Source organism: Corynebacterium sp. HMSC055G02 (assembly GCF_001809065.1).
Taxonomy (GTDB): Bacteria; Actinomycetota; Actinomycetes; order Mycobacteriales; family Mycobacteriaceae; genus Corynebacterium; species Corynebacterium jeikeium_D.
In genome coordinates, this window is record NZ_KV795643.1 from 1 (window position 1) to 43,323 (window position 43,323).

The 43,323-nt window shown below is 58.2% G+C and carries 35 protein-coding genes and 1 tRNA gene; 27 read left to right on the forward strand and 9 right to left on the reverse strand.

The window, feature by feature from the left end; translation table 11 throughout:
* The first annotated feature begins 105 nt into the window (after positions 1-105).
* Both HMPREF2547_RS03900 and HMPREF2547_RS03905 read left to right on the forward strand, forming a co-directional pair.
* Positions 106-540 carry a pyridoxamine 5'-phosphate oxidase family protein gene (locus HMPREF2547_RS03900; RefSeq protein ID WP_016422245.1) on the forward strand — a complete coding sequence of 145 codons (435 nt, stop codon included), beginning with the start codon at positions 106-108 and terminating at the stop codon, positions 538-540.
* A 179-nt stretch (positions 541-719) separates the two neighbouring features.
* The gene (locus tag HMPREF2547_RS03905) at positions 720-1,316 is read left to right on the forward strand and encodes a TetR/AcrR family transcriptional regulator (protein WP_070604787.1); all 597 of its coding nucleotides are present in this window, start codon (positions 720-722) and stop codon (positions 1,314-1,316) included.
* A 130-nt stretch (positions 1,317-1,446) separates the two neighbouring features.
* On the opposite strand, the gene nadE is transcribed toward HMPREF2547_RS03905, so the two are convergent.
* Positions 1,447-2,298, reverse strand: a complete 852-nt coding sequence (gene nadE, locus HMPREF2547_RS03910) for an ammonia-dependent NAD(+) synthetase (protein ID WP_070604788.1) — start codon at positions 2,296-2,298, stop codon at positions 1,447-1,449.
* A 38-nt stretch (positions 2,299-2,336) separates the two neighbouring features.
* Here nadE and HMPREF2547_RS03915 point away from each other — a divergent pair, with 38 nt between their 5' ends.
* The 11 genes from HMPREF2547_RS03915 to HMPREF2547_RS03965 all read left to right on the forward strand — a co-directional run bounded on the left by HMPREF2547_RS03915 (position 2,337) and on the right by HMPREF2547_RS03965 (position 16,213).
* A complete protein-coding gene (locus HMPREF2547_RS03915) occupies positions 2,337-3,818 on the forward strand; it encodes a sugar porter family MFS transporter (RefSeq protein WP_141744329.1) in 1,482 nt (493 codons plus the stop codon).
* A gap of 251 nt (positions 3,819-4,069) precedes the next feature.
* A complete protein-coding gene (gene ykgO / locus HMPREF2547_RS03920) occupies positions 4,070-4,192 on the forward strand; it encodes a type B 50S ribosomal protein L36 (RefSeq protein ID WP_005511141.1) in 123 nt (40 codons plus the stop codon).
* Positions 4,193-4,944: 752 nt separating this feature from the next.
* Positions 4,945-5,169: a glutaredoxin-like protein NrdH gene (gene nrdH / locus HMPREF2547_RS03925; RefSeq protein WP_005511161.1), complete on the forward strand. Its 225-nt coding sequence runs from the start codon at positions 4,945-4,947 to the stop codon at positions 5,167-5,169.
* 85 nt (positions 5,170-5,254) lie between these two features.
* Entirely contained in the window at positions 5,255-5,677 is a 423-nt protein-coding gene (nrdI, locus tag HMPREF2547_RS03930; protein ID WP_049181994.1) for a class Ib ribonucleoside-diphosphate reductase assembly flavoprotein NrdI, read from the forward strand.
* Between the two features lie 174 nt (positions 5,678-5,851).
* Positions 5,852-7,996, forward strand: coding sequence for a class 1b ribonucleoside-diphosphate reductase subunit alpha (gene nrdE / locus HMPREF2547_RS03935; RefSeq protein WP_172620253.1), 2,145 nt, complete (start codon positions 5,852-5,854; stop codon positions 7,994-7,996).
* A gap of 235 nt (positions 7,997-8,231) precedes the next feature.
* A complete protein-coding gene (deoD, locus tag HMPREF2547_RS03940) occupies positions 8,232-8,957 on the forward strand; it encodes a purine-nucleoside phosphorylase (RefSeq protein WP_070604790.1) in 726 nt (241 codons plus the stop codon).
* Positions 8,958-9,007: 50 nt separating this feature from the next.
* The gene (locus HMPREF2547_RS03945; protein WP_016422252.1) at positions 9,008-10,453 is read left to right on the forward strand and encodes an MFS transporter; all 1,446 of its coding nucleotides are present in this window, start codon (positions 9,008-9,010) and stop codon (positions 10,451-10,453) included.
* Positions 10,454-10,790: 337 nt separating this feature from the next.
* Positions 10,791-11,807 carry a class 1b ribonucleoside-diphosphate reductase subunit beta gene (gene nrdF / locus HMPREF2547_RS03950; RefSeq protein ID WP_016422253.1) on the forward strand — a complete coding sequence of 339 codons (1,017 nt, stop codon included), beginning with the start codon at positions 10,791-10,793 and terminating at the stop codon, positions 11,805-11,807.
* Positions 11,808-12,137: 330 nt separating this feature from the next.
* Positions 12,138-13,838, forward strand: a complete 1,701-nt coding sequence (gene ctaD / locus HMPREF2547_RS03955; RefSeq protein WP_005511131.1) for an aa3-type cytochrome oxidase subunit I — start codon at positions 12,138-12,140, stop codon at positions 13,836-13,838.
* A gap of 279 nt (positions 13,839-14,117) precedes the next feature.
* Positions 14,118-15,410, forward strand: a complete 1,293-nt coding sequence (gene serB, locus HMPREF2547_RS03960; RefSeq protein WP_049193346.1) for a phosphoserine phosphatase SerB — start codon at positions 14,118-14,120, stop codon at positions 15,408-15,410.
* On the forward strand, positions 15,410-16,213 hold the full coding sequence (locus tag HMPREF2547_RS03965; RefSeq protein ID WP_049193344.1) for a peptidyl-tRNA hydrolase: 804 nt from the start codon (positions 15,410-15,412) through the stop codon (positions 16,211-16,213). The genes serB and HMPREF2547_RS03965 overlap by 1 nt, the downstream gene beginning before the upstream one ends.
* Here the strand turns inward: HMPREF2547_RS03965 and HMPREF2547_RS03970 are convergent.
* The 3 genes from HMPREF2547_RS03970 to HMPREF2547_RS03980 form a co-directional block, all read right to left on the reverse strand.
* Positions 16,204-17,787: an AMP-binding protein gene (locus tag HMPREF2547_RS03970; protein ID WP_070604792.1), complete on the reverse strand. Its 1,584-nt coding sequence runs from the start codon at positions 17,785-17,787 to the stop codon at positions 16,204-16,206. The genes HMPREF2547_RS03965 and HMPREF2547_RS03970 overlap by 10 nt on opposite strands.
* Before the next feature lie 182 nt (positions 17,788-17,969).
* On the reverse strand, positions 17,970-19,958 hold the full coding sequence (locus tag HMPREF2547_RS03975; RefSeq protein ID WP_172954634.1) for an ATP-dependent DNA helicase: 1,989 nt from the start codon (positions 19,956-19,958) through the stop codon (positions 17,970-17,972).
* 128 nt (positions 19,959-20,086) lie between these two features.
* Positions 20,087-21,397, reverse strand: coding sequence for a nicotinate phosphoribosyltransferase (locus HMPREF2547_RS03980; RefSeq protein WP_016422259.1), 1,311 nt, complete (start codon positions 21,395-21,397; stop codon positions 20,087-20,089).
* A gap of 81 nt (positions 21,398-21,478) precedes the next feature.
* On the opposite strand from HMPREF2547_RS03980, the gene clpS reads away from it, so the two are divergent.
* The 8 genes from clpS (at position 21,479) to HMPREF2547_RS04020 (ending at position 27,593) form a co-directional block, all read left to right on the forward strand.
* On the forward strand, positions 21,479-21,772 hold the full coding sequence (gene clpS / locus HMPREF2547_RS03985) for an ATP-dependent Clp protease adapter ClpS (RefSeq protein ID WP_005511165.1): 294 nt from the start codon (positions 21,479-21,481) through the stop codon (positions 21,770-21,772).
* A gap of 30 nt (positions 21,773-21,802) precedes the next feature.
* On the forward strand, positions 21,803-22,354 hold the full coding sequence (locus HMPREF2547_RS03990; RefSeq protein ID WP_049189745.1) for a DUF2017 domain-containing protein: 552 nt from the start codon (positions 21,803-21,805) through the stop codon (positions 22,352-22,354).
* A gap of 85 nt (positions 22,355-22,439) precedes the next feature.
* On the forward strand, positions 22,440-23,543 hold the full coding sequence (locus HMPREF2547_RS03995; protein WP_070604794.1) for a P1 family peptidase: 1,104 nt from the start codon (positions 22,440-22,442) through the stop codon (positions 23,541-23,543).
* A 16-nt stretch (positions 23,544-23,559) separates the two neighbouring features.
* The gene (locus tag HMPREF2547_RS04000; protein ID WP_016422263.1) at positions 23,560-24,234 is read left to right on the forward strand and encodes a rhomboid family intramembrane serine protease; all 675 of its coding nucleotides are present in this window, start codon (positions 23,560-23,562) and stop codon (positions 24,232-24,234) included.
* Positions 24,235-24,342: 108 nt separating this feature from the next.
* Entirely contained in the window at positions 24,343-25,209 is an 867-nt protein-coding gene (gene murI, locus HMPREF2547_RS04005) for a glutamate racemase (protein ID WP_016422264.1), read from the forward strand.
* A gap of 73 nt (positions 25,210-25,282) precedes the next feature.
* Positions 25,283-26,065: an MBL fold metallo-hydrolase gene (locus HMPREF2547_RS04010; protein WP_048733014.1), complete on the forward strand. Its 783-nt coding sequence runs from the start codon at positions 25,283-25,285 to the stop codon at positions 26,063-26,065.
* A 68-nt stretch (positions 26,066-26,133) separates the two neighbouring features.
* Positions 26,134-26,895: a ribonuclease PH gene (gene rph / locus HMPREF2547_RS04015; RefSeq protein WP_049193334.1), complete on the forward strand. Its 762-nt coding sequence runs from the start codon at positions 26,134-26,136 to the stop codon at positions 26,893-26,895.
* The gene (locus HMPREF2547_RS04020) at positions 26,892-27,593 is read left to right on the forward strand and encodes a non-canonical purine NTP pyrophosphatase (RefSeq protein ID WP_070604797.1); all 702 of its coding nucleotides are present in this window, start codon (positions 26,892-26,894) and stop codon (positions 27,591-27,593) included. The genes rph and HMPREF2547_RS04020 overlap by 4 nt, the downstream gene beginning before the upstream one ends.
* A 22-nt stretch (positions 27,594-27,615) precedes the next feature.
* Here the strand turns inward: HMPREF2547_RS04020 and HMPREF2547_RS04025 are convergent, their stop codons facing one another.
* Both HMPREF2547_RS04025 and HMPREF2547_RS04030 read right to left on the reverse strand, forming a co-directional pair.
* Positions 27,616-27,969, reverse strand: a complete 354-nt coding sequence (locus HMPREF2547_RS04025; RefSeq protein WP_005511118.1) for a DUF3817 domain-containing protein — start codon at positions 27,967-27,969, stop codon at positions 27,616-27,618.
* Between the two features lie 33 nt (positions 27,970-28,002).
* Complete coding sequence (locus tag HMPREF2547_RS04030) at positions 28,003-28,398, reverse strand: hypothetical protein (RefSeq protein WP_070604800.1); 396 nt, start codon at positions 28,396-28,398, stop codon at positions 28,003-28,005.
* A gap of 223 nt (positions 28,399-28,621) precedes the next feature.
* On the opposite strand from HMPREF2547_RS04030, the gene HMPREF2547_RS04035 reads away from it, so the two are divergent.
* From HMPREF2547_RS04035 to HMPREF2547_RS04055, 5 genes are all read left to right on the forward strand, one after another.
* Positions 28,622-28,703: transfer RNA gene (locus tag HMPREF2547_RS04035), tRNA-Leu, on the forward strand.
* Between the two features lie 161 nt (positions 28,704-28,864).
* A complete protein-coding gene (locus tag HMPREF2547_RS04040) occupies positions 28,865-29,278 on the forward strand; it encodes a hypothetical protein (RefSeq protein ID WP_224783804.1) in 414 nt (137 codons plus the stop codon).
* A 182-nt stretch (positions 29,279-29,460) separates the two neighbouring features.
* Positions 29,461-29,658, forward strand: coding sequence for a hypothetical protein (locus tag HMPREF2547_RS04045; RefSeq protein WP_016422270.1), 198 nt, complete (start codon positions 29,461-29,463; stop codon positions 29,656-29,658).
* 352 nt (positions 29,659-30,010) lie between these two features.
* A complete protein-coding gene (locus tag HMPREF2547_RS04050) occupies positions 30,011-39,148 on the forward strand; it encodes a type I polyketide synthase (protein ID WP_246819618.1) in 9,138 nt (3,045 codons plus the stop codon).
* Entirely contained in the window at positions 39,145-39,549 is a 405-nt protein-coding gene (locus tag HMPREF2547_RS04055; RefSeq protein ID WP_016422272.1) for a holo-ACP synthase AcpS, read from the forward strand. Before HMPREF2547_RS04050 ends, HMPREF2547_RS04055 begins: the two co-directional genes overlap by 4 nt.
* A 12-nt stretch (positions 39,550-39,561) precedes the next feature.
* Here the strand turns inward: HMPREF2547_RS04055 and HMPREF2547_RS04060 are convergent, their stop codons facing one another.
* The 3 genes from HMPREF2547_RS04060 to bcp form a co-directional block, all read right to left on the reverse strand.
* A complete protein-coding gene (locus HMPREF2547_RS04060) occupies positions 39,562-41,322 on the reverse strand; it encodes a neocarzinostatin apoprotein domain-containing protein (RefSeq protein ID WP_080971516.1) in 1,761 nt (586 codons plus the stop codon).
* 160 nt (positions 41,323-41,482) lie between these two features.
* On the reverse strand, positions 41,483-42,142 hold the full coding sequence (locus tag HMPREF2547_RS04065; protein WP_049172878.1) for a TetR/AcrR family transcriptional regulator: 660 nt from the start codon (positions 42,140-42,142) through the stop codon (positions 41,483-41,485).
* A 75-nt stretch (positions 42,143-42,217) separates the two neighbouring features.
* Entirely contained in the window at positions 42,218-42,745 is a 528-nt protein-coding gene (gene bcp / locus HMPREF2547_RS04070; RefSeq protein WP_049172881.1) for a thioredoxin-dependent thiol peroxidase, read from the reverse strand.
* Positions 42,746-42,895: 150 nt separating this feature from the next.
* Here bcp and HMPREF2547_RS04075 point away from each other — a divergent pair, with 150 nt between their 5' ends.
* On the forward strand, positions 42,896-43,177 hold the full coding sequence (locus tag HMPREF2547_RS04075) for a DUF3618 domain-containing protein (protein WP_038628049.1): 282 nt from the start codon (positions 42,896-42,898) through the stop codon (positions 43,175-43,177).
* Positions 43,178-43,323 lie beyond the last annotated feature (146 nt).

A 43,323-nucleotide genomic window follows, 5' to 3' on the forward strand; every position in this document is an offset into this window, starting at 1 on the left:
ACCGAATCCAGACACACTTTCTGTCGTTTAACCCGCCGTTTACCTCAATGATTGGTAATCCGTATGGCTGTAGCAACTTTGTCTAAACGGTGGAATACTGGGGGTATGGCACACAACGACTCCGTTATTCAGAAACTGTCCACCGAAGAATCCCTCGAGCTGCTGGCTACGCAGACTTTTGGGCGCCTGGTTGTTCGTCGTAAAGATGACATGGATCTTTTCCCGCTGAACTACGTCGTTCATGAGGGGAGCATTTACTTCCGCACTGCCGAGGGGTCGAAGCTTTTTACTGTTTCTCTGAACCACGATGTTCTTTTTGAGGCCGACTTTGTTGACAAGGATGCCCAGAAGGCATGGTCGGTCATCGTAAAGGGTGACGCAGAGGTTCTCACCTCCCGCGCGGATATTAACGCTGCAGATGAGCTGCCGCTGAAGCCCTGGCTGCCGACGTTGAAGTACAACTACGTGCGCATTACTCCGAACGATGTTTCCGGTCGCCATTTCCACCTCGGTGAGGAGCCGAATCGCTACGAAGTGTAGCGGCGGCATACGGCGCTTTTGCTTGACGACGGTGGGGGCTCCGTCGTGAAGCAGAGATAGCAGCGTGCAAAGGCAGCTTTTAGTGACTGAGCACCGCCGTTAGCTGTTTTTTTAAAAATTGTTGGGTTAAATTACCCAAAAGCGCCCTAAGTGAGATTCAACGCGTTACAGTCGCAAATGTGACGTGCACCATAGAATCGACCGATGGGGTGCCAGCGCAGCCCGATGTGCGCAGGCAGTCCCCGCGTATGCAGAAGATCGTAGATGAAGCGCGCGCGATGCTGCGCGAATCGGGTTGGAGCGCAATCAGTATGCGCCGTCTAGCGGCGCGACTCGATGTGAAGGCGCCATCGCTGTATAAGCACATCAGCGGCAAAGAAGAGCTCCTCCAGCTGCTGCTGACCGAGAGTCTCGAGAATCTGGGCAAGCGTATTCATGCTGCCATTGATGAGGAATGTACTTCGGCGTCTCTGCTGCAGGCGTACCGCCAGGCAGTTCTCGACGATCCGCATGGTTACCGGCTGATGAGTCGCACTAATTTCGTGAATGTCGTCTCGCCTTCGTCATTGGATGCCTGGATTCGCGATGCATTCATTAAGGTTGCCGGCGATGAGTCTAAGGGTTTGGCCATGTGGGCGTTCGCCCATGGTTTGGTGACCGCCGAGCTCGTCCAGGATGGTTCACCTGCGCTGGAACCAAGTGCCGAAGCCGGTGCGGTAGACAGCTTGGCCGCAGTTGGAGCTATTTGGGACGCTGGCGCGGAGGCCTTCTCTTAAGGGGTTTCTCTTAAGAGGTTCGCTGCTCAGTACGGGACGTTAATCCAGCACCCCTCAGGTGGGCGATAGTAGCCGGGGGGAAGTTTTTGGGCGGGATGACAGTGCTAGATTGGTGGCCCGGGACAGTAGCTTAGCGCCACCAGGAATCGGCCGGTCCGGGAGGGACGGCTCGCTTGTGCCGGGAGATGGAGTAGAGATGCTCGATTCGCGCGGCATCCTCATCTGAGACGGCCTTGCCTTCGAGGTAGTCGTCGATGGCGGTATAGGTCACCCCGAGTGCAACTTCGTCGGGAAGCGCAGGGCGATCTTCTTCCAGGTCGGCCGTCGGCACCTTCTCCCACGTACTGGCTGGTGCGCCGAGGTGACGGAGTAGGGCCGCGCCCTGGCGCTTGCTCAGCCCCTGCAGCGGGACGAGGTCGCAGGCGCCGTCGCCGTGCTTGGTGTAGAAGCCGGTGACAGCCTCCGCGGCGTGATCTGTTCCGATGACCAAAGCGCCGTCAACACCCGCCACTGCGTACTGGGCAATCATGCGCATGCGGGCCTTAATATTTCCCTTGTTGAAGTCGCTGATAGCGCTGCTGGCCAGGGCATCGGTGACCTGGGCGGTCATCGCGGCGGTGGCCGGTTCGATATCGATAGTTAGCCTTTGGTCAGGCTGAATGAATTGCAGTGCCACCTGTGCGTCGTCCTCATCGGCCTGGACGCCGTGGGGGAGGCGAATGGCAATGAAAGTGGCATCCTCACCGCCGTCGCGAAGCTTTTCGACGGCCAACTGCGCTAGACGCCCGGCCAGCGTGGAGTCTTGGCCGCCAGAAATTCCGAGCACGAATCCCTTGGCGTGCGCGGCGCGGAAATAATCGCAGAGAAAATCGACTCGGCGGCTGATTTCCTCGGCGGCATTGATGGTGGGCTGGACGTGGAGGTCGTTAATAATCTCCGACTGGAGGGGGTGTGGGAAATCCTGTGTGCCTACTGGTGTCATGAGCCTCACTCTACCGCTAGTTCCGGACGGGAAAAGGGATGATTTTCCTGCCAGAAGAGTGCCAAAACTCTCATCTTTATCGAGTAAGTGCTGTTCGGATAGGGGGTCTTTGGCCGGACGGTGGCAAGATTTCCAGCGTGAGTACAACCGAACAGAATAAGACTGGACCGAACCGGGAAACCACCACAACTCGGTCGATAGCCGTGGCTATCATCGCCGCTCTGGGCGGCCTCCTCTTTGGTTACGACACCGGTGTCATCTCGGGCGCGCTGCTGTATATCCAGCGCTCTTTTGAGCTGACTCCAGGACAGGAGTCCACTGTCACCGCCATGCTCTTGGTCGGTGCGGCTATCGGTGCGTTCCTGGGCGGTCGCGTAGCGGACTCCCTGGGGCGCCGTGGCACCATCCTGCTCGGAGCGGTCGGCTTCATCATCGGCAGTATCTGGTGTGCTTTCGCTACTAGTGCGTTTTCGCTGGGTGCTGCGCGTACTTTGCTCGGCGTCTGTATCGGTGGTGTTTCCATCGTCGTACCGATGTACATCTCCGAAATGGCACCACCGCATGTGCGTGGACGCCTGGTCAGCCTGAACTCGCTGATGATCGTGATTGGTCAGCTGGTGGCGTTCCTCACCAACTCCGCCCTAGCCTCCTCCGGTAACTGGCGACTCATGCTTGGACTCGGCGCTGTCCCCGGCATCGTGCTGCTCATCGGCATGCTGGTTCTGCCGGACACTCCGGCCTACCTCGTCCGTCGAGGACAGGAGGGCAAGGCGCTGGCCGTGCTGCGTCAGATGCAGGGAGATGAGGCGACCCTGGCTGAGGTTGCCGTTGATGAGGCGTCGTCAAGCGCCGATCAGCGTGCAGCCGAGCGCCTTGCCGTGAAAACCCCGTGGGTGCGACGCACCGTCATTATTGCGATGCTCATTGGTGTGACGCAACAGGTCACGGGCGCGAACGCGATTATGTATTTCGCGCCGACGATGATGAACAAGGTTGGCTTGTCGACGGAAAGCTCTGTCTATACCTCCATCATCATCGGTATCGCCTCGGTGATTTCGTGTGCAATTGGTATGAGCATCATTGACCGCGTTGGTCGTCGGCGAATGCTGATTATCGGTTTGGTGGGCTGTGCAAGCTCGCTGCTCGTGCTGGCGCCCGTCTATGGTTTGTCGAGTAACTCTTCGACGGGTGCCATGATGTCGCTTCTGCTGATGACCGTATTTATCGTGTTTCAGCAGGCGGCTGTGTCGGTGGCGACCTGGCTCCTGATTTCCGAGATCATCCCGACAGAGGCTCGTGGCCTGGGTATGGGGCTGGCAGGGCTCGCGCTATGGGTTGCGAATTGGTTTGTGGCGCAGGCTTTTCTTCCGATGGTGGATGCTGTCGGTGGTGCGTGGTCGTTCTTCTTCTTTGCCATTACGGGCGCAATTGCGCTGGTATTCACCATCAAGGCGGTGCCGGAGACCTCAGGTAAGACGCTTGCCGAGGTCCGCGAGTACATGATTGCCGCTGCCAAGTAGAGAAGTGGAAGCAGTTGCAACGTGGGGAGTCGCGATCTTGGGGTTGCCCGTCAAAGAACATGTTTCCCCCGGATTTTTGGAGTTATTCCGCTTATTAGGTAGTATGGCAACTCGTGTCGTAACGCATCCTCTTTGATATTTCTTCGGATTATCAGGAAGGGTGCGTTGCCAGGCAGTCACTGGGGTGATTGTCCGGGGAGAGTGCAGTGTGCACATTCCCGTTTCGGAGCCGAGTAGAAAGGAGCGCCCGAATGAAGGTCCGCAAGTCCCTTCGGTCGCTGAAGAACAAGCCGGGCGCTCAGGTCGTGCGCCGTCGTGGCAAGGTCTACGTGATCAACAAGAAGGAGCCGCGCTTCAAGGCCCGTCAGGGCTAAGCCTTATTTAGGCTAGCGCGAAGCAAATAGCTTCCTCATTTATTGCCAAAACCGCAATCTGAAGTCGCAGTTTTACTGTGGCTAAAGGTTGCGGTTTTTGGTTTTTAGGGAGGGGAGGTTCAGGCGGTTACTGCGTTTATGGCTGGCGGCGGTGGGGCGATGGAAGTTACTGACTACGTTTATGACAGAAATGGCTCGAAAAATGGCTTGAAAGTGTCATAAACTTACACAGTTTCACATGTGCAGCCCGTGTTCATATGTGCAGCCCGCGATTTTTGAGATCGCTGCGGAATCCGAAGTTGGGTAGGGGAGGGACAAAGGCAGGGCGGGGACACTGCGGCGCCTGGAATCGGTGCGGTCGGCTGCGGGGCGTCATGCAGTAATTGGTTTAACCAAAATCCACCGATAGTTGTTTTTCTACGATTTTCTAGAATTTTTAGCGTGAAATTACAAGGTTGTGGTGCGTCTGTGTACAACATCTTGTGCGCCAGAGATCTCCGAACAGGGAATACCATGGTTGTGAGTACTACATCTAGTATGACTAGAGTTTTCTAGGCACCAAGTGTAGTGTTTTCGATGTCGAGCCAAGGAGAGCTAAAAGGACCTGTCTGCCACCCGTACTCGGTTTCTCATGAACCCTGGGAGCTTTCGGTCATTCAACCAATCCGCTGATTCCTCGGCCGCTTCCGTTGTTTGTACGAAGTCGATCCGATTCATTGGTCTTACCCAAAGCCAGAAAGTTTGTGAGAGTCATGGTTACCGTTTACAGCAAGCCTGCATGTGTCCAGTGCCGCGCTACCACTCGTGCCCTCGATAAGGCTGGAATTGCCTACGATATCGTCGACATCACCATGGACGATGAGGCTCGGGACTACGTCATGGCTCTCGGTCACCTCCAGGCGCCGGTCGTTGACACTGGCACTGAGACCTGGTCGGGTTTCCGTCCGGATCGCATCAAGGCTCTCCAGGCAGCGTAAGAATCACACACCTCTCCGCAGATTTCGTTGACCACCCGGGAAGCGAAGATTGCGGGGGTTTTGCGATGTAAAGGGTGAAGCTCTCATGCTGGTGGTGTATTTCTCCTCGGCGACGGGGAATACACACAAGTTTGTTGAAAAGCTAGGTATCAAAAATGCCCGCATTCCCATCCGTCGTAATGAGCCGGAGCTTATCGTCGATGAGCCCTATGTCCTCATTTGTCCGACTTATGGTGGTGGCGTTTCCATCAGCGGTGGTAACTCAAGGCCAGTTCCTCCGCAGGTCATCAAATTTCTTAATAATGAGCACAACCGCTCTTTCATCCGAGGTGTGATTGCTGCCGGCAATCTCAACTTCGGTGAGGACTTCTGTAAAGCAGGGGATGTCATCTCCTACAAGTGCAAGGTTCCATATCTATATCGCTTCGAGCTGATGGGAACCGACCACGATGTGCGGCGAGTCCGAGAAGGGCTAGAGGAATTCTTCCACGGTAGAGCCAGCGCCTAAGTTGGCAAGCCTCAGTGTCGAGGGAAGGGGCACTGAGGACAACCGAATGGATACGCTCGCGGAAGCCGTCGTAAAGCGGTGTGCGAGGAAAATAGCTAGATTGGATTGCTCTGGGCAGTGTTGGAACAGACCCTGTGCAGGCAAATGAATATTAAAGGAGTCAACGTGTCGGAAATGGGCAAGCAGGTCGCGGAGCCGGTGGGTGAGGACAAGCTGGATTACCACGCGCTCAATGCGCTGCTGAATCTGTACGGTGAAGACGGCAAGATTCAGTTCGATAAAGACCGCATGGCTGCGCGGCAGTTCTTCTTGCAGCATGTCAATCAGAACACTGTGTTCTTCCATAACTTGCGGGAGAAGCTCGATTACCTGGTAGAGAACCATTACTACGAGGCTGAGGTTCTGGAGAAGTACGAATTTGAGGACGTCAAGGCGCTGTTCAAGCAGGCCTACGCCCACAAGTTCCGTTTTCAGACTTTCCTGGGTGCTTACAAGTACTACACCTCGTACACGCTGAAGACTTTCGACGGCAAGCGTTACTTGGAGCGCTACGAAGACCGTGTGTGCATGGTTGCTCTTACGCTTGCCGACGGCGACTTGGGGCTCGCGCAGCACCTGGTTGATGAGATCATCGCCGGACGCTTCCAGCCTGCTACTCCTACATTCCTCAACTCCGGTAAGGCCCAGCGCGGCGAGCCGGTGAGCTGCTTCCTGCTGCGTATCGAGGACAACATGGAGTCCATTGGCCGCGCCATCAACTCCTCGCTGCAGCTGTCCAAGCGCGGCGGTGGTGTGGCGCTGCTGCTGAGCAACCTGCGTGAACAGGGCGCTCCGATTAAGCACATCGAGAATCAGTCTTCCGGTGTCATCCCGGTTATGAAGCTGCTGGAGGACTCCTTCTCCTACGCTAACCAGCTGGGTGCTCGCCAGGGAGCAGGCGCTGTCTACCTGCACGCGCACCACCCGGACATCATGCGCTTCCTGGATACCAAGCGTGAGAACGCGGACGAGAAGATTCGCATCAAGTCGCTGTCGCTCGGCGTTGTCATTCCGGACATCACGTTCGAGCTGGCCAAGCGTAACGACGACATGTACCTCTTCAGCCCGTACGATGTCGAGCGTGTCTACGGTAAGCCGTTCGCGGACATTAGCATCACCGAGAATTACGCGGATATGGTCGAGGACCCGCGTATTCGTAAGCAGAAGATCAACGCGCGTCAGTTCTTCCAGACCATCGCTGAGATTCAGTTTGAGTCCGGCTACCCGTACATCATGTTCGAGGACACGGTTAACCGCGCGAACCCGATTGAGGGCCGCATTAACATGTCGAACCTCTGCTCGGAGATTCTGCAGGTCAACACCCCGTCGACCTACAATGCGGACCTGTCCTACGAGCACGTGGGTGAGGACATTTCCTGTAACCTCGGTTCGCTGAATATTGCGATGACCATGGACTCGCCGGACTTTGGTCGCACTGTCGAGACTGCCATCCGTGGCCTGACTGCGGTCAGTGAGCAGACTTCTATTGACTCGGTGCCATCGATTCGCAAGGGCAACGACGGATCTCACGCCATCGGCCTGGGGCAGATGAACCTGCACGGCTACCTTGGCCGCGAGAAGATTATGTACGGCTCGGAAGAGGGCCTGGACTTCACCAACGCCTACTTCGCAGCAGTGCTCTACGCAGTCCTGCGCGCATCCAACAAGATTGCTCGCGAGCGCGGTCAGAAGTTCGTCAACTTTGAGAACTCTGACTACGCCAGCGGCAAGTACTTCGATAACTTCGATCCGGCAGAGTTCCAGCCGAAGACTCAGCACGTCAAGGAGATCTTCGAGAACTCCACCGCGCACATTCCGGACGCTGAGGACTGGGCGCAACTGAAGGCCGACGTCATGGAGTACGGCCTGTTCAACCGTAACCTGCAGGCAGTGCCGCCGACCGGTTCGATTTCCTACATCAACAACTCGACCTCGTCGATTCACCCGATTGCATCTCAGATTGAGATTCGCAAGGAGGGCAAGATCGGTCGCGTATACTATCCGGCTCCGCACTTGGACAATGACAACCGTGAGTACTTCCAGGACGCCTACGAAATCGGCTACGAGAAGATCATTGACACTTACGCGGTCGCTACCAAGTATGTTGACCAGGGACTGTCGCTGACCTTGTTCTTCAAGGACACGGTGAGCACTCGTGACCTCAACCGTGCGCAGATTTACGCATGGCGCAAGGGTATTAAGACTCTGTACTACATCCGCCTGCGTCAGGTTGCGCTGGAGGGTACTGAGGTCGAGGGTTGCGTATCCTGCATGCTTTAAGCAAGCGTGCTTGAGGGCTAGGCATCTAGTGCTTCAGTTGTAGCGCATTGAAGGCGCGAGAATTTCCCCGAGTTTTGCCGGGAGATTCTCGCGCCTTTTTCGTCACTCCATCCAATTGGGAACAAATGTAAATATCACTATTGACGGTTGTAATCCAGGTAATTAACCTGGGCAGTGGTACACCAATGTTCGCATAATTTTCACCCACGGCTAGTGGGGGAAGGGGCTGGAAGCCATGTCCGATACCACTGGTAAGAGCACTCCACACATCAACCCAAAGGGTGCGCCGATTGCAGAAACCATTTTGTTGCCAGGTGACCCGCTGCGTGCCAAGTTCATTGCGGAGACCTATTTGGACGATGTCGTTCAGTTCAACAAAGTTCGCAACATGTTGGGCTTTACCGGCACCTACCAGGGGCAGGAAGTGTCCGTCATGGGATCCGGTATGGGCATTCCGTCTATCTCGCTGTACTCCTGGGAACTTATCCATGTTTTCGGCTGCAAGAAGCTGATTCGCGTCGGTTCCTGCGGCGCGTTGCAGCCGGAGCTGGACCTGTATGACGTGGTTATCGGCCAGACGGCATCGACGGACTCCAATTTTCTATCGCAGTACAACTTGCCGGGAACGTTCGCCCCGTCCGCATCTTTCCGTCTGATTGAAGATGTTCGCGATCGTGCCCGCGAGCAGGGCATCACTACACACGTCGGCAACATCTTGTCCAGCGATATTTTCTACAACTTCCAGGATGATGTGAACGACCGTTGGGCACGCATGGGTGTGCTGGCGGTGGAGATGGAATCTGCTGGCCTTTATGCCGCCGCCGCCGAGGCCGGTGTGGAGGCCATGGGAATCTTCACTGTGTCGGACAACATCGTCACCGGTGGAAAGACCACTCCGGAAGAACGTGAGAAGGCCTTCACGACGATGATGGAGCTGGCATTGCCGCTGGCTCGACTCTAGTGTCCTGGTCCGCAATCAATTGGCTTGAAGTGTGAAATAGGTACAGTGCGATGAGCAATCCCGCCAGCAATACCAGCTTGAACGTGAATCCCCGTGAAAGCGCAGCGTCCAAGGCTGCCGCGCCAAACCCTAAGGCCGCAGTCCCGGTCTTGCTGTTTTCCTTTGTATTCTGTTTGGTCTTGGACAATGGCTTTAAGTTCATGACCAAGCCGATTGCGGAATCTCTGGACCTCAGTGTCTCCACGGCCAGTCTGCAGGCGACACTCGCCGGTATCTTGATTGGCATTGGAGCGGTGGTGTACGCCGCATTGGCGGACAGCATCAGTATCCGCAAATTGATGATTGTCGGTATCGGCTTCGTCGCCGTGGGCTCTCTACTGGGTTATTTCTTCCAGGGAGTATGGCCAATCGTGCTTACTGCCCGCATTATTCAAACTGCCGGCCTGGCGGCGGCTGAGACACTCTACGTCATCTATGTCACCAAGTACCTAAGCCCAGAAGATCAGAAAACCTACCTCGGCTTTTCCACCGCGGCCTTCCAAGCCGCGCTGCTGATTGGAACGTTGACCTCGGGAATCGTGGCTACCTACATTTCCTGGCCGGCTATGTTCCTGATTTCGCTCATTCTGATAGTTGCCATTCCGTTCCTGATCAAGACAGTTCCGGAGGAGCAGCAGCAGAAGAGTCACCTGGATATCTTTGGCCTGTTCCTCATCGCGGTCATCGCCACTGCGGTGATGCTGTTCATGCAGCAGTTCCAATGGTGGTGGCTGGTTGCCGCTGCGCTGGGCGTCGCGCTCTTTGTCTGGCACATCCGGACACATGACAACGCCGTGGTCAGCCCGTCGTTCTTTACCAATGCTCGCTACGTTTGCGCGCTGATTGTTGTGCTCGTGGTTTACATGGTCCAGTTGGGGTATTCGGCCATTCTGTTGCCGTACATGGTCGACGAGCTCTATGGCATCAACCTCGACGGTGCTGCCTATATCCTCGCGCCGGGCTACCTCTGCGCTGTCATCGTCGGTGTAATGTCTGGCAAGGTTGCCAAGTTCCTGCCCTCGAAGCAGGCCATTGTCGCAGCCATCAGCATCATCATCGTGGCGTTGCTCATCCCCGCAGTGCTGCCGGGGGCCGGTGTTGCCACGGTTATCGTCTCCATGATTCTGTTCCCATCAGGGTTCGCGCTCATGTATGCGCCGTTGGTCGCGACCGCACTGCAGAACATTCCTGCCGCCAAGTCCGGTGTTGCAATCGGTTTCTACAATCTGACGATCAACATTGCCGTCCCGGTTGGCATCGCGTTAACGGCCATGCTTGTTGATTCTCGACCGGCCTTCTTCAGCACCCTCTCCATCGCGCAGTCTGAAGCAGAAGGGGTCTCCGCTACCATCGCTTGGTTGCTCGCGCTCATGGCTGTCGTAGGTTTGCTGGTGTACGTCATCTCCGACCGCATCATCAACGACACGGCGGAAAACCGAGAGAAGGTTCACGCCTAGGTTCGCGCAACATCTTGCGCTTGGTGCTTGACGACGGACATTGCGTCGTCAAGCACCTTGTTCTTTGTGTGACGTGGGGTTAGGGGAGGGGCACCGGGAACAAGACTCGGCAAGTGGGGCGATTTCTTCTAGGCCGCGTGCTTAATAATGCGGGTGTGGGTAAGCTGCTAAGGGTAGTGGCTCCTTTCATCGGGAGCCTGACGTTTTGTAGTGGGACAAGGCTGGAATAGCCACCGCTGCAGTCGCTGTTTGAACTCGTAAAGAGTGAAGGACGTTCCTTATATATAAGGTGTGTTCGAAAAACGGCAATATCAATGAAAAAGGGAGAGGTTTCCACGTGAGTTTCGATGATTGCCCACCCTCGACTCCGGCCCACCGTGAGAAGAATCCAGAGTCGCGTGCATGCCCAGTTGCGGCTATTGACTGGAACACGATTCCTGATGACAAGGATCTCGAGGTTTGGGATCGTCTGACCGGTAACTTCTGGTTGCCGGAAAAGGTGCCGCTGTCGAATGACATCAAGAGCTGGAATACGCTCAACGCACTGGAGCAGCGCACCACGATGCGCGTGTTCACTGGTCTGACCATGCTGGACACCATCCAGGGCACAGTTGGCGCAGTATCGCTCATCCCGGATGCGCTGACTCCGCACGAGGAAGCTGTGTACACCAATATCGCCTTCATGGAATCGGTGCACGCAAAGAGCTACTCGTCGATTTTCCAGACGCTGGCGTCGACTCCTGAGATTCAGGATGCGTTCCGTTGGGGCGAGGAGAATGAGTACCTGCAGAAGAAGGCCAAGATTATCCTCGACTACTACGAGGGCGATAATCCGCAGAAGAAGAAGGTCGCTTCCACTTTGTTGGAGTCCTTCCTGTTCTACTCGGGCTTCTACCTGCCGATGTACTGGTCCAGCCACGCCAAGCTGACCAACACCGCGGACATTATTCGCCTAATCATTCGTGATGAGGCAGTTCACGGTTACTACATCGGTTACAAGTACCAGCGCAACCTGGAGCGTCTGACCCAGGCCGAACGTGACGAGCTGAAGGATTACACCTTCGACCTCATGTTTGATCTCTACGACAACGAGATTCAGTACACCGAAGAGATGTACGACGAACTCGGTTGGACCGAGGATGTCAAGCGTTTCTTGCGTTACAACGGCAACAAGGCTCTGAACAACTTGGGCTACGAGGGTATGTTCCCGGCCGACGAGACTCGCGTTTCGCCGTCGATCCTGTCGGCCCTGTCGCCGAATGCTGACGAAAACCACGACTTCTTCTCGGGTTCCGGCTCTTCCTACGTCATGGGTAAGGCTGAAGTAACCGAGGATGAGGACTGGGACTTCTAAAAGCACAGGTGTAGGGAACATTCCGCATCGAGCCTCACTCTGGTGACAGCACACACACGGGGGTAGTAGTCCTAGCCTCGACGGTTCCTGCTAAATAGGCGTTAGCCCAGGTTAAGACAATTCTCAGGAAACTAATAGTGTGCTTAGCTGAGTGGGGAAGTGAGCCGGAAAATCCCTTAGCCTTAACTTTTTCCAAGGTTCAGACTAGAATCTGGCACATAGCGGTAGGTGGGTTCGCCGTCGCGTACTCGCCTGCACTATTCTCACAAGGACAAAACTTAAAATCCCTGTAGTGAGTTACAGGAAATCTTCGCGTAGTAAGGAGGAAGAATGACTGCAGTAGCGCCTCGTCCAGATCATGGCGTTGTAGCGCCGGAACGGCCGCAGCCGTTCGGACATGAGCGTAAGGGCAGCTGGGCGTGGGAAATGCTGACCACGACCGACCACAAGAAGCTGGGCATCATGTACATCATTATGTCCTTCTCGTTCTTCTTTGTCGGCGGTCTGATGGCTCTGCTTATCCGTGCTGAGCTCTTCGCCCCAGGACTTCAGTTCCTTTCTAACGAGCAGTTCAACCAGATGTTCACCATGCACGGCACGGTGATGCTGCTTCTGTTCGGTACCCCGATTGTTTGGGGTTTTGCTAACTACATTCTGCCACTTCAGATTGGTGCTCCGGACGTGGCTTTCCCGCGTCTGAACGCTTTCGGCTTCTGGCTGACCACCATTGGTGGCATTCTGATGCTGTCGGGCTTCCTGACCCCGGGTGGTGCTGCTGACTTCGGTTGGACCATGTACTCCCCGCTGTCTGACCCGATTCACTCTCCGGGTGTCGGTTCTGACCTGTGGATTGTCGGTGTCGGTGTTGGTGGTGTCGGTACCATCGCTTCCGCCATTAACATGACCACCACTGTCCTGTGCCTCCGTGCACCAGGCATGACCATGTTCCGTATGCCAATCTTCACCTGGAACATCCTGGTTACCTCGATCCTGGCTCTGCTGATTTTCCCGATCCTGACTGCAGCTGCTCTTGGTGTTTTGTACGACCGTAAGCTGGGCGGTCACATTTACGACCCGGCAAACGGTGGCGCAATGCTGTGGCAGCACCTGTTCTGGTTCTTCGGTCACCCAGAGGTCTACGTCCTGCTGTTGCCGTTCGTGGGCATCATCACCGAGGTCGTTCCGGTCTTTTCCCGTAAGCCGCTGTTCGGCTACGCAGGTATGGTCTTCGCAACCCTGTCTATTGCAGGTCTGTCCATGGCTGTGTGGGCACACCACATGTTCGTGACCGGTGGCGTTCTGCTTCCGTTCTTCTCGTTCATGACCTTCCTGATTTCGGTCCCGACCGGTGTTAAGTTCATCAACTGGATGGGCACCATGTGGCGTGGCCACATGACCTTCGAGGCTCCGATGACTTTCGCTCTCGGCTTCATCGTGACCTTCCTGTTCGGTGGTTTGACCGGTATTATGCTGGCTTCCCCACCGCTGGACTTCCACGTCTCTGATACTTACTTCGTCGTGGCGCACTTCCACTACACCCTGTTCGGTACCCTGGTCTTCGCTTCCTACTCGGGCGTTTACTTCTGGTTCCCGAAGATGACTGGTCGTATGCTCGACGAGAAGCTGGCAAAGGTTCACTTCTGGCTGACCTTCATCGGCTTCAACCTGACCTTCCTGGTCCAGCACTGGCTGGGTAACGAGGGTATGCCGCGTCGTTACGCCGACTACCTCGAGACTGACGGTTTCACCACCCTGAACATGATCTCCACCGTTGGTGCGTTCATCCTGGGTCTGTCTGTTATCCCGTTTGTCTGGAACGTCTTCAAGTCCTGGCGCTACGGTGAGGTCGTCACTGTTGATGACCCGTGGGGTTACGGTAACTCCCTCGAGTGGGCTACTTCTTGCCCGCCGCCGCGCCACAACTTCACCTCGATGCCGCGCATCCGCTCGGAGCGCCCGGCGTTCGAGCTGCACTACCCGCACATGGTTGAGCGTCAGCGCGCAGAGGCCCACGTTGGTCGTCAGCTCTAAGAGCTAGTGGCTACATGGCTGATGCAACTCTGAGTTAATAACTACGCGAAGCTAAGGCCCCATCACGGTTCTCCGTGATGGGGCCTTAGTCTTGTCTTTGAGAGTCTTTCCTAGGGAAGAGGCAGTAAGAGAGCGCAGGGAGAGCAGGGGGGGGGCAGGGAGCGCCAGAAGGGCAAGAGAGCAGGGCGATGGCTAGCGCCTGTCACTGGCCACCCACTGAAGTGCGGAATCCCACTATGCGATGAGCACTCTGCCGGGGCTTCATGCGATACTGGATTGGTGAATGAACAGGTAATTATCTCTCCCAGTCAGTCTGTAGATACCGATGCTCTATCGGTTTCGTTGGCACCGGGACTAGCTCCGGTGCTTATTACCGCTGTTGGCCGAGACCGCCCGGGTGTCTCCGCAGCTTTCTTCCGCGTGCTCGCGGCCCACGGAGTTCAAATTTTGGATGTGGAACAGTCGGTGTTCCGCTCTAATCTGAGCCTCGGTGCGCTTGTTGGTGTCACAGAAGAAAAGGTCGGTGTTCTCCGTGAGGGACTCATTGAAACACTGAAGCCTCACGGCATGACTGTCAGTTTCCAGCTGGATGCCCCGATTGAGCGCAGCGATGGCTCCACCCACGCACTTGTCGTGTTGGGCAATCCGGTCAACGCTGAGGATATTTCCCGTATCGGCCGCACTCTTGCTGATTACGGTGCAAACATCGATTCCATTCGCGGTATTGCTGACTACCCAGTCACTGGCCTGGAATTGCTGGTCTCTATTCCGGACCCGAAGCCGGGTGCGGGCATTCCGCTGCGTAAGGCACTGGCCGAGCTTGCACAGGACCAGGACATTGACATCGCAATTGAACGCGCTGGTTTGCAGCGCCGCTCCAAGCGCTTGATTTGTTTCGATGTGGACTCGACCTTGATTACCGGTGAGGTCATTGAGATGCTGGCCGCCCATGCTGGTCGCGAGGCGGAGGTTGCAGCGGTTACAGAGCGCGCTATGCGCGGTGAGCTGGACTTCGCCGAGTCACTGCATGAGCGAGTTAAGGCTCTGGCTGGCCTGCCGGTCAGTGTCCTAGAGGAAGTCACTAACTCCATCGAGCTGACTCCAGGCGCCCGCACCACGATCCGCACGCTGAAGCGCCTCGGTTACAAGTGTGGTGCTGTCTCCGGTGGCTTTATCCAGATCTTGGAGCCGCTGGCAAAGGATCTCGGTCTGGACTTTTACAAGGCGAATACCCTCGAGGTCGAGGACGGAAAGCTGACTGGACGCGTGGTCGGCGATGTCGTCGATAGGCAGGAGAAGGCCCGCAGCCTCAAGACGTTCGCCGCAGAGTCGGGGCTTCAGATGCATCAGACCGTTGCGGTCGGCGATGGGGCCAATGACATCGATATGTTGTCGGTCGCAGGCCTTGGTATTGCTTTCAATGCCAAGCCGGCGCTGAAGGAAATCGCTGACACGTCCGTCAACGTTCCATTCATGGACTCGATTCTGTTCATGCTGGGCATTTCCCGCGATGAAATCGACGATGCCGACCGCGAAGATGGCACCTTCCGCCGCGTGCCGTTGGAGCAGTAGTGCAACGCGAGGATCACAAGGATCCAGCTGTCACGGACGCATCATCGGTACCGGAGTGGTTCCGTATCGCCCATAATCTCCTGCCGCAACCTGATAGGGAAGACCACGGCGAGGATGTGCCGTGGGCAATGGCTATTGTGCTTGAGGTTCCGAAGAAGGAACGCCCCTCGCGCACTGCGCTGCTCCGCGCTGCCGCGATGGCTGTTGTTGCTTGTTGCCTGGACGAACGCGCAGGCGATGACACTTCTGCCTATCAACAAGGTCTGGCGTCTTGGTACGGTGCGCGCATCCGCAAGCTCACACGTCGCGCTCGCAATATCGGCTGGCAACGCGCTCAGCTTGCACCGGGTGTCACCGTGGACGTCGACGGCGCGCAAGCTCGCGCACTAGTGCCAACTCCTGTCGACGAAACCTACCCGGAGATTGCCAAACTACAAATTTCCGGCACCGATTTGCCTTACGACGACCCGGAGAACACATCTCCCGGCGCCCCGGGCGACCATGAGAGCGCTGACACCTTTGCTCCGCCAGTGATTTGGGTGGACAAAAACCTGAATATGTCCGTAGGAAAGGTGGCCGCGCAAGTTGGACACGGCTCGATGCTCTATGCGGCCAGCCTGTCGGTCGAGGACGCTTGGGCGTGGGCGCAAAGTGGTTATGCGTTAGATGTGAAAGAAGTACCGCGGGAGCAGTGGCCAGCGCCAGAGCCCCGCGCGGTTGAGGTTCAGGATGCCGGGTTTACCGAGATTGCACCCGGTTCAGTCACCGTGGCGGTGACCCCTGGGGCAGTAACTCACGACTGAGCGCGTGCTGCCTCCATGGCCTTGAGATCCTTGCGCAGAATCTTGCCCGTCGCCGACTTCGGGATTTCATCCATGAACTCGACTGCTCGCACCTTCTTGTACGGTGCGACGCGGTCGGCGACGTAGTCCATAATCTCGTCTTCAGTCACCTGCTTGCCCGCCTTGAGGACAACGTAGGCCTTAGGAATCTCCTCGCCGTCGGAGCGAACGACACCACTGCAGGCGGCATCGGCAGTATCCGGGTGGCTGAGCAGCACGGACTCGAGCTCGGCCGGCGGAACCTGGTAGCCCTTGTACTTAATCAGTTCCTTGAAGCGGTCGACGATGTACACATTCCCGTGTTCGTCGAGTTCCGCAACGTCGCCGGTACGCAGCCAACCGTCGACAAGCGTCTCTGCCGTCGCCTTCGGGTTGTTGAGGTAGTCCTTCATCACCTGTGGACCATGAATCCATAGCTCACCTGCCTCCGAGCGCCCCTCGGCGGGAACCGGGATTTCCTCAAAGCTGTCGGAGTCGAGGTTGACAATCTTGTACTGAGTGTTGGGGACTGCGCGACCGATCGAGTCCAGCGGACTATCGTGGCCGATGCGGATGTGGGCTGCTGGCGAGGACTCGGTCATGCCGAAGCCCTGTGCGACCACGCAGTCAAGGCGCTTTTCCACCTGTTCCGCGAGGTCAAGTTGGAGAGAAGCGGCACCCGAGAAGATTGTCTCCAGGCTGGACAGGTCAAAGGAATCGACAGCTGGGTGCTTGGCCAGGCCCACAGCTACAGGCGGTGCGATGAACGCGAACTTCACCTTGTGCTCGGCGATGATGGACAGGAAATCGACGAGGTCGAACTTGCCCATGGTGTACTGCGTCGTGCGGCGCCACAGGCACAGATTCAGCAGCGCAGTCAGGCCGTAGATGTGGAAAAACGGCAGGATAGTGACAGCCGGGGTGTCCTCGGTCAGCGCGTTGACTGTAGCTCCACCCGCCTGAGCGACGTTGGCCACCAAGTTGCGGTGAGTGAGCTGGACGCCCTTCGGTACACCGGTGGTTCCCGAGGAAAACGGAATCACGGCAACGTCATCGGGTGATACGTCGACGTCCGGGGCTGCGTGCCCCTCGGCAAGCAGCTCGCCCATGCCGTGGAGACCCGTCAGGCCGATAATCATCTCTTCCGGCAGACCAGCAGCCTCAGCGCCGTGGGCGCCAGCCCAACCGATTGAGGAGGTCGTCAGCATCATCTTCGCGTCAGACATCCGGAGTTGGTTTTCAATGTCCTCCGCAGTTGCCAGCGATGCGACCGTCGTGCAGACAGCCCCCGCGCGTAGGACACCGTGAAGAGCGACCGCGAAGGTTGTCGAGTTGGGGCAGTGGAGAGCCACAACGTCGCCCTTCTTAATCCCACGTGCTGCCAGCGCACCCGCAAACTTCTCAATGCTGGCCTTCAGATCACCGAAGGTGACCTCGGAGCCTGAGTCAACGATTGCAAGCTTGTCCTGGTGACGTGGCTCAATTTCTCCGAAGAGGAACTCAAAGAGTGAGGTCTCCGGGATGTCGATGTCGGGGAGGTTGCTGGAAAGGGGCATGCAGGAAATCGCCTTTCTAATCTCGTGCACGGCTGCCAAGTGTCCTGCTTCATTAGCTCGGGCACTGTAGCAGTGCTGTGTTTCACATCACAATAATGTATTGGATAGAAAAGCGTGGGATTTTTTCCAGAAACTATGCCTAATCCAGCGTCACCTCGTGAGCCCAGACAGCCCCCTCTGAATCAGCTTTGGGTCAGCCGCTGCAACGCTCCAGCCGCAATATCCAGGTTGGTCGTCCGCCAGAAGTCAGGCATCGACGCGGCAATCCAGGAACCATAGCGTGCAGTAGCCAACCGTGAATCCAGTACCGCAACAACCCCGCGGTCATCGACTTGGCGTAGCAGACGACCAGAACCCTGCGCCATCAGCAGCGCTGCATGTGTCGCTGAGACCTCCATAAAACCGTTTCGGCCAGCGGCATTAGCCGCATCGGAGCGCGCGGACAAAAGCGGGTCGTCGGGGCGGGGGAACGGGATGCGATCGATGATGACACACGATAGCGATGGGCCAGGAACATCGACGCCTTGCCACAGCGTCAGCGTGCCAAACAAGCATGTCTGCGGATTAGCTGCGAAGCGATCAACCAGAGCACCGATAGAGTCATCGCCTTGGCACAGCACGTCGTAAGGCAGGCGCTTGCGCATTTCCTCCGCCGCTGCCTCGGCGCCTCGGCGAGAAGAAAACAGCCCGAGCGTTCGCCCACCAGCGGCGCGGATGAGGCGCTCCATGATCGCGAACTGCTCCGGTGTGGCGCCGTCGCGTCCAGGTCGTGGCAGGTCGCGTGCGACGTAGAGGATGCCAGATTTCTGCGGGTCAAAGGGCGTGCCGACGTCCAAGCCATCCCACCCACCGGAGGGAAGCCCCCAAGCGGCGGCCATGGCATCGAACTTGCCGCCAAGAGCAAGTGTTGCTGAGGTCAAAACGACGGTGGATTCGCCGAAGAGGCGTTCGCGAAGCAGTGCTGCGATGGACAGGGGAGCGACATAAACTGTCTTGTTCTCGCCAAGCCATACGACATCGTCGCTACTGAACTCTAGAATTCGCACGACTGTGTCGTGCATATTCTCCACGGCAGCGCGGACGGTCTGGCGCTCAGTGTTGTCAGAGTCAGAACTCGAACCACCGGAGCCCGACCCGCCAGAGCTGCCTGAACTAGAGGTGCCTAGCGTGGTCTGTAGTTGCCACAGGCTATCGCGGAGCGAAGCTAGCGCCGCTCCAAGCTCACCGGGAATTTCTTCGAGTGCGCCGCTGTAGGCGTCGGCAAGCAATGCGACGGTCTCGCCGAGTAGATCCGTGGCATCGGTGACATCATCCACCTGCTCTGCGGCTCCGAATTTGCGGGCGCGCCGGGCCATCATGGTGATACCGGCAGGGGAGAGCTCGTCGGTGGCAACAGAGGTGATTCGACCGTCGAGCTCGTGAGCCTCGTCAATGACAACGCAGTCGTGCTGCGGCAAAATCATGGCGTCGGAGAGCGCATCGATGGCCAACAGTGCGTGATTGGTGACAACGATGTCAACGTTGGAGGCCTCGCGGCGGGCTTGTTCGGCGAAACACTCCTCGCCGAAAGGGCAGGAAATGGCACCGACGCATTCGCGAGCCGTGACGGAGACCTGCCGCCAGGCTTCGTTGGAAACGCCCTTGTCCAGGCTGTCGCGGTCGCCGGTGTCGGTGTCATTGGCCCACTCGCGTAGCCGCATGACCTCGGCAGCGGTTCGGCTGAGCTGCGCTTCGCTGAGGAGGGCAGTGGGGCCAACGGCGTCACCTGAGCTGGCCTGCTCGGATTCATCACCGTCCATGACGGGATCTTTGATGACATTTCCGACCTTGGACTTGCACAGGTAGTTCGAGCGGCCCTTGAGGATTGCGAAGGTTGGCGTGCGGGACAAGTGTGGCTCTAGCGAACTGACTAGCCGCGGCAAGTCGCGTTCGACCAGCTGGCGTTGCAGCGCAATGGTCGCCGTGGAAACGATTACAGACTCGTCGGACTCCATTGCTTGCACAATGGCAGGCACCAGGTAGGCCAGCGACTTACCCGTACCGGTGCCTGCCTGTACCGCTAGGTGCCGCTCGCGCGCAAAGGCGGAGGCCACCGACCGGGACATTTTGACCTGATTCGGTCGAGTCGTTCCGCCGAGTCCCTTCACTGCCGCATCGAGAAGAGCTTCGATGCTATCCGCGTTATGGACGCTGGCTCTCGGTGAAGCTAGCTCGTCAACATCGTCAAAGTCCTCAAAGTCGTCCGATAGCTCAGCAAAATCTGCGTGCTCGGGAGTGTCCGACACAGTTCCCCCGCCGCCTAAACGCCGTGAAAACGGACGGACAGTACCGGCTCGTCACGGGAAAGTGCGAGCCCCTCCCACGGGAGGCTGACCAGCGCCTTAACCAAGTGATCGCGGGACTCCTCCAAGGTCGGTAGACCATCGACGACCTCGCCATCGCGCATCATCGGAATGGTCAGATCGCGGTAGTGCAGGTTGCCCACATCCGGGATTTCCGAGCCGAGCGGGAAAGCGATTTCCTCCACGGCGGTACCGGAACGGCGACAGGTACGAATCGCCGCCTTCACGCCACCATGGCTCCGCTTATCCAGAGAACGCTTGGCGACGGGCACCCCATCAACTTCGACCATCTTGTAGACCAGGCCCGCAGTCGGTGCGCCGGAGCCAGTGACTACAGAGGTGCCCACGCCGTAGACATCGACCGGCTCTGCCCTCAGCGCCGCAATGGCGAACTCGTCGAGGTCAGAGGACACTACGATGTTGGTGTTGTGTGCACCCAGCGAGTCCAGCTGCTGACGCACCTGGCGAGCGAGAACTCCGAGGTCGCCGGAGTCAATACGTACACCGCCGAGTTCCGGACCCGCGACCTCAATAGCCGTATTGACGCCCTCGGTGATGTCGTAGGTATCCACCAACAAAGTGGTGTCGGTTCCCAGTGTGTCAATCTGAGCCTTGAAGGCCGCAGCCTCGTTCGTCGTGCCATCTGGGTTGGTGTGCAACAGAGTCCACGCGTGCGCAGCGGTACCGGAGGCTGGGATGTTGTACCGTGCCGCTGCCTCCAAGTTGGAGGTGGCGCTAAAACCTGCCAGGTAAGCGGCGCGGGCAGCAGTCACAGCTGCTTCTTCATGAGTGCGACGCGAACCCATTTCAATAATCGGGCGCCCACCGGCAGCCGTGACCATTCGGGTTGCTGCCGAGGCGATGGCGGAGTCCGCATTGAGAATGGAGAGAATAACAGTCTCCAAAATGACGCACTCGGCGAAAGTGCCTCGCACCGTCAAAATGGGCGAGGCGGGGAAGTAGAGCTCTCCCTCGCGGTAGCCGTCGACTTGGCCACTGAAGGAATAGTTACGCAGGTAATCCAGCGTCCTGTCATCGAGGAAGTCCAGCGAAGCCAGCTGTTCCTCGGTGAAGCGGAAGTTGCGGATAGCATCCAACACACGCGCTGTACCAGCGACAACGCCATAGCGACGCTCATTCGGCAGGCGACGGCCAAACACCTCGAAGGCGACCTGGCGCTCGCCGGATCCGTCGGCAAGCGATGCCTGCAGCATCGTCAGCTCGTACTTATCGGTGAGAAGGGCGGTGGAGGAATGCTTATCAATCACGGTCAACAGTCTAGTCGGCTGAAGCGGGCCGGGGCAGTCGGTTCCGGCGAGCGCGCGCCACTCCGTACTATCCTGGTGCCTATGAGCATGCCAGCAGCAACACCGATGCCCACTATGGATGCCGATGTCGTGACGGAATCGAACCGACCCTGGCAGTGCATTGTGTGGGATGACCAGGTTAATTCGATGAGTTATGTCACCTACGTGTTTCAGATGCTCTTCGGCATGGACCGAAAGAAGGCGCACGCGCTGATGATGACGGTTCACACGGAGGGCAAGGCAATCGTGTCTTCCGGTGAGCGTGACAAGGTGGAGGCCGATGTGAAGAAGCTCCACAAGGCAGGCTTGTGGGCAACAATGGAGCAGGCTGACTAAGCCGATATTCGACAGCGGGAGAGAATTTACATGCGTCCTTGGAAGCGCAAGCGATCCCTTCTCGGCGGTGGCGTCAAGTACGTCACGGCTTTTGAAGGCACGGAGCGGGATTTGCTGCTGAATCTGGCTGCTACTGTGGCGGACTCGCTGATGGAGCGAGCCCGGTCGGCACCGAAGAATGAGCTCGCGGAAATGACGGGAATGCCTGTCGGACACTCCGAGGCCCCATCCGATCCGAAGCTTGCGCGCCTGTTGCCGGACTTCACCAAGCCGGGTGAGGAGAGCGTGGAGGGGGAAAACGCCCTCATGCGCCAGCTGCATGAATCGGAGATTGTAGAGAGCAAGCTCCATTCCCTGCGTGCGATTATCGACGCCCTGGAGCCCGCCGAGTCGGGGCAGGTATCCATTTCCGAAAGTGATGCCCATGCCTGGGTGGCGGGTATCAATGACCTACGTATTTACCTGCATGTTTCCATGGAGAACCTCAATGGCTCCATCGAACAGATTGAGCAGACCGACGCGATGTACCAGTGGCTGTCCTACAACCAAGAGTCACTGTTGGACCAGCTCATGGGTGAGTAGCGAATCCGAGCAAAACCCCGAAAAGATGCAGTAATCAACTGAGGTTAGCTGCCATGAACTGTGGTGAAAGGTGCCGTGGTCGACAATGAATTCTGAGATCTTCGCAATCAGCCCCACCGACATTCGACACCAAGCCAGCAGTGCTGCGCTGGGCGCGAGCATCGACATCGGCGCAGGCTGTCTCGACTCCATCGACGGCATCTCTATCGGCCATGCTTCTGAGGGGGATACCGGAGTCACCGTCATCGCCGCTCCAGGCGGTGCTGTCGGCGCTGTCGATGTCCGCGGCGGCGGTCCGGGCACCCGCGAGACCGACCTGCTCGCACCGGAGAATACCGTCGAACGCGCCCACGCTGTCGTTTTGGCTGGCGGCTCCGCGTACGGCCTCGCAGCTGCCGACGGAGTTATGCGCGAACTGCGCGACCGCGGCATTGGCTTTGAGGTCACCCCAACTCGTCCGGATATCCTCGTGCCCATCGTTCCCGGTGCTGTCATCTTCGACTTGCTGTTGGGGGAGCCGACGCTGCCCACCGCTGAACTAGGGCGCGAGGCGTTGTCGCACGCGCTTGACGACGTCCCGGAGGACACTCCCTCCGGGACAGTAGGTGCCGGTGTCGGTGCTATGGCCGGGGCAATCAAGGGTGGTTTTGGACAAGCCCGTGTGACCTCCGCCGATGGTAAGTACTTTGTGGCTGCCGCAATGGTGGTGAACTCCTTTGGTGCGGTCATTGACCCGGAGGGACACCTTTACGGAATGCCCGCGGCTGCCGGTGCCAGCAAGGAGGCATTGGCCCGGCTGGACCAGGTTTTCGTCGGTAGGACCAAGATTCTCGCCGATGCGGCTGGACACGGGGAATCGTCGGCAAGCACGCGAAACACAACGATTGGCACGTTGATAACCAATGCGCCGGTGACAACTGCGCAGTTGAAGCGGTTGGCGATGTGCGGTCATGACGGGTTGGCGCGAGCGATTCGGCCGGCTCATGCGCCGATGGACGGTGACACGCTGTTTGCCCTCAGCTCGGCCGAGGCGGCGGATAGCGGAAACGCTGAACCCGTGGGCTCGGATGTGGTGGCCCTGTTGGCTGCGATGGCGGCCGATGCGGTGCAGATGGCTATTGTCGATGCCGTGATGAGTGCAACGGGACGCGCGGAAGTAGCCGCGCTGTCAGAGATGCTGGACAAGTAGTGAAGGAAGTTCGCCAATGAATCCGCAATGGAGCTCGGGACAACAGCAGAATTACCAGAACTATGCGCAGTACCCGATGGGCGGTCCCGTGCAGACGCGGCGGAATAATCAGATTGTTCCACAGGATCGCGACGGCGGGCTCGGGGCGGCCATCAGTACGGCTATTGGGTACCTGGCACTTATCTGGACGGTCTTTCTTGTCAACGAATTCATCTTTGGTGGGGCGCTGAACAACTTCGGTGTGCGCCCACGCGAAACCTCGACGCTGTGGGGAATTTTGACCGCACCGCTGCTGCACGCAGATTACGGGCACATTGTGGCGAACTCTCTGCCCGGGGCGTTGTTCGCCGGTTTGATTGCAATGTCGTCGAAGCGGCTATTTTGGCAGGTCACACTCTTGATTACGGTCGTTGGTGGCGGTCTGACCTGGCTGGTCGGCGGTGTAAATACCGTCCACATCGGTGCGTCCGGCCTGATTTACGGCTGGCTGGCGTTTTTGGTCGTACGCGGTTTCGTGAATCGTCGGGTGATGCAGATTATTTTGGGCGTGATTCTGGCATCGATGTATTCGGGTCTTATCTGGGGAGTGCTGCCAACACAGATGGCTGTTAGTTGGCAGATGCACCTCTTCGGTGGGCTTGCGGGCATCTGGGCTGCGGTGATGTTTAAGCGCGGTCGTGCACGTGGCTAAGAGTGCACGTCGCTAAGAGCCCGAGGTACGTGGCATCAGCTCCTGACGAAATCGGCCTAGAATAGGAGCTTCGGTGTTTGACCAACGATATGAGGAGTCCAGATAGCGGTGGGAGCAGGAGCAGAAACTCAGGCAGTCAATCAGCTGACAGCGCAGGATAGCGGCTTCCCCGACCGAACAGCGCCGATTGGCATCTTTGACTCCGGCGTCGGTGGGCTGACAGTGGCACGTGCCATCATGGATCAGCTGCCGCACGAGTCGATTATGTACATCGGCGATACTGCCAACGGCCCTTACGGGCCGCTGCGCATCGCCGAGGTTCGTCAGCACGCTGAAGCGATTGCCGATGAACTGGTTGCACGCGGCTGCAAGATGATTGTCATTGCCTGCAACACGGCTTCGGCCGCATTTTTGCGTGATGCCCGCGAGCGCTACCCAGTCCCAGTAGTCGAGGTCATTCTGCCCGCTGTGCGCCGTGCGGTCTCGACCACCAGGAACGGAAAAGTCGGCGTAATCGGTACCGCCGCCACAATTCGCTCCCGTGCCTACCAAGATCTCTTTGATGCAGTGCCCGGCGTGGATGTCTCCGCGGTCGACTGCCCGCGATTCGTGGACTTTGTCGAGCGAGGAATTACCTCCGGTCGCCAGATTCTGGGACTTGCAGAGGGCTACCTCGCGCCATTGCAGGCCGATGGTGTGGACACCCTCGTGCTGGGCTGCACCCACTATCCGCTGCTGTCTGGTGTGATTCAGCTGGCTATGGGGGAGGACGTCGCCCTAGTGTCGTCGGCGGAGGAGACGTCGAAGGATGTTCTGCGCATCCTCACAAAGACCGACATGCTCGCTGACCCGGAGAGTAATCCGAACCCTGTGCGCACATTCGAATCCACTGGAGATCCGCAAGTTTTTGCATCCCTGGCAAAGCGCTTCCTTGGGCCGGGTATTAGCCAGGTCACTATGCATTCCCAAATGTGACCTTTCTTATTAAATCCAGACACTCCATTGGTTTTTTGCTCGTTTTTGATCAATTACATGGCAAGCTTGAAGTATGCGATTGAAGGTTCTGGGATGTACAGGCAGCATGGGTGGCCCATCGGCGCCAGCATCTGGCTACCTCATTGAGCTGGATAACGGTCGAACCTTTGTCATTGATTTGGGTCCCGGTGTCCTCGCCGAATTGCAGAAGATCTCTGATCCTGCAGCTTGTGATTTGTTACTAACTCATGTGCACCCAGACCACACTGCAGACATTCCAGGGCTGCTCGTCTGGCGTCGCTTCCACCCGACAGCCCCGGCGAGTTCCCGGAATCTCCTGGTTGGCCCCGGAGACATTCACGACCGGATAGGCACCATGTGCAAAGCACTGGGAAGTGAAGAAGATGCCAACCTGGAAGACACTTTTGACCAGGTTGTGAGTAACCCAGGTGAGCCACTGTTAGTCGGTGGGGGCGAAGCGGACGGAGGCGCCGTCGTCACGCCGTATAACATGGTCCACCCGGTGCCAGCTGTTGGATATCGCATTGAAGCAGATGGTCTGACCATTGCGTACACCGGAGATACTGCGTGGACCGATGAATTGGTGGAGCTGGCGCGGGATGCGGATATCTTCATCTGTGAAGCCACATGGTGCAGCAACGAAGAGGGCACCCCACCGGATATGCACCTGACGGGCTACGAGGCCGGAAAGGCAGCGACGCTGGCGGGGGTTAAGAAGTTGGTGCTGACTCACATTCCGCCATACGCCGACGGTGAAGAAGCACTACGTGCTGCGAAGAGTACCTTTGCCGGTGACGTTGAATTGGCCTACCTGGGCATGGATCTAGGCGGCTAGTCTCAGCGACTACCGGGTTTCCGTACAGCTGTCGCACCGCTTTCGCGCCGGGCGGTAGGGTAGTTGGCATGACTACAGCTAATTCCGATTTTCGCCGTGCCGATGGACGCGCGGTTGATGAAATGCGCAAGGTGACCATCACTCGCGGCTTCACCGACAATCCGGCCGGTTCTGTGCTGGTTACTTTCGGTAATACGCGTGTAATGTGCACCGCTTCCGTCGAACAGTCGGTGCCACGATTCAAGCGTGACTCCGGCGAGGGCTGGTTGACCGCTGAGTACTCCATGCTGCCGGCCTCTACCCACGAGCGCATGCCCCGCGAGTCAATGCGCGGCAAGGTCAAGGGTCGCACTCACGAGATTTCCCGTCTGATCGGTCGCTCCTTGCGAGCTGCTATCGACTTGAAGGAACTCGGTGAGAACACCATCAACATCGACTGTGATGTTCTGCAGGCGGATGGTGGTACTCGAACCGCTTCCATCACCGGTGCGTACGTCGCGCTGGCTGATGCCCTGACCTACCTGCATGCAGCGGGTGCAGTTCCGGGCACCCCGCTGAAGGCACCAGTCGCAGCTGTTTCGGTTGGCATTATTGATGGCCGTGTCTGCCTGGATCTGCCTTACGAGGAGGACTCTCGCGCTGAGGTCGACCTCAACGTGGTGATGACCGCAGAGGGTAAGTTCGTCGAAATCCAGGGCACTGGCGAGGAAGGCACCTTTGACCGAGGTCAGCTGAATGACATGCTCGACTCGGCGGAAAAGGGTCTGCGTGAGCTCGTTGCCCTGCAGCAGGAAGTTCTGCGTGCGCCGTACCCGGGTGAGCTGCCGTGAAGCTCCTCGTCGCTACCCGAAATTCTAAAAAACTAGTCGAGCTCGACCGCATCCTGCGTGCGGCGGGTATTGATTCGGTGGAACTTCTTTCGCTTAGCGACGTCCCGGAGTACCCAGAGCGCCCCGAAACCGGTCGCACTTTTGCGGACAACGCCTACATCAAGGCTTTCGATGGTGCGACACACACCGGCTACGCGTGCTTGGCAGACGATTCGGGGCTCAGCGTCGATGAGCTAAACGGCATGCCGGGTGTGCTCTCGGCGCGCTGGTCCGGCACTCACGGCGACGATGTCGCTAACTACGAGCTGCTGCTCGCCCAGATGGGGGACTGCCCAGATGAGCGTCGTACGGCGTCCTTCCGTACCGCCTGCGCGTTGGTCGTCCCCGGTGCCAAGGAGGTGCCGTCCGCGCTTGCCGACGGCGGTTTCCCAGCCGTCCTCGATGAAGCCGGTAATCTGCTGCTGGTTGTAGAGGGCCGCTGGCCTGGCGCCATTCTGCGCGAGCCTGTTGGGGACAATGGGTTCGGCTACGATCCGGTGTTCGCGCCCGCAGTTGGGGAGGGCAACGAAGCTGAGGGGGCCTTGTCTGCGGCACAAATGAGCGCCGAAGACAAGGACGCTTTTAGCCACAGGGGGCGTGCACTGCGTGCCTTGACTCCGGCGCTGAAAATTCTGGCTGAGGTTGAGGCTAAGGGGTAGCCCTCGGGCTGCCGAGAGCCCGCTACTTCAGCTGGAAAGCGGTCTCGACTTCCTCACGGCGCTTCTTCTCGACAAAGAAGGAGAGGAACGGGACCACGCCACCGAGCGCGGTGATGATCCACTTTGCTGGTTCCCAGCGGGCTTTGGTGCCCAGGTTTACGGTGGCAATGAGGAATGCCATGTAGCCGAAGCCGTGAATCTGGGCGGTGTAGAAGAACCACCGCGGCGCGTCGGCGGAGTTGTCGAGGATGAGGTACTTGTAAATCATCTCGGCACACAGCAAGAGCAGCATCACACCCGTGAAGTAGGCAGTGACGGAGAAGTACGTCAGTGCCTTCCTTACGCGCTCTTGCCGATCTGGATTGATGTTGGTCACTAAAAGTCCTTTTCTCGAATAAGCAGTTATCGCCTAGGCGTTGGTGCCAGAGTCCGTCGATTGTGTCTCATCCACAGGCTGCATCTTTCGCGAGCCATCTGGGTTGGTCGGCAGGAATTCGTCTGGAATTTCCGTCATGACATCGTCTTTAGCCTCAAATGCGGCCTCGCTATTGCCGCTCAGGCGTTCGCGTTCGTACTCCATGTATTTGCGGTAGGCCCAAATAAAGAACAGGCCGAAAGCGGGCCACTGCAGTGCGTAGCCCAGGTTTTGGAATGAGCTGGTTGTGTTCCACCTGCTGAGCTGCCAGTAGGCGAGTGCAAGAGTGGCGCCGACTGCAAGAGCCAAGAAGATTAGTTGCACCACGCGGGTACGAGTGGGAATCTTCGCTGGCTTGTCAGTGGTATTGGGATGCTGTGAAGTGGACACATAACCACCATAGCTAGTCCGTGACCTGCCAAGCTAGCGCGCTCGCTGGATAAGGCAGGCGATGGGACATTAGGAATTCAGCTAGGACATTAGGAAATCTGCGGCAAACCCGTTAAAGTGTGTACAGTCCAAATGAGCTGTGAAAGTTCGTTGCGCCTGTAGGTGGCTAATAGGTAGTCCATGCTTACGGGGACTGTACGTAACTGTCACGGATTCGCGACGGGCGCCTGTGGCGGAATTGGCAGACGCGCTGGATTTAGGTTCCAGTGCCTTAGGGCGTGGGAGTTCAAGTCTCCCCAGGCGCACACATAAATACCCCGTGACTATGCAGGTCACGGGGTTTTTCGTTCTCCACCCCGCCAGATTTTCCGCCCTCATTAGGCCGCGTGCCCAAAATCTGGCCCATTTCCCGCCCGAAGCTATTCCAAGGTCGCTAATCTCCCGTGCACGGTGTAGAACCATGACTATGAAAATTGTTGTCTGCGTCGTTTATCCCCGCTACCCAGATAACACTGAACCTCTCGGCGGGTTCGTCGAGTCTGAAGAAACCGCCCTCGCGATTGACAACTGGTGGCGCGCACAACCCGGCGACATGATTGGCACCTGGGAAGACTTCGAAGTCGAGGTTGAAAGCCGCGACCAGCTCCTCTACGGAGTGTTTAGTGGTACCCCCACTCTTGAAATCACCGATAGCAATTTCTGGGACCCCATCTGTCACGGGGTGTACACCGACCGCAAGGTGGCTGAACACGCGGCAAAACCCAAGACAATGTGGGAGGCCAACAACTGCCCGCCAAAGTTCGTGCTCCCCTTCCGTCTGGGCTGGAAATTTGACCGGTATTTCCCCGATGGAAAACCCTGGCCGCCAGACCAGTTGTAGACCTGCGACAGTCCTGCCTCTTTTAGCGGGAACGCAAGACGGGGCAGTCGCACAGCGCGCGTGAGTGCCATTCTGGGAAACCTTTGTTCGCTCATTCCACTGCGTAGGGCAATCGAATCTGTCGATACAATGACGCTGATCGAATCGTATCTTGAATCGTAAGGTGGAAGCAGGGAGGCAACATGAGCATCTCGATGCATCTGGATGAGTACATGGCGCGTCGTGGCATAGTTCCCGACGACACTGTGGTCAACGATGATCCCTGCGCAATCTTCGACGGCAAGGTCGAGCGCGATGGTAAGTCGCAGCAGGACCTTGAAGAGTCAGAGCGGCGCTTAGAAGAAGCGGAGTCCACAATTCTGGATATGCTAGGCGATTAATTGAGGAAAGATTGAGCGTTCTCGGCGCCCATTGACACGCATTCCGGGTGTGATGTTCATCACCGATTGGGCATAAATTGGCTCGGTCTTCCCGGCTTCATTTTCCACCGCCGGTGCTGCCAGGGTGATGAAGCGCAAGCAACTTATCGACAAGGGAACACTGTTTCCTACCTGCGAAGTTCTTTCACCTTCGAAACGCTGTGCTCGCTTATCTCGCAGCCGTGTTCAGCCTCTCGTTTTGGGGCTGCAAATTATCTTCGCGTTGATGGTGTCGCGAAACTGCGCGAGAAAAACATGATGGATTCCTCATGATTTATGGCATAGTGTCCTGGCAAGGATTTGGAAACAAAAGATGTTTTCATTTCGTACTCCACAAGACAAGGACCTCAGCCACGTGAAATACGAAAAACTCGCCACTTTGCAGACCAACGTCGTAACTGCTCCAGACCTGGGCACTTTTGCAGTCACTTTCGCCGGTCAATCGCAACCATGGCTGGACACTCTCTCCAGCGTCATGGCCAGTGGCAACTCAAAGAAACTACGGGAAGTTTTCACTCGCGCTGAGGAACTGCTCACACCGCTTGACGACGATCTCATCGGCCAGCTTCCCGCAGGTTTCGACCCCTTTGGCTGGGCAATCTCACTCGTTACAGACGAGCCATTTACCGGAGATACAACCAACCCTGCGGTCAGCGTCCCGGGCATCGTCTTGGCACAGTTGGGCATTGTCGAGTTGCTGGAAAAGCAGGGAATTAATATCACCGAAGCGGTAGCGGTAACCGGTCATTCGCAAGGTGTTCTTGCCGCTGAGATTGTCGCTCGCCCAGAGAAGGCAGCAGAGCTTCTGGCGCTAGCTCGCCTCATCGGTGTGGCGTGTGCGCGCGGAAGCCGAGTAGCCGGATTTGGGCGCGCGCCGATGATGAGTATCTCTGGCCTGACGGTCGAGGAGTTGGAGCCTTTCCTCCCCCAGGGCTGTGTCATCGGTCTGAAGAATACGCAGACTACCAGCGTAGTTATCGGCAAGCAGGATGAACTAGACCAGCTGGCAGAGCAGCTCGCAGCGCAGCAGCCGAAGGGGCGGGAAGTCGAATGTACAGTTCTGCCAGTTAGTGGCGCATTCCATCACCCAGCGCTGGCACCTGCTGTGGCATGGGTAGTGGAGCGAGCTGAGCGCATTGGGCTAGATGCGGAAACGGCAGACCGGCTTGCGCGTGCAATCTTGGTTGACCCCAGTGACTGGAGCGCCGAGGTACGGGGGCTCATCGACCAAGGGGCAACCACCATTTTGGATCTGGGGCCGAACACAGGCGTCGTCAAGCTGACAGAACGTAACGCTGAAGGCTATGGCGTGGCGGTGATTCCTGCGGCGACAGCTGCGGGGAGGGGCGTCCTGTCTGAGAGCGACATTGAGCATCCGACATCGTGGCTGGAGTTTGCGCCGCGTCTGGTCACTGGAGACAAGCCCCGTGTCGAGACGAAGTTCACCAAGTTGACCGGGCGCTCGCCAATTCTGCTCGGCGGTATGACCCCGACAACCGTTGACCCTGAAATTGTGGCGGCTGCTGCGAATGCGGGGTTCTGGGCGGAGCTGGCCGGTGGCGGCCAAGTCACGCCGGAAATCTTCGAGGCTAATGTGGCGCGACTCTCCGATCTGCTCGAGGAGGGCCGCAGTGCACAGTTCAACACCATGTTTTTGGATCCGTACCTGTGGGGTTTGCACATTGGAAGCCGCCGTTTGCTCCCGCGCGCAGTGGCAGCGGGGCGACCGATTGATGGCGTCACCATCTCCGCGGGAATCCCCGAGGTGGACGAGGCAGTTGAGCTAGTAAAGCAGCTGCGTGAGGGCGGGATTCCGCATATCTCCTTCAAACCGGGCACAATCGCTCAAATCGAGTCGGTGCTCGAAATTGCAGACACCTTGGCGCAGCAGGGCACGCCGTATCCAATCATCATGCAGGTTGAAGGTGGGCGTGCCGGTGGCCACCACTCCTGGGAAGATCTCGATGACCTGCTAATTAACACCTACGCAAAGATCCGCAAGCGAGATGTGGTGCTTGCTGTTGGCGGCGGTATCGGCAAGCCAGAGCAGGCCCGTGATTATCTGATGGGCACGTGGTCGACACGGTGCGGATTGGCGCCGATGCCGGTAGATGCTGTCATCATCGGCACAGCTGCGATGGCAGCAAAGGAGTCGACCGCCTCCGAGTCCGTGAAACAAATGTTGGTCGACACCGTCGGCACTGACAACTGGATTCCCGCTGGTAGCGCCATGGATGGCATGGCGTCGGGGCGCAGCCAGTTGGGTGCTGATATCCACGAAATTGATAACGCCGCAGCACGCGCAGGCAGATTGCTTGACGAAGTCGCAGGTGACCTCACTAAGGTGACTGAACGACGCGCAGAGATCATCGAGGCGATTAACGCCACCGCGAAGCCGTACTTCGGGGATGTCGTCACCATGACGTATGCCGAGGTGCTGAATCGCTATCTCGAATTGTGTGCGCCCGAAGGGACGTTCCTCGATCCAACGTGGTCGACGCGCTTTGTCGCACTCGTCGATCGCGTAGAGGCACGATTGAATGCAGTCGACGCGGGCACGTTTGACGCGCTTGCCGACGGCGACAGCTTGCGCACTCAGCCGCAGAATGAAATCTCGCGACTGTCCGGCCTGCTGGATCTGGATACCCAGCTCCACCCAGCAGATGTCACCTTCTTTATCTCTGAGCTCTGCCGCACACCTGGCAAACCTGTGCCATTCGTTCCGGTTATCGATGATGAGGTTCGTCGCTGGTGGCGATCGGACTCCCTATGGCAGGCGCATGACTCTCGCTACGATGCGGATCAAGTCTGCATCATCCCAGGGCCGCAGGCTGTTTCGGGCATTACCCGCGCGAATGAGCCAGTAGCGGAAATTCTGGGTCGGTTTGAAAAAGCTACTGCACAGGCATTGATGGATATCGGCTACCTGCCGGAGGCACCTGTTGACGCCCTCAGCCGGATGCTCGCAGCACCTGTGATTTGGTGGGCTGGTCGACAGCAGCCGAATCCGGCGCTGGCACTTGGCGCGGAACATGAGTGGGTATGTGTATCTGACGCAAGTGATGTCTCTCGTTCACAACGCCTGGAGCACCCAGGTACTGGTGCCATTTTGGAGACCATTGGAGTTGATGGCAGCAATGATGAGGGCGGGGAGGAGCTCGTCTGGGCACAGCTGACCGTTCCGCTGCCCGATGCTGCGGGGGAGAATACGCAACTGCGAATTCGCCTGTGCCAGAGTGCAGCGGTGGGCGCAGTGCCCGTCGTCAAGCATGAGGATGCGGCAGCCGCGATGCGGGAGCTGACGCGAATCGCGGCTGGCGGTGAGCTTGCAAACATCGTCGATGGGGTCGCGGAGTGGGAATCCGTGTGGGATCCGATGGCGATGGCTGACTACGATGCGGTCACTATTGCAGCTGCCGGCGATGAGTCGCAGGCGACGGTGCCGGACGCGTTGGTCGGGCATGCTTGGCCAGCGATTTTTGCGGCAGTCGCGCAGGCGCGTACTGAGACCGGCATTGATGTTGTTGAGGGCATGCTCGCGCTTGTTCACCTTGAGCATCACATTCGTATGATTGGGGCTCTGCCGCAGGAAACCACAACGTTGCGGATTAGCGCGCGTGTCGATGAGGTCGTTGATACGGACTTAGGGCGACTAGTTGTGGTGCGCGCGGAGGTTCGTGATGGCGATACGCTGCTCGCCACCTTGAGCGAACGGTTTGCCATTCGTGGCCGAAACGGCGGCGAGACAGCACGGACCAATACTGTGCCATTTCCAACGGTCACGGACACGCCACGGAGTTTCCGCGGTGCGTTGACCGTGGAAGCGCCTAAGGCGATGGAGCCATTTAGCTGTGTCACAGGCGATCGCAATCCTATCCACGTCGATTCCCGCGCGGCAGCGCTAGCTGGTCTACCAGGGGTTATTGTCCATGGAATGTGGCTGTCTGCAATGGCCGAGCATGCGGCTGTTGCCACGTCGGATGCCGGCATTGGCAATCGGGTGATTGAGTTCACGGCTACTATGCTGAGTCCGGTTCTACCTGGTCAGGAAGTGAAATTCTCTGTCGAACGCCGTGGTTTTGATGACCGTCCAGGCGCCGGTGAAGTCCGTGAAGTCACGGCCACAGTAGAGGGCGAGCTGGTACTGACTGCCACTGCTGTAATTGCCGCACCGACGACTGCATATGTCTTCCCTGGCCAGGGAATTCAATCACAGGGGATGGGGCTGTCTGCCCGGACTCGCAGCGTAGCGGCCCGCCGCGTGTGGGACCAGGCGGATGCGATGACCCGAGAGAAGCTTGGCTTTTCCGTACTGGCTATTGTTCGGGACAACCCGGTAGAGGTGGTTGTGGGTGGTGTGCGCTATTTCCACCCAGAAGGTGTCCTGAATCTGACTCAGTTCACCCAGGTTGCGATGGCGACGTTGGGGCTGGCGCAGGTTGCGGAGCTCCGTGAAGCAGGGCTGCTGGATGAAACAGCTCACTTTGCGGGACACTCTGTCGGTGAGTACAACGCGCTGGCGGCTTTCGCTGGTGCGCTTGACGCAGATGCCGCGTTGGAGGTTGTCTACCGCCGCGGTTTGACCATGCATGAACTGGTCGAACGTGATGAGCAGGGGAGGTCCAACTATGGTTTGTGCGCCCTGCGTCCGGACAAGATCGGCGTACGCGAGGACGAGGTCACTGAGTTTGTTAATCGGTTGTCGCAGGAAACCGGTGAGTTCCTCGAAGTCGTAAATCTCAACCTGGCAGGCAAGCAGTACGCCGTCGCCGGCACCGTCGCGGGTCTTGCGGCACTGGCTGAACAGTGCGAGCGCCGCAGCTCGGACGGCAAGGGATACGTGCGTATCCCAGGTATTGATGTGCCATTCCACTCCAGTGTCCTACGCGACGGTGTGGATTCCTTCCGTAAACACTTGGAGCGGCTGCTGCCAGCGGAAATCACTCCAGAGCGCCTGGTGGGACGCTATATCCCGAATCTCACCGCGACCTCTTTTGAGCTGACTGAGAAGTTCGTCCGCCAGATGGCTGCAGTCGTCGACTCAGACATTTTGGAACAAATCCTTGCCGACTTTGATACTGCCGCTGAAAACCCGGCGCGCCTGGCCCGCATGTTGCTGGTCGAGTTACTGGCCTGGCAATTCTGCTCACCGGTGAGGTGGATCGAAACGCAGGATCTGCTGCTTGAGGATCTCGGCGTCAGCCGCATTATTGAAGTTGGTGTAGGTACAGCGCCCACACTGGCAAACCTGGCTGCCCGCACCTGCCAGTTGCCCCGTCACCGAAGCCGTGACATTCGAGTACTCAATCTCGAACGTGATGCTGATGCAGTGTTTATGCGCGACCAAATTCAGCCGGAAAAGACTGAGCTCGAGTCGGAGGTGACACCGGAGCAGGACACGGCGCAGGCTCTATCTGGAGCAGCGGGAGAAACAGGAGCAGCAGGAGCAGCGGAGCCGGCAGTATCTGTCGACCAACTCGCGGCGACCGAACAGGCAACCACGATCACGAGTGCTGCCACTCCGGCTGCCGAAGTTGCTGATATCGCAGTCAGCCCGGCAGAAGCGTTGGAAGTTCTTATTTGCCAATGGACGAAGGTGCGCCCCGACCAGCTCGGTGCCGCCGACTCCATTGAGACTCTGGTCGATGGAGTCTCATCTCGACGCAATCAACTGCTGCTCGATCTCGGAGTGGAATTCGACCTCGGTTCAATCGAAGGGGCCGCAGATGCGGAACTGGCTGATCTAAAGGACAAGATTGATAGCTTGGCCAGTGGGTATTCGGCATTCGGTCCGATTCTCTCCGAAGCCATTGCCGACGGTATTCGCCGGATTACCGGTCCTGCCGGTGCAGGCGCGAATTACATCGATGACTATGTGGTCGATGAATGGCAGCTCGGCAAGGGGTGGGCAACCGCAGTTAGCGCCGAGATGATGCTCGGTACTCGCGAGGGCGCATCCCTGCGCGGTGGTGATCTTGCGCATCTGGCGCCGGCCGCCCCAACCAGTACTGCTGAACTCAACCAGCTGATCGATGAAGCAATCCTCGCGGTCGCCTCGCAGCGAGGTGTATCTGTCGCTAAGCCGTCGGCAAGCGACAGTAGTGCTGGGATGGTCGACTCGGCTGCACTCACTGAGTTTGCAGATAAACTGACTGGTCAACGAGGAATTCTTGCCACCGCTGCACGCACGATTCTGGAGCAACTCGGCCACGAAATTACCGGTGCCATTGACTTCGATGCCGAAGACGCCGACAGCAACCTGGTAAATCTCGTCACTGCTGAACTCGGTGCGGACTGGCCGAAGCTGGTCACCCCGACGTTTACGCCCACCAAGGCAGTGCTTCTCGACGACCGCTGGGCCACCTCCCGCGATGACCTAGCACGCCTCTGGGCAGCCACTGATGAAGACGTGGCTGACACCGCGCCGGGCAGTATCCACGAAACCGCAGTCGAGCAGGCACAGTGGTGGGCTGCCAAGGCAGACGAGGCAGGGCGGGCACAGTTGGCGAGTATCTACCGACAGCTGTCGGATGAGGCCATCACGAATGTGGATGAACTGCCGATGAATGCCGACATCGCTGTTGTTACCGGTGCATCGCCAAATTCGATTGGCTCCGCCGTAACTGCACAGTTGTTGTCTCAGGGCGCAACCGTTGTTGTCACTACCTCACGCCTGGGACATGAGCGCCTGAGCTTCTACAAGCAGCTCTACCGTATGCATGCGCAGGGCGAGGCGAAGCTGTGGGTGGTACCGGCGAACCTGTCCAGCTTCCAGGACCTGGATTCCCTTATCGACTGGATCGGAACCGAGCAGACTACGACGATTGGTGCGGAAGTGGTTGTGACCAAGCCCGCGCTGTCACCGACGCTGCTATTCCCGTTCGCGGCGCCTACGGTCTCAGGTTCGCTTGCCGACGCCGGTCCTGCGTCCGAGACCCAAATGCGTCTGCTTCTGTGGTCGGTGGAACGACTCATCGCAGGGATATCAGCACTTGGCGGGGACAATAATCTGGACCATCGTTTGCATGTGGTGCTGCCGGGTTCACCGAACCGTGGTCGCTTCGGCGGTGATGGTGCCTATGGTGAAGCCAAGGCCGCACTCGATGCAGTGGTGGCGCGCTGGAATGTGGAGGACGCTTGGCGCACCCGCGCCACTCTGGCTCATGCACAGATTGGTTGGGTTCGAGGCACCAACCTGATGGGTGGAAACGATCCGCTGGTTGCTGCAGTGGAAACAAAGGGAGTTCGCACCTTCTCCACCGAAGAAATGGCAGCTGAACTCATTGAGCTCGCGAGCTCGGAGGCTCGGAAGAAGGCACAAACCCGCCCGATTCAGGCCGATCTCACCGGCGGATTGGGTGACGTCGACCTCAACATTGCGCAATTGGCGCAGGAGGCTGCGCAGGCGGCTGGCCCAACAGCTCAAAGCTCCGAGGTCGCTAGCGGGGCGCGTTCGCAGGAGCCGTCGTCAAGCCGTGTTCTGAGCGGTCTGCCAAGCCCACGCCGACCAATTGCGCAGACAACACCGACCTTTGGTGACATCGCAGCGGCTCCGGAGGACATGGTGGTCATTGTGGGCGCCGGTGAGCTTGGGCCGTACGGTTCTTCCCGGACGCGCTTTGAGGCTGAAGTCGATGATATTTCTGCAGCAGGAATTGTGGAATTAGCCTGGTCAATGGGGCTGATTTCCTATGAGGGTGGCTGGCGCGATGCCGACGGGCAACCGTTGGCAGAAAGCGACATTGCTACGCGCTACCGCGATGAAGTACTGGCGCGAGTTGGTGTGCGTCGTTACGCCGATGATGGCGATTTGGTTGACAATACGATGACTGAGCTGACCACGGTCTACCTGGATCGTGCGTTGAGCTTTGCTGTGCGTGACCGCGCGGCAGCGGAGACTTTTGTCAGTTCCAACCCGGACAACACCACTGCGAGCTTCGATGCCGAGACAGGGCAGTGGCTTGTGACACGGGCCGCTGGCACGCCAGTTCAGGTTCCACGCCGAATGGCGATGAGCCGCTATGTTGGCGGTCAAATTCCGCAGGGCTTTGACCCGGCACGCTACGGTATTCCGGCAGACATGATGGACAATCTGGACCGCGTGAGCTTGTGGAACATTGTCTGTACTGTCGATGCCTTCTTGTCATCGGGCTTCAGCCCAGCGCAGCTGCTGGAAGCGGTCAACCCGGCGCGAGTGTCGTCGACACAGGGCACAGGTATTGGTGCGATGGAGTCGCTGCGCAGTCTTTACATCGACGGTCTGCTGGGGCAACCGCGAGCCAATGACGTCCTGCAAGAGGCATTGCCAAATGTTATTGCCGCCCACGTTATGCAGTCGTATGTCGGTGGCTACGGGCAGATGATTCACCCTGTGGCAGCCTGTGCGACGGCAGCGGTGTCGGTGGAGGAGGGCGTCGACAAGATTGCCCTGGGTAAGGCAGATTTTGTTGTCGCGGGTGGCTTTGATGACCTATCCACAGAGGGAATCACAGGTTTCGGCGACATGGCCGCCACAGCTGACTCCGCCACCATGGAAAACAAAGGCATCGAGCATGAGTACTTCTCCAGGCCGAACGATCGTCGACGCGGAGGTTTTGTGGAATCGCAAGGCGGTGGCACGGTGCTGTTGGCTCGCGGAGACATCGCCCGTGACATGGGGCTCCCCGTGCTCGGTGTCGTCGCATACGCCCAGTCCTTCGCCGACGGCGCGCACACATCCATTCCGGCGCCGGGTTTGGGCGCGCTAGCGGCCGCTCAGGGCGGCGAGAAGTCTCGGTTGGCTCGCGCCCTTGCAGCACTCGATGTCACTGCGGATCAGGTCGCGGTGTTGTCCAAGCACGACACCTCGACCAATGCCAACGACCCAAATGAGTCCGAACTGCATGAACGCATTGCAGATGAACTCGGTCGCGAGCGCTCTAACCCGCTGTTGGTGGTCTCTCAGAAATCGCTGACGGGACACGCTAAGGGTGGTGCTGCAGCGTTCCAGATCATTGGTCTGACCCAGGTGTTGCGCAGCGGCATTGTGCCAGGTAATCGATCGCTGGACTGCGTCGATCCCGCATTGGCTGAGCATTCGCGTCTGGTATGGCCAACGAAGGCAGTCAATTTCGGCAATACGTTGCCGCTGAAGGCTGGCTTTGTTACCTCGCTCGGGTTCGGACATGTCTCGGCACTGGTGGCAGTCGTGCATCCGGAAGCTTTCTACCAAGCGATAGTGCAGCACGATGGCGCTGAGGCTGCGGAGCGTTGGCGGTCCGCGGCGTACAACCGCGAAGCGGCTGGTCTGCGTCGCATTGATGAGGCTATTTACGGTGGAGAAGCCCTCTACGAGCGTCCACGCGAGCGAAACCTGGCGGACGGTGGTCGGTTCGGTTCACCCGCTGCATTGGAAAAGGCAGTTCTGCTTTCCGACGGCGCCCGTCTGATCGATGGTGTCCTCCAGCCATGATTGGCGTAGACCTCGTCTATATTCCGGGCTTCGAAGAGCAGCTGAATATGCCAGGAAGTCAGTTCGCGCAGGCTGTTTTCACACCTGCGGAGCTACTGGTAGCTAGGCGCCGCGGAGCAGTCGGCGGCGCGCTGGCGCGTCACTTAGCGGGCCGCTGGGCTGCGAAGGAAGCCTTCATCAAGGCCTGGTCGCAGACCCTCTTCGGCAGCCAACCGCCGATTGCGCGCGATCAGCTGGACTGGCGGGAAATAGAGGTGCAGCCGGATGCCTACGGTCGCGTGAGCATCAGTCTCCACGGTGCTGTGAGCCGCCATTTCCACGATCAGGAGTGGCAGCTGGGGCCGTCGTTAAGCATCTCGCACGACGGCGACTACGCAATCGCCGTCGTACGCCTGGACTAGTCCGGCACCGCGCTAATCGACGGACTTCTGACGGCGACCGACCAGGATGCCGGCACCGAAGATTAGCGCGCCCAGGATTGCGCCGGTTCCGGCGACTGCGGCGGTTTGGAGCGGGGAGTTGGTCGCGGCCTGCTGAGTCTGCACATCAACTTCGTCGAGGCCATTGCCGGAAGCGTTGGACTTTGCGGAAGCCTTGCCAGATGCCTTGGATGAGCCGCTGGCCTTGGACTCTCCGGTCTTGGAGGCACCGGTCTTCACAGCTTCTTCGCGTTCCTTGGCGGAGCCGCCGACGCTGAGGTCCGTGGCCGTGTCCTGGCTGCGGTCGGAGGAACCGTGAGCAGCAAAGGTGTAGAGTGCGCAGTCATTTTCGACGCAGTTGGCGGCCGATGTGACGGCCTCGACATTGAGCGTTGTGGAGAAGCTGCCGTCGGAGGACATCTGGGAGGTGCGGACAAACTCAGCGGCGGAGAAAGCATCAGCGTTGGTGGTGGAGAACTTGTTCTTCTCAGCCACTGCGACGTAGATGCCGTTGCCACTGGTCTTGAATCCGGTGCCGGAGACGGTAATTGGGGTGCTGCCCGATGGATTCAGTTCCGTGGTGGACAGGCTTACCGACGGGGTGCCGGTCGAGGAGCTGCTGCCGTTGGAGCTGCTGGAGCCGCTGGAGGCGCTGGTGCTACTCGTTCCACTAGACCCTGTGCTGCCACTGGTGCCGGAGCTTGCGCTGCCTGCGGACTGTGAGGAGCCACCGCCGGAGGGCAGGGTAGCGTCCTGCTTGGCAGCTCCGCCGGCAAACGATACCGCGGTCGCCGTGTCCTGGCTGCGGTCAGAAGAACCGTGAGCAGCAATGGTGTAGACCGAGCAAGCGTTCTGCATGCAGTCTGCCGTGCCGAACTTCGCGCTGACCGGAAGATCCACGCTGAAGCTGCCGTCGGACTTCAGGTTGCCGCGAGAGGTAGACACAAACTTGGTATCCGGGCCGAAGGAATCGGCGTTGGTCACATCCATCTGGTCATTTTGCGCGATACCGACGTAGATGCCCGGTCCAGAGGTCTTGAAACCCTTGCCTTCGACTCGAATGGTGTCGCCGCTCGGGTTCAAGTCTGAGGTCTTGGACAGGCTCACCGATGCGTTACCCCGTGACTGCGACGGTGACTGCGAGCCCGACTGTGACTGGGAGCCCGAACCAGCGCTCTGGCCACCGCTCGGCGCCGCGCCGGTGGAACCCTGCGATTGAGCAGCCTGGGAAGTAGCACCCGCCTTGAAGGTGATGGGGACCCACTGGTCATTGCTGCGGTCAGAAAGATTAGGGAACGCAGTAAAGGAGGCTACGTAGCACTGGGTAGAGGTGCAGTCGACATCGCCAAAGCTGGTCGCGACCTTCATCTCCTGCGTAAAACTTCCGTCCGCGCCAACCGTGACCTTGGCCGCTTCGCCGTAGGTCGAAGGGTAGCCCGACTTTGGCTTCTCGATTGTCTGGGCCAGGTAAATATTTGCGTTAGCGGGGTAGCCGACTCCCTTGATGGTCACGGTGGCGCCGTCGGACAGATCGGTGGCAGGGGTCACGGAGAGCTGGCGCTCAGACTGATCGGTGCTGCCGCCGAGAAGGTCGCCGATGCCGGGGAGCGAACCGCCGAGCTGTCCAATCGATGGCAGTGACTGTGCCGATGCGGGGACTGCGGGTAAAAATCCCGTACTCACTACGATTGCCGAAGCTAAAACAATAGAGCGGGGAAGCAGGCTCCGTCGGAAAGCGCCCTGCGTCGTGGACATGTGAACCTCTGATTCTGTTTGGGAGTTCCGGCGCAGGCGCGGCGAAAAACAGGGAACCCCACCGCGCTGACCAGAGTAAAGCGTAAACTAAGGCAAGCCTACCCTCCGCGTATTGATAAGGGCAATAAATGCCCCTGCCGAGGTGGGCGAGGGGTGCTCTCTAGTCTGCGGCCTCCGCGACGCTCATGAGATAAGAGATTGTCATGCGTTTGATTTCCTGCACCGTCAGCTCGTAATGAGCTTCCCGCTCAGCATCGCTTCCCGGATGGTCCACCGCATAATTCAGCAGGGCGTACGTGGCGTTAATCATGAGGTCGGAGATGAAGTTCAGTTCCGCATCGCTTGACGACGGCACCAGCGGGCGCAGCACCTTTGAAATCTCGGTGACCAGGCGTGACTTCGTATCTTCTGCGGTTGCGCGTGTGGCGGGCGTTGATTGAACAGCCAGCCATACGGCTCTTCTGGAAACGTCCTCGCGCCAGAGTTTTGCCAGGTGATCGATGAACTCCGAGAGAAACTCCGGCCATTTCAAGGTGGGGACTGTTTCGCCGAAGCGTGAGACTTCCTCGATGACGGCCTCGGTGTCCTGACGGTCGAGCTCGCAGATCATCACATACTTGTTTGCGAAGAATTGGTAGAGCGTGCCAATGGGGATATCTGCGATGCGAGCGACTTCGTCGAAAGTGAAAGACTCAAACCCGTGCTCGATGAGCACTGTGCGTGCCGAGCTGAGCATGCGTGCGTACCGCTCTCGGCTGCGTTGCTGAGCCGGAGTGCGACGGGGACGAAGAATATTCGGTGCGTCCTGGGATTGAGTCACTACTACGAAACCGTCTAATCGGGATGATGTGGGAGGAGAGTTTGGGGCCAGGGTCAAAGTAGGCCTTGCGGCTAGTTAGCTTTCGGAAGCCTGTGATTCCACGCCCAAGTCACGCAGTACGCGCTGGACGTGCCCCTTGGCGCGAACGTTGTACCAGGCCTTTTCAATTTCTCCTTCGGCATTAACCAGGAAAGTCGAGCGGATGACGCCCTGGACAATCTTGCCGTAGTTCTTCTTCTCGCCGAAAGCGCCGAATGCGGTCATGGTTTCCTTGTCCGGATCGGACAGAAGGGTGAAGTTTAAGCCGTGGTCCTCGCGGAACTTTGCGAGTTTCGCCGGCTTGTCCGGAGAAATACCTACGACAGGAATGCCGGCATCGTTCAGGGCAGCGGATTCATCGCGGAAGTCGCATGCCTCAGTGGTGCAACCTGGGGTGTTGGCCCGCGGGTAGAAGTAAATCAGCACGGGCTTGCCCGCGTAGTCCGACAGAGAAACCTGCTCTTCGGCGTCGTTGAGAAGAGTAAACGCTGGGGCAGGGTCGCCAGCTTCCAGACGGATGTTGTTCTGGCCGTATTCTTTGTCGCTGGAGGAAGAAGTAGTCATGGCTTCATCGTATCGACTCTGGAGCGGTGCGTGTCGACTCTGAAGCAATGCGTTGAGTTTTTCCCCGTGCTCGCCCACGTTGCTGTAGTGGAAGTGTTAGTCTTTTAGGCGAACAATCACTTTAGATATTCAACTTTTTAGGGAGTTTACGTGGCTCGCAGCATTGAAGATATCCAGCGCGATATTGAGCGTAACCGTAACCAGCTCGCCCGTACTCTGGATGAGCTAACCGTGCGAACGAATCCGAAGAACGTTGCGGATGACGCAAAGACCCGTGTTTTCGATGCTCTGAATGAGCCGAAGGTGCAGGCAGCACTGGGCGTCGTTGCCGCACTTGTTGTTGGTGGCATCGCAATGGGCATTCGTCGCAACCGCAATCGCAGCAAGGAAATTGACCGCATTCGCGAGATGATTGAGACTGCTGCTAAATAGTTTTTCGGTAATTAGCGCACGCGCTTCGGGTGGTTGCCTGGGGTCGTGCGCTTTTGCGTATCTAACCCTTGTTTGAGTCAGGCGTGGGGTGCGAGCGAGGGTTGCAAGTTGGGGGTTAAACGACAGAAAGTGTGTCTGGATTCGGT

Excerpts from the sequence above, each read along its gene's own strand:
- HMPREF2547_RS03900 (WP_016422245.1), top strand. The coding sequence starts at position 106 with ATGGCACACAACGACTCCGTTATTCAGAAACTGTCCACCGAAGAATCC.
- nadE (WP_070604788.1), bottom strand. The coding sequence starts at position 2,298 with ATGACACCAGTAGGCACACAGGATTTCCCACACCCCCTCCAGTCGGAG.
- HMPREF2547_RS03915 (WP_141744329.1), top strand. The coding sequence starts at position 2,337 with ATGATTTTCCTGCCAGAAGAGTGCCAAAACTCTCATCTTTATCGAGTA.
- ykgO (WP_005511141.1), top strand. The coding sequence starts at position 4,070 with ATGAAGGTCCGCAAGTCCCTTCGGTCGCTGAAGAACAAGCCGGGCGCT.
- nrdH (WP_005511161.1), top strand. The coding sequence starts at position 4,945 with ATGGTTACCGTTTACAGCAAGCCTGCATGTGTCCAGTGCCGCGCTACC.
- nrdI (WP_049181994.1), top strand. The coding sequence starts at position 5,255 with ATGCTGGTGGTGTATTTCTCCTCGGCGACGGGGAATACACACAAGTTT.
- nrdE (WP_172620253.1), top strand. The coding sequence starts at position 5,852 with ATGGGCAAGCAGGTCGCGGAGCCGGTGGGTGAGGACAAGCTGGATTAC.
- deoD (WP_070604790.1), top strand. The coding sequence starts at position 8,232 with ATGTCCGATACCACTGGTAAGAGCACTCCACACATCAACCCAAAGGGT.
- HMPREF2547_RS03945 (WP_016422252.1), top strand. The coding sequence starts at position 9,008 with ATGAGCAATCCCGCCAGCAATACCAGCTTGAACGTGAATCCCCGTGAA.
- ctaD (WP_005511131.1), top strand. The coding sequence starts at position 12,138 with ATGACTGCAGTAGCGCCTCGTCCAGATCATGGCGTTGTAGCGCCGGAA.
- HMPREF2547_RS03970 (WP_070604792.1), bottom strand. The coding sequence starts at position 17,787 with ATGCCCCTTTCCAGCAACCTCCCCGACATCGACATCCCGGAGACCTCA.
- clpS (WP_005511165.1), top strand. The coding sequence starts at position 21,479 with ATGAGCATGCCAGCAGCAACACCGATGCCCACTATGGATGCCGATGTC.
- HMPREF2547_RS03990 (WP_049189745.1), top strand. The coding sequence starts at position 21,803 with ATGCGTCCTTGGAAGCGCAAGCGATCCCTTCTCGGCGGTGGCGTCAAG.
- HMPREF2547_RS03995 (WP_070604794.1), top strand. The coding sequence starts at position 22,440 with ATGAATTCTGAGATCTTCGCAATCAGCCCCACCGACATTCGACACCAA.
- HMPREF2547_RS04000 (WP_016422263.1), top strand. The coding sequence starts at position 23,560 with ATGAATCCGCAATGGAGCTCGGGACAACAGCAGAATTACCAGAACTAT.
- HMPREF2547_RS04010 (WP_048733014.1), top strand. The coding sequence starts at position 25,283 with ATGCGATTGAAGGTTCTGGGATGTACAGGCAGCATGGGTGGCCCATCG.
- rph (WP_049193334.1), top strand. The coding sequence starts at position 26,134 with ATGACTACAGCTAATTCCGATTTTCGCCGTGCCGATGGACGCGCGGTT.
- HMPREF2547_RS04040 (WP_224783804.1), top strand. The coding sequence starts at position 28,865 with ATGAAAATTGTTGTCTGCGTCGTTTATCCCCGCTACCCAGATAACACT.
- HMPREF2547_RS04045 (WP_016422270.1), top strand. The coding sequence starts at position 29,461 with ATGAGCATCTCGATGCATCTGGATGAGTACATGGCGCGTCGTGGCATA.
- HMPREF2547_RS04050 (WP_246819618.1), top strand. The coding sequence starts at position 30,011 with ATGTTTTCATTTCGTACTCCACAAGACAAGGACCTCAGCCACGTGAAA.
- HMPREF2547_RS04055 (WP_016422272.1), top strand. The coding sequence starts at position 39,145 with ATGATTGGCGTAGACCTCGTCTATATTCCGGGCTTCGAAGAGCAGCTG.
- HMPREF2547_RS04060 (WP_080971516.1), bottom strand. The coding sequence starts at position 41,322 with ATGTCCACGACGCAGGGCGCTTTCCGACGGAGCCTGCTTCCCCGCTCT.
- bcp (WP_049172881.1), bottom strand. The coding sequence starts at position 42,745 with ATGACTACTTCTTCCTCCAGCGACAAAGAATACGGCCAGAACAACATC.